Origin of the sequence: Marinobacterium rhizophilum DSM 18822, from assembly GCF_000378045.1 — a bacterium.
GTDB classification, from domain to species: domain Bacteria; phylum Pseudomonadota; class Gammaproteobacteria; order Pseudomonadales; family Balneatricaceae; genus Marinobacterium_A; species Marinobacterium_A rhizophilum.
The window spans coordinates 57196-111984 of sequence record NZ_KB899102.1; the positions used below are offsets into that span (position 1 = coordinate 57196).

At 59.9% G+C, this 54789-nt stretch carries 55 protein-coding genes (1 of these 55 only partly in view); 34 read left to right on the top strand and 21 right to left on the bottom strand.

Annotated features, from left to right (window positions below):
* Window positions 1-32: 32 nt before the first annotated feature.
* Window positions 33-593 (bottom strand): hypoxanthine-guanine phosphoribosyltransferase, encoded by a 561-nt coding sequence (locus F451_RS0115220; protein WP_020682250.1) that lies wholly within the window; start codon window positions 591-593, stop codon window positions 33-35.
* 338 nt (window positions 594-931) lie between these two features.
* Here F451_RS0115220 and upp point away from each other — a divergent pair, with 338 nt between their 5' ends.
* From upp to F451_RS0115240, 4 genes are all read left to right on the top strand, one after another.
* Window positions 932-1555: a uracil phosphoribosyltransferase gene (gene upp / locus F451_RS0115225; RefSeq protein WP_020682251.1), complete on the top strand. Its 624-nt coding sequence runs from the start codon at window positions 932-934 to the stop codon at window positions 1553-1555.
* Between the two features lie 12 nt (window positions 1556-1567).
* Window positions 1568-2866: a uracil-xanthine permease family protein gene (locus tag F451_RS0115230; protein ID WP_020682252.1), complete on the top strand. Its 1299-nt coding sequence runs from the start codon at window positions 1568-1570 to the stop codon at window positions 2864-2866.
* Window positions 2867-3166: 300 nt separating this feature from the next.
* Window positions 3167-4645 carry a SulP family inorganic anion transporter gene (locus F451_RS0115235; protein WP_020682253.1) on the top strand — a complete coding sequence of 493 codons (1479 nt, stop codon included), beginning with the start codon at window positions 3167-3169 and terminating at the stop codon, window positions 4643-4645.
* A 157-nt stretch (window positions 4646-4802) separates the two neighbouring features.
* Window positions 4803-5654, top strand: a complete 852-nt coding sequence (locus F451_RS0115240) for a universal stress protein (protein WP_020682254.1) — start codon at window positions 4803-4805, stop codon at window positions 5652-5654.
* A 79-nt stretch (window positions 5655-5733) separates the two neighbouring features.
* Here F451_RS0115240 and F451_RS0115245 read toward each other — a convergent pair whose 3' ends face one another.
* A complete protein-coding gene (locus F451_RS0115245) occupies window positions 5734-6333 on the bottom strand; it encodes a cysteine dioxygenase family protein (protein WP_020682255.1) in 600 nt (199 codons plus the stop codon).
* Between the two features lie 169 nt (window positions 6334-6502).
* A complete protein-coding gene (locus F451_RS0115250) occupies window positions 6503-7171 on the bottom strand; it encodes a dioxygenase family protein (RefSeq protein WP_020682256.1) in 669 nt (222 codons plus the stop codon).
* A gap of 84 nt (window positions 7172-7255) precedes the next feature.
* Here F451_RS0115250 and F451_RS0115255 point away from each other — a divergent pair, with 84 nt between their 5' ends.
* The 5 genes from F451_RS0115255 to F451_RS0115275 all read left to right on the top strand — a co-directional run bounded on the left by F451_RS0115255 (window position 7256) and on the right by F451_RS0115275 (window position 15208).
* Window positions 7256-7918, top strand: coding sequence for an ABC transporter ATP-binding protein (locus F451_RS0115255; protein ID WP_020682257.1), 663 nt, complete (start codon window positions 7256-7258; stop codon window positions 7916-7918).
* Window positions 7915-10371, top strand: coding sequence for an ABC transporter permease (locus tag F451_RS0115260; RefSeq protein WP_020682258.1), 2457 nt, complete (start codon window positions 7915-7917; stop codon window positions 10369-10371). The genes F451_RS0115255 and F451_RS0115260 overlap by 4 nt, the downstream gene beginning before the upstream one ends.
* Window positions 10372-10426: 55 nt before the next feature.
* A complete protein-coding gene (locus tag F451_RS0115265) occupies window positions 10427-11578 on the top strand; it encodes a lipocalin-like domain-containing protein (RefSeq protein ID WP_040879948.1) in 1152 nt (383 codons plus the stop codon).
* 73 nt (window positions 11579-11651) lie between these two features.
* On the top strand, window positions 11652-13418 hold the full coding sequence (locus tag F451_RS0115270; protein WP_020682260.1) for an ABC transporter ATP-binding protein: 1767 nt from the start codon (window positions 11652-11654) through the stop codon (window positions 13416-13418).
* Window positions 13415-15208, top strand: a complete 1794-nt coding sequence (locus F451_RS0115275) for an ABC transporter ATP-binding protein (RefSeq protein WP_040879950.1) — start codon at window positions 13415-13417, stop codon at window positions 15206-15208. The genes F451_RS0115270 and F451_RS0115275 overlap by 4 nt, the downstream gene beginning before the upstream one ends.
* Window positions 15209-15280: 72 nt before the next feature.
* Here F451_RS0115275 and F451_RS0115280 read toward each other — a convergent pair whose 3' ends face one another.
* The 4 genes from F451_RS0115280 to F451_RS0115295 all read right to left on the bottom strand — a co-directional run bounded on the left by F451_RS0115280 (window position 15281) and on the right by F451_RS0115295 (window position 18917).
* Window positions 15281-16618, bottom strand: coding sequence for a DUF2254 domain-containing protein (locus F451_RS0115280; protein WP_020682262.1), 1338 nt, complete (start codon window positions 16616-16618; stop codon window positions 15281-15283).
* An 85-nt stretch (window positions 16619-16703) separates the two neighbouring features.
* The gene (locus F451_RS0115285) at window positions 16704-17633 is read right to left on the bottom strand and encodes a c-type cytochrome (RefSeq protein WP_020682263.1); all 930 of its coding nucleotides are present in this window, start codon (window positions 17631-17633) and stop codon (window positions 16704-16706) included.
* A 136-nt stretch (window positions 17634-17769) separates the two neighbouring features.
* A complete protein-coding gene (locus F451_RS0115290; protein ID WP_020682264.1) occupies window positions 17770-18252 on the bottom strand; it encodes a c-type cytochrome in 483 nt (160 codons plus the stop codon).
* Window positions 18253-18473: 221 nt separating this feature from the next.
* On the bottom strand, window positions 18474-18917 hold the full coding sequence (locus F451_RS0115295; protein WP_020682265.1) for a hypothetical protein: 444 nt from the start codon (window positions 18915-18917) through the stop codon (window positions 18474-18476).
* 643 nt (window positions 18918-19560) lie between these two features.
* Here F451_RS0115295 and F451_RS0115300 point away from each other — a divergent pair.
* The 4 genes from F451_RS0115300 to F451_RS25705 all read left to right on the top strand — a co-directional run bounded on the left by F451_RS0115300 (window position 19561) and on the right by F451_RS25705 (window position 22537).
* Window positions 19561-19884, top strand: a complete 324-nt coding sequence (locus tag F451_RS0115300; protein WP_020682266.1) for a hypothetical protein — start codon at window positions 19561-19563, stop codon at window positions 19882-19884.
* Between the two features lie 34 nt (window positions 19885-19918).
* Entirely contained in the window at window positions 19919-21274 is a 1356-nt protein-coding gene (locus tag F451_RS0115305; protein WP_026291798.1) for a DegQ family serine endoprotease, read from the top strand.
* A 225-nt stretch (window positions 21275-21499) separates the two neighbouring features.
* Entirely contained in the window at window positions 21500-21958 is a 459-nt protein-coding gene (locus F451_RS0115310) for a CopD family protein (RefSeq protein ID WP_020682268.1), read from the top strand.
* 75 nt (window positions 21959-22033) lie between these two features.
* Window positions 22034-22537 carry a Crp/Fnr family transcriptional regulator gene (locus tag F451_RS25705; RefSeq protein WP_020682269.1) on the top strand — a complete coding sequence of 168 codons (504 nt, stop codon included), beginning with the start codon at window positions 22034-22036 and terminating at the stop codon, window positions 22535-22537.
* A 106-nt stretch (window positions 22538-22643) separates the two neighbouring features.
* Here the strand turns inward: F451_RS25705 and F451_RS0115320 are convergent, their stop codons facing one another.
* Window positions 22644-23225, bottom strand: coding sequence for a YceI family protein (locus F451_RS0115320; RefSeq protein WP_020682270.1), 582 nt, complete (start codon window positions 23223-23225; stop codon window positions 22644-22646).
* A gap of 50 nt (window positions 23226-23275) precedes the next feature.
* Complete coding sequence (locus F451_RS0115325) at window positions 23276-24130, bottom strand: MraY family glycosyltransferase (RefSeq protein WP_156826510.1); 855 nt, start codon at window positions 24128-24130, stop codon at window positions 23276-23278.
* Between the two features lie 216 nt (window positions 24131-24346).
* Between F451_RS0115325 and F451_RS0115330 the strand changes: the two genes are divergently transcribed.
* From F451_RS0115330 to F451_RS0115340, 3 genes are all read left to right on the top strand, one after another.
* Window positions 24347-25063, top strand: coding sequence for a response regulator (locus F451_RS0115330; protein ID WP_020682272.1), 717 nt, complete (start codon window positions 24347-24349; stop codon window positions 25061-25063).
* Window positions 25060-26436, top strand: a complete 1377-nt coding sequence (locus F451_RS0115335; RefSeq protein WP_020682273.1) for a sensor histidine kinase — start codon at window positions 25060-25062, stop codon at window positions 26434-26436. Before F451_RS0115330 ends, F451_RS0115335 begins: the two co-directional genes overlap by 4 nt.
* A 357-nt stretch (window positions 26437-26793) precedes the next feature.
* Window positions 26794-27819: an AbrB family transcriptional regulator gene (locus tag F451_RS0115340; protein ID WP_020682274.1), complete on the top strand. Its 1026-nt coding sequence runs from the start codon at window positions 26794-26796 to the stop codon at window positions 27817-27819.
* A gap of 26 nt (window positions 27820-27845) precedes the next feature.
* Here the strand turns inward: F451_RS0115340 and F451_RS0115345 are convergent, their stop codons facing one another.
* From F451_RS0115345 to F451_RS0115355, 3 genes are all read right to left on the bottom strand, one after another.
* Window positions 27846-28835 (bottom strand): aldo/keto reductase, encoded by a 990-nt coding sequence (locus F451_RS0115345; protein WP_020682275.1) that lies wholly within the window; start codon window positions 28833-28835, stop codon window positions 27846-27848.
* A gap of 26 nt (window positions 28836-28861) precedes the next feature.
* A complete protein-coding gene (yaaA, locus tag F451_RS0115350; RefSeq protein WP_020682276.1) occupies window positions 28862-29635 on the bottom strand; it encodes a peroxide stress protein YaaA in 774 nt (257 codons plus the stop codon).
* 214 nt (window positions 29636-29849) lie between these two features.
* Window positions 29850-30083 carry a DUF2789 domain-containing protein gene (locus F451_RS0115355; protein WP_026291801.1) on the bottom strand — a complete coding sequence of 78 codons (234 nt, stop codon included), beginning with the start codon at window positions 30081-30083 and terminating at the stop codon, window positions 29850-29852.
* 244 nt (window positions 30084-30327) lie between these two features.
* Between F451_RS0115355 and F451_RS0115360 the strand changes: the two genes are divergently transcribed.
* The 3 genes from F451_RS0115360 (at window position 30328) to F451_RS0115370 (ending at window position 32935) form a co-directional block, all read left to right on the top strand.
* Window positions 30328-31623 (top strand): tryptophan--tRNA ligase, encoded by a 1296-nt coding sequence (locus F451_RS0115360; protein ID WP_020682278.1) that lies wholly within the window; start codon window positions 30328-30330, stop codon window positions 31621-31623.
* Between the two features lie 32 nt (window positions 31624-31655).
* Window positions 31656-32522, top strand: a complete 867-nt coding sequence (locus tag F451_RS0115365) for a sulfurtransferase (protein WP_020682279.1) — start codon at window positions 31656-31658, stop codon at window positions 32520-32522.
* 215 nt (window positions 32523-32737) lie between these two features.
* Window positions 32738-32935 (top strand): hypothetical protein, encoded by a 198-nt coding sequence (locus F451_RS0115370; RefSeq protein ID WP_020682280.1) that lies wholly within the window; start codon window positions 32738-32740, stop codon window positions 32933-32935.
* A 104-nt stretch (window positions 32936-33039) separates the two neighbouring features.
* Here the strand turns inward: F451_RS0115370 and cysK are convergent, their stop codons facing one another.
* On the bottom strand, window positions 33040-34008 hold the full coding sequence (gene cysK, locus F451_RS0115375) for a cysteine synthase A (RefSeq protein ID WP_020682281.1): 969 nt from the start codon (window positions 34006-34008) through the stop codon (window positions 33040-33042).
* A gap of 205 nt (window positions 34009-34213) precedes the next feature.
* Between cysK and F451_RS0115380 the strand changes: the two genes are divergently transcribed.
* Window positions 34214-34612: a tetratricopeptide repeat protein gene (locus F451_RS0115380; RefSeq protein WP_240476497.1), complete on the top strand. Its 399-nt coding sequence runs from the start codon at window positions 34214-34216 to the stop codon at window positions 34610-34612.
* A 69-nt stretch (window positions 34613-34681) separates the two neighbouring features.
* Here F451_RS0115380 and F451_RS0115385 read toward each other — a convergent pair whose 3' ends face one another.
* The 4 genes from F451_RS0115385 to F451_RS0115405 all read right to left on the bottom strand — a co-directional run bounded on the left by F451_RS0115385 (window position 34682) and on the right by F451_RS0115405 (window position 39717).
* Complete coding sequence (locus F451_RS0115385; protein WP_020682283.1) at window positions 34682-36073, bottom strand: DUF4139 domain-containing protein; 1392 nt, start codon at window positions 36071-36073, stop codon at window positions 34682-34684.
* 94 nt (window positions 36074-36167) lie between these two features.
* A complete protein-coding gene (locus tag F451_RS26785) occupies window positions 36168-38123 on the bottom strand; it encodes an SUMF1/EgtB/PvdO family nonheme iron enzyme (RefSeq protein WP_338040033.1) in 1956 nt (651 codons plus the stop codon).
* Window positions 38124-38334: 211 nt separating this feature from the next.
* A complete protein-coding gene (gene kdsA, locus F451_RS0115400; RefSeq protein WP_020682286.1) occupies window positions 38335-39183 on the bottom strand; it encodes a 3-deoxy-8-phosphooctulonate synthase in 849 nt (282 codons plus the stop codon).
* Window positions 39184-39300: 117 nt separating this feature from the next.
* Entirely contained in the window at window positions 39301-39717 is a 417-nt protein-coding gene (locus F451_RS0115405) for a hypothetical protein (protein ID WP_020682287.1), read from the bottom strand.
* Between the two features lie 214 nt (window positions 39718-39931).
* Here F451_RS0115405 and F451_RS25715 point away from each other — a divergent pair, with 214 nt between their 5' ends.
* Complete coding sequence (locus tag F451_RS25715) at window positions 39932-40465, top strand: HugZ family pyridoxamine 5'-phosphate oxidase (protein WP_020682288.1); 534 nt, start codon at window positions 39932-39934, stop codon at window positions 40463-40465.
* A gap of 45 nt (window positions 40466-40510) precedes the next feature.
* On the opposite strand, the gene F451_RS0115415 is transcribed toward F451_RS25715, so the two are convergent.
* From F451_RS0115415 to F451_RS0115425, 3 genes are all read right to left on the bottom strand, one after another.
* The gene (locus F451_RS0115415) at window positions 40511-41437 is read right to left on the bottom strand and encodes a GIDE domain-containing protein (RefSeq protein ID WP_020682289.1); all 927 of its coding nucleotides are present in this window, start codon (window positions 41435-41437) and stop codon (window positions 40511-40513) included.
* A complete protein-coding gene (locus F451_RS0115420) occupies window positions 41437-42009 on the bottom strand; it encodes a LemA family protein (RefSeq protein WP_020682290.1) in 573 nt (190 codons plus the stop codon). Before F451_RS0115420 ends, F451_RS0115415 begins: the two co-directional genes overlap by 1 nt.
* A 72-nt stretch (window positions 42010-42081) precedes the next feature.
* The gene (locus F451_RS0115425; protein ID WP_020682291.1) at window positions 42082-42291 is read right to left on the bottom strand and encodes a DUF2788 domain-containing protein; all 210 of its coding nucleotides are present in this window, start codon (window positions 42289-42291) and stop codon (window positions 42082-42084) included.
* Between the two features lie 396 nt (window positions 42292-42687).
* On the opposite strand from F451_RS0115425, the gene urtA reads away from it, so the two are divergent.
* From urtA to F451_RS0115465, 8 genes are all read left to right on the top strand, one after another.
* A complete protein-coding gene (gene urtA, locus F451_RS0115430; protein ID WP_020682292.1) occupies window positions 42688-43986 on the top strand; it encodes an urea ABC transporter substrate-binding protein in 1299 nt (432 codons plus the stop codon).
* A 77-nt stretch (window positions 43987-44063) separates the two neighbouring features.
* Window positions 44064-45698, top strand: a complete 1635-nt coding sequence (urtB, locus tag F451_RS0115435; protein ID WP_051103949.1) for an urea ABC transporter permease subunit UrtB — start codon at window positions 44064-44066, stop codon at window positions 45696-45698.
* A 5-nt stretch (window positions 45699-45703) separates the two neighbouring features.
* Window positions 45704-46792: an urea ABC transporter permease subunit UrtC gene (gene urtC / locus F451_RS0115440; RefSeq protein WP_020682294.1), complete on the top strand. Its 1089-nt coding sequence runs from the start codon at window positions 45704-45706 to the stop codon at window positions 46790-46792.
* Window positions 46789-47628 carry an urea ABC transporter ATP-binding protein UrtD gene (gene urtD / locus F451_RS0115445; RefSeq protein ID WP_020682295.1) on the top strand — a complete coding sequence of 280 codons (840 nt, stop codon included), beginning with the start codon at window positions 46789-46791 and terminating at the stop codon, window positions 47626-47628. Before urtC ends, urtD begins: the two co-directional genes overlap by 4 nt.
* 3 nt (window positions 47629-47631) lie before the next feature.
* Window positions 47632-47850, top strand: coding sequence for an ATP-binding cassette domain-containing protein (locus tag F451_RS0115450; RefSeq protein ID WP_020682296.1), 219 nt, complete (start codon window positions 47632-47634; stop codon window positions 47848-47850).
* 3 nt (window positions 47851-47853) lie between these two features.
* Window positions 47854-48072 carry a hypothetical protein gene (locus F451_RS28845; RefSeq protein ID WP_020682297.1) on the top strand — a complete coding sequence of 73 codons (219 nt, stop codon included), beginning with the start codon at window positions 47854-47856 and terminating at the stop codon, window positions 48070-48072.
* 3 nt (window positions 48073-48075) lie between these two features.
* Window positions 48076-48771 carry an urea ABC transporter ATP-binding subunit UrtE gene (urtE, locus tag F451_RS0115460; protein ID WP_020682298.1) on the top strand — a complete coding sequence of 232 codons (696 nt, stop codon included), beginning with the start codon at window positions 48076-48078 and terminating at the stop codon, window positions 48769-48771.
* A gap of 49 nt (window positions 48772-48820) precedes the next feature.
* Window positions 48821-49657, top strand: a complete 837-nt coding sequence (locus tag F451_RS0115465; protein WP_020682299.1) for an urease accessory protein UreD — start codon at window positions 48821-48823, stop codon at window positions 49655-49657.
* 62 nt (window positions 49658-49719) lie between these two features.
* Here the strand turns inward: F451_RS0115465 and F451_RS0115470 are convergent, their stop codons facing one another.
* Window positions 49720-50604, bottom strand: a complete 885-nt coding sequence (locus tag F451_RS0115470; protein WP_026291804.1) for a hypothetical protein — start codon at window positions 50602-50604, stop codon at window positions 49720-49722.
* A 331-nt stretch (window positions 50605-50935) separates the two neighbouring features.
* Between F451_RS0115470 and F451_RS0115475 the strand changes: the two genes are divergently transcribed.
* The 5 genes from F451_RS0115475 to F451_RS0115495 form a co-directional block, all read left to right on the top strand.
* The gene (locus F451_RS0115475; RefSeq protein WP_020682300.1) at window positions 50936-51787 is read left to right on the top strand and encodes a MurR/RpiR family transcriptional regulator; all 852 of its coding nucleotides are present in this window, start codon (window positions 50936-50938) and stop codon (window positions 51785-51787) included.
* A gap of 305 nt (window positions 51788-52092) precedes the next feature.
* Complete coding sequence (locus F451_RS0115480) at window positions 52093-52875, top strand: transporter substrate-binding domain-containing protein (protein ID WP_040879974.1); 783 nt, start codon at window positions 52093-52095, stop codon at window positions 52873-52875.
* Between the two features lie 9 nt (window positions 52876-52884).
* A complete protein-coding gene (locus tag F451_RS0115485; protein ID WP_020682302.1) occupies window positions 52885-53556 on the top strand; it encodes an amino acid ABC transporter permease in 672 nt (223 codons plus the stop codon).
* A complete protein-coding gene (locus F451_RS0115490; RefSeq protein ID WP_020682303.1) occupies window positions 53556-54206 on the top strand; it encodes an amino acid ABC transporter permease in 651 nt (216 codons plus the stop codon). The genes F451_RS0115485 and F451_RS0115490 overlap by 1 nt, the downstream gene beginning before the upstream one ends.
* Window positions 54193-54789, top strand: the 5' portion of a protein-coding gene (locus tag F451_RS0115495) for an amino acid ABC transporter ATP-binding protein (RefSeq protein ID WP_020682304.1). The gene runs 132 nt beyond the window's last position; only the first 597 of its 729 coding nucleotides appear in the window; the start codon lies at window positions 54193-54195; its stop codon lies off the right edge, out of view. The genes F451_RS0115490 and F451_RS0115495 overlap by 14 nt, the downstream gene beginning before the upstream one ends.

Below are 54789 nucleotides of genomic sequence, written 5' to 3' on the forward strand. Positions count from 1 at the left end.
ATTTTTTTGGGCTTTGCCTTAACTAACGGTGCTTACATGCCCTTGACGGCGAAGATGCCCGGCGCATTGCGCCAGTAGCCGTGGTAGTCCATGCCAAAACCAAACAGGTACCGATCTTCGGCATCAAGGCCGACAAAGTCCGCTTTCAAGCCGGGACGAGCCTTGCGATCGTGCTGCTTGTCGACCAGTACCGCAGTGTAGACTTCTGCCGCGCCTGCTTGCTTAAAGTAATCGATGATTTCCGCGAGGGTATGCCCCTCGTCCAGAATATCGTCGATGATCAATACCGGGCGACCCTTGAAGTCCACCATGGGGGGGACTTTCCATTCCAGGCCATAGCCGCGGGTGCTGTTGCGATAGCGGGTCGCGTGCAGGTAGCTGGCCTCCAGCGGGAATTCAAGCCGGGTCAGGAGCTTGCCTCCGATTACCAGTCCGCCATTCATGATGCTGAACAGTACGGGATTGCGATCGTGCAGGGTCTGGCTGATGGCTAGTGCCATGGTGTCGATGGCAGCTTCCACCTCGGCGGCGCTGTGCAGCAGGTCCGCTTGGGCGTAAACCTCGCGGATATGATCCAGGTCGGTATTTGGCATGGGCTTGGGTGTCAGGGTTTAGGGAACAGTGTTGTGGCGCAGGGTGCAGTGCCCGCGCAGCTAGTCGGCCTCACGATACTGACTGACCGGTCAGATGGCAAGCGGTTGGGCGGATGACAAACTCCCGCCTTTTGGCTAGGATGCAGCCACATTTCCTGACCGGCACGACAATTGCTGAGAATTGCTGAGGAAAGAAAGGATGCGGCGGTGCTATCCGTTGGGCGCTGCCCGTGTGCCGATGGGGGCTAACCCCACGCTGTCGCCGGTTGGTGTTGCCGGTTTAACATGGAGCCCGGTTCGTTAACCGGGTTCTGAAGGTTGTCAAAAGAGGTTTGTGCATGAGCGTTCATGAAATCCGCCACCCATTGATCCGCCATAAGCTGGGTCTGATGCGGTCTGCCGATCTGAGTACCCGCAGTTTCCGGCAGTTGGCGTCGGAAGTGGGTTGTCTGCTGACCTATGAGGCGACCAAGGACCTGGAGCTTGAGCCCTACCAGGTAGACGGCTGGTGCGGCCCCGTGACGGCGGAGCGCATCAAGGGCAAGAAAATTACTGTGGTGCCGATCCTGCGTGCGGGTATCGGCATGCTGGATGGTGTGCTGGAGTTGGTGCCCGCCGCCAAAATCTCTGTTGTCGGCCTGTATCGCGACGAAGAAACCCTGGAGCCGGTACCTTATTTCGAAAAACTGGCGAATGATATCGAAGAGCGCATGGCGCTGATCATCGATCCGATGCTGGCGACCGGCGGCTCCCTGGTGGCGACCATCGACATGCTGAAGAAGGCCGGCTGCACCAGTATCCGTACCCTGATCCTGGTTGCGGCGCCGGAAGGCCTCAAAAAGGTGCAGGAAGCCCACCCCGATGTTGATATTTTTACCGCGTCTGTCGACAGCCACCTGAATGAGCATGGCTACATTATTCCGGGTCTTGGTGATGCCGGCGACAAGATTTTTGGCACCTGAGGGAATTGACCTATGTCTCACCACGGTGAATATCACCTGAGCGGATGGCGCAGCGCGCTGGCCGGCTCGCAAATGCTGTTTGTTGCCTTCGGTGCCCTGGTGCTGGTGCCGCTGCTGACCGGCCTGAATCCGAGCGTCGCACTCTTTACGGCCGGTGCAGGCACCTTGCTGTTTCAGGTGGCGACCAAGCGCACGGTACCGGTTTTCCTGGCCTCGTCCTTCGCCTTTATTGCGCCCATCATCTACGGTGTCCAGACTTGGGGCATTCCCGCCACCATGGGTGGACTCATGGCGGCAGGGCTGCTTTACCTGCTGTTGTCGCTGGCAGTGAAACTTCGCGGCGCGGGCTTCATCCACAGGCTGATGCCGCCGGTCGTGACAGGCCCCATCATTATGGTGATTGGCCTGGGACTGGCGCCGGTGGCGGTCAATATGGCGATGGGCAAAAGTGGCGATGGCAGTATCGAGCTGTTCCCGTACGCTGATGCGATGGTCGTGTCCATGGCGGCGCTGGTGTCCACCCTGGTGGTGGCGGTGTTCGCCCATGGCATCTTTCGCCTGGTACCCATTCTCTCCGGCGTGCTGGTCGGGTACCTGCTGGCCAACCTGATGGGAATGGTGGACTACGCCGCGGTGCAACAGGCGGCCTGGTTCTCGGTGCCGGCCTTTGTGAGCCCGGAGTTCCACTGGCAGGCCATTCTGTTCATGCTGCCGGTGGCCATTGCGCCCGCGATCGAGCATGTGGGTGATGTGCTGGCCATCAGCAGTGTTACCGGCAAGGACTACCTGAAAAAGCCCGGCCTGCATCGTACGCTGCTGGGAGATGGCCTGGCGACATCCGCCGCGGCGATGCTCGGCGGGCCGCCTAACACGACGTACTCCGAAGTGACCGGTGCGGTGATGCTGACACGGGCATTCAACCCGGTGATCATGACCTGGGCGGCGCTGTTTGCGATTGCGCTGGCCTTTGTCGCCAAGATCGGCATTCTGCTGCAGACCATCCCGACGCCGGTGATGGGCGGTATTCTGATCCTGTTGTTTGGCTCCATCGCGGCGGTGGGCATGAATACACTGATCAAGGCCCGGGTCGATCTGGGTGAGCAGCGCAATCTGGTGATCGTCGCCACGGTGCTGGTGTTCGGTATCGGTGGCATGGTTGTCGGGCAGGGTGAAATGAGCCTGCAGGGTGTCGCGCTGAGCGGTTTTGCCGCCATCATCCTTAACCTGATACTGCCGCGCGTGGCGGCGGAGCCGGACGATCTGGAGGCGGAAAAAGCGGTGGTGGACGACCTGCTGGAGCACAGCCGCTAACCACTCTTTTCGGTAAATGTGGCGCGCGCGGGCTGGCAGGCAGGGCTAAGGCGCCGACTTGACGCTATGGGCGCAAGCCGGTAACGTAGCCAGCCGCGCGTTGTGCACATGCAAAAACAGCAGCTCCAGCGTTGGCCGGGGCCGCTTTTCAGTACGCTTTGTGCCGTGTACAGGTGGCCCTGTTCAGGCCGCAAATCGCAAGCCCCGCCGGCCTGGCCGGTATGTTTGGCGCCCCTCATTAATTCTCCGGTAACAGCATAGCGGTGCTGTACCGAAACTCGATGACCTGACGGATAACGGATGATTAACTCTTTGCAACGCCACTGGCTCTCCAACACGCGTGGCGACCTGTTGGCTGGTGCCGTGGTGGCGTTGGCCCTGATTCCCGAGGCGATTGCCTTTTCAATCATTGCCGGTGTGGATCCAAAGGTGGGCCTGTACGCCTCCTTCTGCATTGCCGTGGTGATTGCCTTTGTGGGTGGCCGCCCCGGCATGATCTCGGCGGCGACCGGCGCCATGGCGCTGCTGATGGTAACCCTGGTGCGTGAGCACGGCCTCGAATACCTGCTGGCCGCATCGTTACTGACCGGGGTGCTGCAGATCGGTGCCGGTTACCTGAAACTCGGCAGCCTGATGCGTTTCGTGTCCCGCTCGGTGGTGACCGGCTTTGTCAATGCGCTGGCGATTCTGATCTTTATGGCGCAGTTGCCGGAGCTGATTGACGTGACCTGGCATGTCTATGCCATGACCGCCGCCGGCCTGGGTATCATCTACCTGTTTCCCTATATCACCCGGGCGATACCGTCCCCGCTGGTGTGCATCCTGACGCTGACTGGCGTCTCGATGTACCTGGGGCTGGATATCCGTACTGTCGGCGACATGGGGGAACTGCCGGATACCCTGCCGGTGTTCCTGTGGCCTGATGTGCCGCTGAATTTTGAAACCCTGCAGATTATTTTCCCCTATGCGGCCGCCATGGCGGTGGTGGGGCTGCTGGAATCCATGATGACCGCCACCATCGTGGATGACCTGACCGATACCTCCAGCGACAAGAATCGCGAGTGCAAGGGGCAGGGCATTTCCAACATTGCCTCCAGCCTGCTCGGCGGCATGGCCGGCTGTGCCATGATCGGCCAGTCCGTGATCAACGTTAAATCCGGTGGCCGTACTCGCCTGTCGACCCTCACGGCCGGCCTGCTGCTGCTGATCATGGTGGTGTTTCTCGATGAGTGGGTGGCGCAGATTCCCATGGCGGCCCTGGTCGCGGTGATGATCATGGTATCCATCGGTACCTTCAGCTGGGATTCGATTCGCAATCTGAAACAGCATCCGCTGTCGACCAATCTGGTCATGCTGGCGACCGTGGTGGTGGTGGTCTTTACCCACAACCTGGCCTACGGTGTCTTTGTGGGGGTGCTGCTGGCCGCGATGTTCTTCGCCAGCAAGGTTGGGCATTACATGCGGGTGGATACCCATCTGGACGAAGCCCAGTCGCTGCGCGAGTATCGGGTGTCGGGGCAGGTGTTTTTCGCCTCGGCGGACAAGTTCATTAGCGCCTTTGATTTCAAGGAAGTGCTGGACAAGGTGGTCATCGACGTCAGCCATGCGCATTTCTGGGATATCACCGCCGTATCCTCGCTGGACAAGGTGGTGCTCAAGTTCCGTCGCGAAGGGACCGAGGTTGAGGTCCGCGGGCTGAATGAAGCGAGCGCGACCATTGTTGACCGCTTCGGCCAGTACGACAAGCCGGGCAATGTGGACGAGCTGATCGGTCACTGATCCCGGGGCCGTGACCGTTCGGCTTGAATGACGTAACAACCAGATAGCGGGGGCTTTTCTGGCCCCTCAGGCATGTTATGGTTGACCCCTGCGGCCTGCAGGGCGCTGCCAGCGCAGATTGGTCCCGTCTAACGCTGTACAGGGAGAGTGATCGTCCATGAATAAAGTATTTGCCTGTATTGGCGCCATGCAGTCTTCGGCCGCCGTGTGCGACAGTGCCAGCTGGGCCAGCAAGCGCCTGGACGCGCCGCTGGTGCTGCTGCATGTGCTGGATCGCAGCGACCATGTGACCGAGGTGGATCTGAGCGGCAACATCGGTCTGGGCAGTCGCGAGCACCTGCTGGACGAGCTGGCCACACTGGATGAAAAGCGCGGTCGCCTGGCGATCGAGGCTGGCAAGGCCATGCTGGATGCGGCCGCCGAGCGGGCCCGCAACAGTGGCGTCGAAGCGCCCGCACAGATGCAGCGCCACGGAGACCTGGCCGAAAGCCTGGGCGAACTGGAGGCGGACATCCGCCTGCTGGTGCTGGGGCTGCACAGTACTCACAGCCATCGTCCCGGCATGCCGGTGGGGGGGCATGTCGAGAGCGTGATTCGTACCATGCACCGGCCCATTCTGGTGATTCCGGGTGAGTTTCAGCCGCCGCGAAGCCTGATGCTGGCATTTGATGGCAGCGCCACGACGCTCAAGGGTGTCGAGATGCTGGCGGCCAGCCCGCTGTTTCGGGGCCTGCCTTGCCATCTGGTTATGGTGGGGGCTGATACGGCAGAACATCGCGCGGCACTGGATGGCGCGCGCAAGACGCTGGAGAAGGCCGGTTTTGATGTGATTGCAGTGTTGAAAAGCGGTGATGTTGAGCCTGTGCTGCATGCTTACCAGGCAGAAAATGGCATCGATCTGATGGTGATGGGGGCCTACGGTCACTCCCGTATTCGCCAGCTGCTGGTCGGCAGTACGACCCGCAATATGCTGAACAATACCCGCACACCGTTACTGTTACTGCGTTAACGCCTTAATCTGCGGCCTTTCGCGCCGGGGTCCTGCAAAGGCCCCGGCGTTTTCAATTGTGTGGCCTGAGACGCTGCGCTCAGCTGTCCGTATCCGAGTAGTTCCACAGGTTGATGATCTCCTCATTGGAATATCCGGAGACAAAGTGGTGCTGTGAGCTGGTGTTCGGGTCGTAGATATGGCGGCTGTGGGTACCGATATTGGTTCCGTAGACGTGGATGCTGATGGAGGGAGCGTCGTTCAAGCCGTTGGATACGCGATGTATATCGCCGATGCGCGGAGATACGAGATCAATGCTGCCGGGGTGCAGCTCGTGAGTGCCTAGCGCCAGCAGTTTGCCCGTCTGGGGGTCAGGTGCGAATTCTTCGCAGCGCTCCAGGCCGCGTAGCACGCCAATAATGCCCCAAACGCCGTGATCGTGTATCGGGGTACTTTGGCCGGGGCCCCACACAAAGCTCACAATCGAAAAACGCTCAAGTGGATCGCAATGCAACAGGTACTGGCGATATTCGGTGAGCCCTGGCTGACTGTACGCCTCCGGAAGCCAGTCGTCGTGACGTATCAGGTCGGCGAGCAGCACCTCCCCCGAATCCATGACACGCGCCTGGTCATCGGCGGCTTCATCGATGAGGCGGGTGAAGGCCTGAACAAAATCACGCAGGCGGGCGATGTTTTGCATAGTGGTCTCCTCGAAATTTGCTGACAGCCCTTTAAGCGTATCAGACGCTGCCAACCTTGGCGTATTCGTGCCGGCGGTTAATTTGCGCTTTCTGCTACCTGCCGGAGCGCCTGTACGCTATCTCAGCGTTGGTGGTGCTGTTGAGCATCGACTTGCGGCCAATCCTGCGTTAGGCCCTGAGGTTTAGAATGATATCGAAGCGGGCATCCAGCTCCCCCAGCGATGAGTCGGGTCTGGGGCGAAAATCCACCAGAACACGCTCGCGCAGTTGACGGTCACGGATGCTGTTGAGCACGGCATCCCGGGCGTTGCCGGGCTCGCCCCGGATATAGCACTGTGTGGTCCAGCGTTGCCGGCCCGGGGGCGTAACGGCGAGATGAATATGGGGTGTCCGACCGGGGTAGGGTACGGGGCGCACGGTGCGAAAGTAATAGTCGCCGCTGGATGACGTCTCGAAGCGGCCGTATCCCTGGAAATGCGGGTCGCGTCGTGCCGCGCCGCCGCTGCGAGGGTGCAGATAGACACCGTTGGCATCCACCTGCCAGATTTCCACCAGGGCGTTGCGTACCGGCTCGCCCGACAGGCTCAGGATCCGCCCGCGCAGGTGCGTGATAATGCCACTGGCCGGTGTCAGGCTGTCACTGAGGATAATCAGGTCGTTATCCTGTTCCAGTGGCAGCGGGTCGGGATAGAAGGGACCCGCGGTCTGACGGGGTGTTGGGTCGAGCCGGTCGGCATAGGCGCCGGGGACCCTCAACCAGGCGGGAAGGGCTATAAGTCCCAATCCGCTGGCCAGATGGCGCAATACTTCGCGTCGCTCGATGGGGGCTCTGGGCATGACGGTTCCTGCAATGATTCCGGCATTTACAGCATAGTCGGTGCAGCCCCCTATAATAAGTGCGGTGGCAGGATGCGAATGGCTATGACGGAACTGGTAATACGGGCGGATGGTATTTGTAAGCATTACGGTCGCGGGGATACCCGGGTCGAGGTGCTGCGCGGGCTGTCGTTTGAGCTTGCGGCGGGCGAGTCCGTGGCCATTATGGGGCCGTCTGGATGTGGCAAGTCGACCCTGCTTAATCTGCTTAACGGCCTGATGCGGCCCGATCGGGGTTGCCTGGAGGTTTTTGGTCAGGCCTGCCAGGGGCTCAGCGACAACGACTGGGCACGTCTGCGTCGCAGCCGTATTGCCACCCTGTTTCAGGATGGCAACCTGATTCCAACCCTCAATGTCTCACGCAATATTGTTTTTCGGGCGGGGCTGGCAGGTCTTGCGGTTGAGCCACTCGAGTTGCTGCAGGCGCTGGGCATCGCCGAGGTGGCGCAGCGTTACCCCGATCAGCTGTCGGGGGGGCAACGTCAGCGTGCGGCGCTTGCCTGTGCATTTGCCATGCAGCCGGAGCTGATGCTGGCCGACGAGCCTACCGGCAGCCTGGATCAGGCCAGCGCGCGGCGGGTGATGCCGCTGTTCTTCGAGGCAATGCACGAGCGCCGCCTGACGTCCCTGATCGTGACCCATAATCCGGCGCTGGCGCAGTGCTGTGATCGAGTGCTGGAGCTGAGTAATGGTGAGTTGCGGCCATGAACCTGGGCCGCGTGTATCTGAGCCATTATCAGCGCCATCCTGGCCAGCTGGTCGGTCTGCTATTGATTCTGGCCTGTGCCGCGATGCTCTGGAGTGGCGTGCAATCGCTCACCAGTCGTGGGGCTGCCTCCATCGAAGCCTCTTTGCAGGCTCAGGTACCGGTGCTATCGGTGCGACGTCAGGATGGCGGTCCGCTCCGGGTTGACGATTTTGCGCGCCTGCGCCGAGCGGGCTTTTGCATCACGCCGAGGCTGGATCTGCAGCTGGCCGAACCGCAGGCTGCCCGTCGCATGTCGACCTCCGATGATCGGCAGCCAGCGCTGCGCCTGCTGGGTCTCGATCCGCTCACGGCGAGTTGCCTGCCTGTGCCGCCGGGCATGGATGCGGCTTCTGAGCACCTTGCGCAGCAGCTGTCCGAACCCGCGCCAGGCGGCGCGGCTGCGCAGTCCGGCGGGGCAATAATGGGGCTGTGGGGGACGCTGCCGGCCCTGCAACGCTGGCGGGATTGGATGCCCGCGATGCCCGCTGAATATTCTCTGCACGACGTGCCCGAGCTGCCGGCCAACCTGCTGGTCGGTGATATTGCCACCATTGCGAGCCTTGCCGGATCGCTTGGCCGTGAGGCCCGGCTCGAGCTGCTGATGCCGGCGCCCCTGGCCCAGGCTTTACCCACGGAGTACGAGGCGACGCTGTACGACTACGGCGTTTCGTCAGTCCCCCTGGCACACAGTTTTTTGCTCAGTCTGGAGGCGCTCGGCTGGCTGGCACTGCTGGTGGCTGCGCTACTGGTACGGGCGGTTTATTTGTTTGCCATGGCACAGCGCATGAACAGCCTGGAGATACTTTATCGGCAGGGTGTTGAGCTGTGGCGGTTGCGGTTGTACCTGCTGCTGGAAATGCTGCTGCTCTGTGTCATCGGTGGTGCCCTGGGCGTATGGTTCGGGCATGGCCTCGCCGGGCTGCTGGCCGATGGCTTTCGTGCCACGCTGGCGGGGTTGTTCAGTGTCCAGGGGCTGGGGGCTGGCTTGTCTGCAGGTGCCCTCTGGTTACGGGCCGCGATTATATTGCTGGTGCTGCTGGGCTGGGCCTGCAGCGATATTTTTATGCTGCGTGCTGGCGTAAGGCCGGCATCGTCAAGCAGCGCCGAGAGCCCCTGGGGCTGGCTGGCCGGTGTGCTGCTGATGCAGGCGGGTGTTTTGGGCCTGATGCTGGATCTGAACACGCCCCTGTGGCTGATCTTTATTGCCACGGGCGCCTGTTTGCTCGGCGCGGGCCTGCTATTGCCCCGTTTGGTCAGCGGGCTGTTGCAGGGGCTGTTGGTCCTGTTAGAGCGCGGCAGTGGCCGTCGCCCTTTGCTGGAATGGTCCTGCTCGGAAATGCAGGCGCTGTGTCGATTGCTGCGCCTGCCATTACTGGCGCTGGCGTTCTCCATTGCTTCGGCCATCGGTATTCAGGCCATGGTGACGGGCTTTGAAAGCACCTTTGTGCGCTGGCTTGATCAGCGATTGCAGGGGGAGCTTTACCTGGATCCCGGGCGGCCGGTTCGGCTGCAGGACTGGGTTGCACCGCTGCAGGCCCTGCCGCATGTGGAGTCGGTGCTGCCACGGGTGCGCGGGCAGGCACTGGTGGAGCAGCAGGCGGTGGATGTGCTGGGTGTGGATCCACAGTCCGATCTGGTTTCGGACTGGGAATTCCTGCAGGCAGAACCGCAGCCCTGGCGGGCGCTGCAGGGGCAGGGCGTGCTGGTGAATGAGCAGCTGGCACGGCGCCAGCGACTCAAGTTGGGAGACTGGATCACCGTGCGTCTTGGCGCGCTGGAAAAACTCTATCGGGTCGTGGCCATCTATGCCGACTATGGGCGGCCAAACGGCGAAATCCTGCTGGCGATCAGCCATCTGCCCCAGGCGCTGCCCGGTCGTTACACTACGTTCGTGCTGGGACTCACGCCGGGCGCGAGGCCCGACTGGCAGCACTGGACGCAGCAACATGCCTGGCTTGCAGGCAGTCGGCTGCGTGACCAGGCTTCACTCAAGTCCGCTGCCCGGGCGGTGTTTGGCCGTACGTTCAGTATTACGGGTGCGCTCAGCGGGTTGACGCTGTTGCTCTCCGGCGTTGCGCTGGGGCTGATGGCGCTAGCCTTGTTTCGACTGCGTCAGCGCCTCTACACGCTGATCCATGTCTGTGGTTTGACCCGTACTGAGCTGCGCTGGCGCCTGTGTGCCCATGCCATGCTGCTCACCACTGGGCTGGCAGTACTGGCAACGCCGCTGGGCGTTTTTTTGTCCTGGGTGCTGGTTGCCCGTGTCAATCCGGTTGCCTTTGGCTGGGCGCTGCCGTTCAGCCTTTATCCGGCGTACTGGCTGCAGGTCTGGCTGGCGTGCCTGCTGGTCGGCGCGGTCACCGGATTGGTGATGGCAAATCCGGTACGGCTGGAGACGCTCAAGAATGACTAACCGCAGCGCCACGGGGCGAGCGAATCGATGCGGTGTTACTGGGGCGCAGACGCGCATGCCACGATGGCCATCGGACGTCAGGTACGTGCTGGGTCTGCTGGCGCTGTGGCTGGCCGGCTGTGGGCCTTCGGCACCACCGCCGGCCGCTGACCTGCTGGGAGGGCCGCCTGCGCAGGCAAGCGGCTTTGCGCAGGCAAACGGCTTTGCGCAGGCGCGACCGGGGATGGAGATTTCATTGCCCCGCGATTTGGGCAGCCATTTGGACTATCGGCTGGAATGGTGGTATCTGACTGCCAATCTGCACAGCGCAGAGGGGGAGGCCTTTGGCGTGCAGTGGACGTTGTTTCGCTTCGGTCTGCACGCGTACCAGGATGCCGCGCGTCCCGCCGGCTGGTACCGGGATGACGTCTGGCTTGCCCACGCAGCGCTGAGCCGGCCCGGGCAGCATCGCTTCGCCTCAAAGTGGGCCCGCGGCGGCACGGGCCAGGCTGGCGTTACGCTGGCGCCCTTTTCTGCCTGGATCGATGACTGGCAACTGGGTGCGGATCTGCCGAGTCAGGATCCGCGTGTTGACCGCCAGCAAGGGGACAGCGGTTCGGGTGACTGGCTGCTGCAGGCCCGGGCCGACAACTTTGCCTTTCGCCTGCAGGCGACACCGTCGTTGCCACCGGTACGTCACGGCGCTGATGGCTTTAGCGCCAAGTCATCCAAGGGGGGCGGTTCGATGTATTTCAGTTTTCCGGCGCTGATCATGCGTGGTCAGGTCACTCTGGATGGAGTGACCCACGACGTCAGTGGCCAGGGCTGGTTCGATCGGGAATGGAGCAGTCAGTTGTTGCAGCCCGATCAGCAGGGCTGGGACTGGCTGGCGCTGCATCTTGACGACGGCCGCCGGCTGATGCTGTTCCGGGTGCGGGGCGCTAGCCCGTTTTACGCCGCCAGCCTGATTCAGGCCAGCGGCAGCAGCAAGGCGCTGAACCCCGACGAGTTCAGTCTGCAGCCGCTGGCGTATCGCGACAGCCAGCACGGCCGGGTGCCGGTGCGCTGGCAGGTGACGGTTCCCGCGCAGGGGATTGCGCTCGAGGTCAGCGCCTGGCCAGGCGAGTACTGGAACCCGGGCCGGTTACGCTACTGGGAGGGACCGGTGGACGTCAGCGGCACTCATCACGGCGAAGGCTATCTGGAAATGACCGGTTATGGCGACTGAGGCTGCGCCCGGCGGTGGCTTCAGGTTATGCTTGCGAGCTTGACTGCCCATCCTGTGCCGAGACCGGTTTCCCATGGCGCTATTTCTGCAACTTGGCTGGTTCTTTCGTGAACACTGGCGCACCTACGCCCTCGCGTTGCTGATGCTGGCGGGTGTCGCGGTATTGAACATGAGCGTGCCCTGGCTGATCGGCCGTGCCATCGATGCCTTGCTGCAGGCACCTGCAGCCGGCACACCGAGCATGCCCGCCAGCCACTATCTGCTGGCACTGACCGGGCTGGGTGTGGCCGTGTATCTGCTGCGCATGGGCTGGCGGTTGATTCTGTTTGGTACCTCCTACCGGCTCGGCAATCTGTTGCGGGCGCGTTTTTATCAGCGTCTGACGTGCCAGGGGCAGGCATTTTACAATGCCCACAATACCGGTGATCTGATGGCCCGCGCCACCAACGATATTGATGCCATCGAGCTTGCGGCTGGCGAGGGCGTTTTATCGGGCTTTGACGGTTTGCTGACACTCGTGCTGGTGCTGGTGATGATGTTTGTGGTGATCGACTGGCGCCTGGCACTGGTGGCCTTGGTGCCGTTTCCATTCATGGCCCTGGGGTTCTACCGTATTTCCAGCGCCGTGCATCACCATTTCCAGCAGGCGCTGGAGCAGTTTTCCCGTCTCAACGATCGCGCCCAGGAAGCACTGGCCGGTATTCGGCTGGTCAAGGCCATGGGGCGTGAGACGGTTGAAACCCGAGCCTTCTGCAGCATCGCCGAAGAAGCGGCGGCGAGCAACTTCAGGGTTGCGCGCAGCGAGGCGCTGTATGAGCCGGTAATCTTTCTGAGCATGGCCGCGGCGCTGGCGCTGAGTGTGGGGTTTGGCGCCTGGCTGATTGTGCAGCAGGCGCTGACGGTCGGGGCCCTGGCCAGCTTTATCATGTACCTGGGGCAACTGATCTGGCCGATGTTTGCCTTTGGCTGGCTGCTCAATATCGTCGAGCGCGGCAGTGCGGCCTTCAAGCGGGTGGACAGCCTGCTGCAGTTGCCGGACAGTATCGAGGCGAGCGGCACCTTGCAGCCCAAAGGCACCGCTATTCGGTTGCAGGGACTTGGCTTCACCTACCCCGACAGCCCGACGCCCGCGTTGCAGCAACTTGATCTGCAGCTGGAAGCGGGGCAGGTGCTTGGGGTCGTGGGTCCGACCGGCGCCGGCAAGAGCACACTGATCCAGCTGATGATGCGCTACTGGGATGCACAACATGGCGTGATCGAGCTCGGGGGTGTGCCACTTTCGCAGCTCTCGCTGACGGCGGTGCGCGGCACCTTCGCCTATGTGCCGCAGGATGCCTTCCTGTTCAGCCTCAGCATTGGCGACAACATTGCGCTGTCGCGGCCCGACGCCAGCCAGGCCGATATCGAAGCGGCAGCGCGTATCGCGTCGGTACACGACGATATTATGGGCTTTGCGCAGGGCTATGACACCCCGGTGGGGGAACGCGGCGTTACGCTGTCGGGCGGCCAGCGGCAGCGCCTGGCGATCGCCCGGGCGCTGCTGACCCGGGCGCCCGTGCTGGTACTGGACGATGCGCTGTCGGCGGTGGATGTGCATACCGAGGGGCGCATTCTGGCGCACCTGCGCCGCAATGTCGGCGGCCAGAGCTGCATCATCATCAGTCATCGCCTGTCTGCCGTGCAGCATGCAGATCAAATCCTGGTGCTGTCGCACGGAATAGTCGCCGAGCGGGGTGATCATGCAGAACTGCTGGCCCGTGATGGCTGGTACAGCCGCATGTACGCCTATCAGCAGCTTGAGGCGTCGCTGGATGCCAGGGATCGGGAGGTCAGCGCATGAGGGCGTCGTCACAGAGCACGGCCGCGCCAGTGTCGGACAGACGTGGCGCCTTTCGCCTGCTGAGTGACTATGTGGTCCGGGACAAGCCGCTGCTGATAAAGGCGCTGTTGTTACTGCTGTTGGCGACGGCAGCGGATGTGGCCGGCCCCATCCTGTTGAAAGTCTTTATCGATGACCATTTGCTGGTGGAGAACTTCGAGCTGCGGGCGCTGCTTGTGTTGCTGCTGAGCTATTTGCTGAGTCAGGTTGCGGCGGCCTGGCTGCGCTACCAGCAGACACTGCGCTTTTGCGATATGGCGCTGGCAGCCGTGCTGGATATCCGTGAGCGGGTGTTCGCCCACGTGCTGCGTCTGCCCATGGCCTTCTATGACCGGGCCATCACTGGCCAGCTGGTGAGCCGCATTACCAACGATACCGAGGCCATCAAGGATCTGTATGTGCAGTTCCTGTCGGTGGTGCTGACCAACGTGATTCTGCTGGCGGGCATCATTGTCGCGATGGGGCTGCTCAATGTGCAGCTGATGCTGATTGCACTGACCCTGGTGCCGACGGTGGTGGCGGTGATTTACCTCTATCAGCGCTTCAGTGGTGCGGCGGTGGGGCAAACACGGCAGCTCCGATCCGAGATCAATGCCAGCATCAGCGAGTCCATTGCCGGCATGGCGGTGATTCAGGCGGGCAATCAGCAACGGCGCTTCACGCAGCAGTTCGAGGGCCTGAACAACCAGTACTACCGCGCCCGCATGCGTACCGTGCGGGCGGGTGCCCTGCTGCTGCGCCCGGCGATCGATCTGCTCAGTGTGCTGGTGCTGGTCGGCGTTGTCTGGGGCTTTGGTCTGCAGCAGGTCAACGGCGTTGCCGAGATCGGCGTGCTCTATGCGTTTCTCAATTACCTGAGCCGCTTCACCGAACCGCTGGCCGAAATAACCCAGCGTTTCAATTTGTATCAGCAGGCCATGGTCGCGGGCAGCCGTGTGCATCAGCTGATACTTGAAAGCGAGCAGCAATATCAGGCCGGTACTGCGCGGATCAGCGCAGGCGCCATCAGCATTCGAGATCTGGCGTTTCATTATCAGCCAGGCAAACCCGTGCTCAGGGGGCTTGCATTGCAGGTGCCGGCCGGCGGCTTCTATGCCGTGGTGGGGCATACCGGCAGCGGCAAAAGCACACTGCTGAATCTGCTGCTGAATTTCTATACACCCAGTGGCGGTGAAATTCGTATCGACGATCAGCCGCTGTCCGCATTGAGCCACGGTGCCCTGCGTGCGGGAATCGGCCTGATTCCGCAGGAGCCCTTTGTGCTGGCCGCCAGCATCTATGACAACATCGACATGGGGCGGAATCTGGACCCTGCGGCCATTGAACGGGCCGCGCGCCAGGCGCACCTGCATGGCGTGATTAGTGGCATGGAGCAGGGTTACCAGACCTTGCTGGGTGAGCGCGGCACCAGGTTGTCGACGGGCCAGCGTCAGCAGCTGATTATTGCACGGGCATTGGCCGCCTCGCCGCGCATTCTGCTGCTCGATGAGGCCACGGCCAATGTTGACAGTGAAACCGAGCAGGTGGTGCAGCGGGCACTGAGCGAGCTGCACGGCCGGGTGACTCTGATCGTTGTCGCCCATCGTTTGTCCACGATTCGCCACGCCGACCGCATTCTGGTGCTGTCCCACGGCGAGATCGCCGAGGCCGGCACCCACGCCGACCTGCTGGCCCGGCCCGACGGCCTGTACGGGTCCATGTACCGCTTGCAGCAACAGGCCCGGCGGGTGGAAGAAGCCGAAGATGTCTGATCGCCCAGGTGACTGCGAGTCCCTAGGAACCGGTATTACCTCGGCATCGGCGCGCCTTTGAGTATTGGCTAATCAGGCTTCATACAGTGGTGAGGCGGTGCGCAGCTCGCGCTCTGTCACCTGGCGCAGCGCAGCTCGGTCAGGCTCGAACTGCAGATCCTGTTCGGCGCGTGCGAGCGCAGAGCGGGCATGTTCCAGGCTGAGCTGGCGCATTTCAACGTGACCGGTGCGCGTGAGCGAATCAAAGGCTTTCTGAAGCCGTATGGCCACTTCAATATGGGTAGCGCCATCGCGTGCGATCGGGGTGAAGGCGTCGTCAAACAGGTCCTGCAATGCCAGTTCAGGCACCGCGACCCGGTCGTACAGGGTACCGCACTGGTCTTCCTTGTCGACAGGTTGTGCCCAGAGGGCGAACAGGCGTACCAGCGACCCAATCACATCAATGGCTGTACCGGGGTCATTCACTGCCGGCGACAGCGCTTTGCTGGCGATCTCGGCCAGTACGATCAGGCCAAAACGCGGGTCTTCATCAAAGGTACGTTTGGGATGAACCCGAAAGGTGCGGGCTACTTCGGCCAGGTCGCAGGGCTTGGCTGAACTGTTGCCTGCGCCGCTATCGACACCGGGGCCGCTGGATTGCGGGCAGCCAGTGGCAGGGTCTGGCGAGACATAGGCCAGCGCCCGACCGGGCCCGACAAAGCTGCCGGGCAGGCACTCCACGGTGATGCGCGTGTGTGATTTTTCGGCCAGGGTTTGCAGCGTCTCCAGGTCGACAATCTGGACATAACCGATCTGGCTGCCGAACACGGGTTGCGCGTCGGGCGAGCGTGGTGCCACGGATACGCCCCCGAGGGTGGGCGAGCAACGTCTGCGTTGCAGAGCTTTGGCGGCGGCCCGTTCTGACTTCTCGACGGTGCTGCCCAGGCGGCCAAGACGGGCGATTGAATCCACCCAGCGCACAAACGTGATGATGACAACGGCGAACACCAGCAGGGTCATGACAAAGAGGGTAAAGTGCCCTGCTTTGCCGTAGTAGCCATTTTGCAGTGCGATGAGCGCGACAATGCTGAAGATAAAGGCACCGATAAAGGCTGACAGCGCGTTCTGCGATTCATCATCCGATATCACCAGGGTAAAGGTTCGGGGTGTGGCGGTATTGCTGGCCGATGCATAGGCCGAGACCATGGACGCGACGGCGAAGGTGGCAATCACCATCATGCTTGACGAAATAATGCTGAGCAGCGTTTCAATGGACTCGGCTGAAATCGTTGGTACCAGGGCTGCAAGGCCGCTGTAGTCGGCCAGTTTGGCCAGAAAGACCCAGAGGATCGACAGGACGCAATTAAGCAGCGGCTTGACCCAGAGGCGCTCGCTGACGCGGTTGAGGAAAAATCTGAAGCGGTTATTCATTGCCAGTCATTTCGCAGACTCCGTGCGCGCCGTTGTGAAACACTGGCAAAGCGTAGCACTTTTGCGCAATTTTCCCCTGGCAGGTTTAATCGGTCTTGCTCGCCTCAACTGCCGGAATGGCCTTTAGGTAGGCCGCGATGGCTTTGCGATCGCTCGCCGCGAGTCTGGCTGTATTTTCCACCACGTCGGCCATCTCGCTGCCCACGACATCGTAGTCAGGGGTAAAACCGGATGACAGGTACTCGGCAATATCGGCTTCGCTCCAGTCACCAAGACCGGATCTGTGCGGGCTTATATTGGGAATGCTGCCATCGCCTTGCGGGTTGGCGCCACCGCCGAGCCACCGGCTATAGTCGGTCGCGCCGAAAACATTGCGGGGCGAGTGGCATTCACCGCAGTGACCCGGACCTTCCACCAGGTACTGGCCGCGGCGCAGCTCGCTATCGGCGTCGCCGAAATCGATTACACGTTCAGGCTGACTGTACAGGTATTTCCACAACCCGAGACCTCTGCGCAGAGAAAACGGAAAATCGAGCTCGTGCCTGTCATTGGGCCGGCTGACGGCCGGCTGCGTATCGATAAAGGCCTTGAGGTCTGCCACATCCTGCAGCGTCATGCGGTTGTAGGAGGTATAGGGGAAGGCGGGATAATAGTGTTCCCCGCGGGGGGAGACGCCTTTGAGCAACGCGGTGGCAAATTCGCTAGTCGACCAGGTGCCAATGCCGGTGGCCTTGTCGGGGGTGATATTGGGAGCAACAAAGGTGCCGAATGGGGTACGAAAGCGCTTGCCGCCACTGAGTGGGGGAATGGTATCGGTATTCGGCTCTTCGTAGTCCGGCGGCATATGGCAGGAGGCGCAGCCACCGATATGGAATACCTCGGCACCACGCTGAAGATCGCCCGGCACCGAGGCCAGCGCGTCCGCCGAAATGGCCGGTTGCGGCGCACTGATCATCCAGAGGCCGGCCGCAGCACCCGCCGTGGCTAAAGCGACCAGTTTAAAACACAGCTTCATCGTTACGCTCGTCCCTGGATTTCCCGGCGTCTGCAGCCAGGGAGCCTATGCATGAGTCCCGTTAAGAGCAGCTGGAACTTGTTCATAGGCTCCCTGGAAGGTAACAATGCCCGCGACCGCAGGTCGGGGTGGGCTGCTAGCTATCTTCTTTCTTGGCGCGGAAGTCCTGATGACAGCCTTTGCAGCCATCGCCTACTGCTTTCATACCGCCCCTGAGACTGGCCAGATCCTTGCCGGCAACCGTGGCAAAGGTTTCAAGTGCGGTGGTGAGATCAGTGTGTTTTTCAGATAATTTGGGCATTGTGGTCCAGATTTCCGGCAGGGCGCGGGTTGTATCCTCAAGGCCTGGGTCCACCTTGCTGCTACCCTGGGGCCACAGCCGGTCGCTGTTCATCTGCGCCAGTGCGAGCAGGTTTTGCGCGGCAGTGGCGGCGAGCTGTGCGTCGTATTCGGTGTTGCCCTTGGCCATCTCGCCAACGGTGCCCAGGTTAAAGGCATACAGGTGCATCAGTGATTGCCGGGCTTCAATGATCTTTTCTACATCCTGTGCAAAAGCGCCGCTGCTGCCCAGTGCTGATACAGTCACCAGTGTTGCGGCAATTCCCTTTAGCTTGATCATAAGCACTCTCCAGTGGTTGTCGGGGGGGCGAACCCCACCTTTTATAGCAGGGGCCAAATGACTTTGAAACAGGGGACGGCCATCGCACGTTGCGGCCACAGTAACAGAGGCCAATTCTTGCTACTTAATTGCCAAAGGGGGGAGGGCAAACATGCTGGCACATGCCCGTGGCAGGTGCTGATCAAGTCTGTTTTGCGCCAGTCAGGCAGGCCCGTTGCTGATTACGTGCAGGTCCACTGCTTGATTCTGTCCTGGGATATTTTCACAGCCGAGTCGCTGAACGTTTCCGGGTTGCGCACAATAACGGCTTCCAGCGCGTAGTCTGCCAGGCCCATGTCAACCAGGGTGTCGTACCCTTCAGGATCCGCGGGGCGGTTGAGTGCGCGATCAACGGCGCTGATGATGCCGTGGCGCTTGATCAGCTGCCAGGTGCTGGAGGCGCGGGTTTTCTTGCCATTTCTGGCGCTGAGGACTTCTTCATAAGCGTAGATTGCGCTGACGGCCTCTTTTTCCACTTCGGATTCAGCACCGTACGCTTCGGCCCGAAGTTGTACCGCCCACTGTTTGGCTTCCAGCGCCAAATCATCCCGACCCCGGTCGGCGCAGTTTTTAGCAAAGATTTCACATTTTTCCGGTGTTTTTATATTTCTGACGCGTTCGTCCATATTTTATATCACCCTGAGCTGGAAGGTGCCGACGTCGCGTCGACTGGGCTGCATCGGTCCTGAAAAGTATCAGCCCGCTGCGCGAATTTTACCGTTAGAGCTTTTTCACTATACGGTGATTACGCGCGCAATGCAGCTTGAACAGGATTGGGGCAGCGATGGCGAATATTCATTTCACTCGCTGCAGAACTAATTGTGCTTCGTGCAATCTATTGAAATTGCATGGGTATTCAATTGGATGTACGGAGCCTGGAAAGGACGTGAAGGCATTACTCTACACTCTGACATTGCTGCTGTTTTCGTTGGGTGCTTCCGCATCCGAGCAGGTTCGTGATGAAGCACTGTTGGGACATCATGCTGATTTCACCACTGCGTCTGCCGTTATTGATCCGGCGCCCTCAAGTGGCGCTGACCGGGGACAGGCTGCCGTTGTAGTAGTCACCCTGTTTGATCTGCCAAATACCCCACCGTCGTTGTGCTGCCTGTTCGAGTATGGGGCATCGATAGCCGGACGACCTGCCATTCGCGCCCCGCCGCGATTAGTACGCGCTCTCTGACTGCTTAATAAAACGGATTTAATTCTTCGTATCTCCTATTTTTTGGGGCGGTGCCGGCGTGCCTGCGCTTTTCCCCGGAGGACTCTATGATTACTTCAACCCTGTTTCGTCATGGCGTAACCGATGCACCTGCCAAAAAGCAGATCAATTATCGCCTGCAATGGCTCGCCGAGGCTGCACCACATATTACCCGGGTCGATATCGTATTGGACCAGGTGCCCTACGGGGGGCGCCCCAGGCACATGTATCAGTGCCATATTTCAATCCGTGCCGCCGGGCGTAAACAGCGAGATGTGTATGTAAACAATGGTTCTATCGGCATTGCGGTCGCGGATGCGTTTGATCAGGTGCGTGACCTGATCCGGTACCGGTATTCTGCTGGCCGTAGTGTGAAGCTGGGCCAGGCATAAATATCAAGCATTCAATGCACAGGAGAACACTTTCATGACACGTAAATTCAGATACATGCTGATTGTGGTGCTGAGCACTCTGTCGTGCTGGAGTCTGGCTGGCCTGCCTATGACCGATAGCTCGGGACGTGAGTTGCCTTCCCTGGCGCCAATGCTGGAGCAGGTTAATCCGGCGGTTGTAAATATTGCCACCTACACCAGCCAGGCGCAGCAGCAAAACCCCCTGCTGCAGGATCCGTTCTTTCGGCGTTTTTTCAATATCCCCGAACAACAAGCCAGGCCGCGTCCAAGACGGCGCCAGACCAGTGCCGGTTCCGGTGTGATTGTGGATGCTGATGAAGGCTCGATTATTACCAATTTCCATGTCATCAAGGGGGCGGACGAAATTCAGGTCTCACTGGTGGATGGCCGTACCTTTGAAGCGGAACTGGTGGGCGGGGATCCCGAGGTGGACATCGCCGTGCTGAAAATCAATGCCGATGATCTAACGGCCGTAGCGCTGTCGGATTCCGATACTTTACGCGTGGGTGACTTTGTCGTGGCCATCGGTAATCCCTTTGGCCTGGGTCAGACCATTACCACGGGGGTCGTGAGTGCATTGGGGCGCAGCGGGCTGGGAATTGAGGGCTATGAAGACTTTATCCAGACCGATGCCTCAATCAATCCGGGCAATTCAGGGGGGGCCCTGGTCAACCTGCGGGGTGAGCTGGTGGGGATCAATACGGCGATTATTGCCCCGGGGGGTGGCAATGTCGGTATCGGCTTTGCCATACCGATCAACATGGCCCGGGCCAGTGCGATGCAGATACTGACGCACGGCGAGGTTAGGCGGGGCCAGATTGGCGTGGCGATACAGGACATGACACCGGCATTGCAAAAAGCCTTCAAACTGCCCAATGGCGAGAAGGGTGTGCTGGTGACCGATGTGAAGAAGGATTCAGAAGCCGACAAGGCGGGACTCGAAGCCGGGGACCTGATTATGTCGGTGAACGGTGAGCCGACGTCCAGTACCGGTCAGCTGCGCAACCGCATTGCATTCCGTAATATCGGCGAAACCCTGTCGCTTGAGGTGTTGCGCGATGGCAAAACCCTGACGATCAAGGTTGATGTCGGTGAGTCGTCGGATTGGGCATCCAGGGCTGAGCATCCGCTGTTGCAGAATGTCACGCTGGAACCCAATCCAGACGGGCCGGGTGTGCTGATCCAGGCGCTGTCGCCCGACTCAATGGCGGCGGCTAATGGTCTGCGCGCCGGTGATATCCTGCTAAGCGTTAACCGCCGGAAGGTCAGCTCGGCGCAGGATATCGCCCAGGCGCTGGAACAGAACGAGGATCCTGTGTTACTCCAGGTGGCGCGGGGCGGAGGCGTATTTTTCCTGGTCATACACTAGCAGCAAGGACCCGATGAACAGGTCCGGGTTGTCCTGTGCAGGACTTGTTCATGGGCTGCATGACTGAGCTAAAAAGACGCCGCAATAACGGCGCCTTTTTTGTATTGCCGGGGCAGCCCCTGGATTTAGCGATGAATCGTCGGTCTAAGGTACCGGGTGCTGCTTCACGCAGGCAGGTTTCTGTGTTTCCATCGGTAGTCAACTAACCGAACAGGATTTCGTCGCATGCCTCTGGCCATTAGTCTGCACCTGCTTGCTGCTGTTATCTGGGTGGGAGGCATGTTTTTCGCCTACCAGTGTCTGCGTCCAGTGGCTGCCAAGGTGCTGGAACCGCCACAGCGCCTTACGCTCTGGTGTCAGCTGTTCAAACGTTTCTTTGTCTGGGTCTGGGGCGCGGTTATTGCGCTGCTGGTGACGGGCCACTGGATGATCGGGTTAATGGGCGGCATGGCTGCGGTGGGGCTGCATGTGCACATCATGCTGGCCAGCGGATACCTGATGGTCGCGCTGTTCCTTCATCTCTATTTTGCCCCTTTCCAGCGTCTGAAAAAGGCGGTGGGCGCGTCAGACTGGCCCAAGGCTGGAGCACAGCTTAATCAGATTCGCCGTCTAGTCGGGATTAATTTGCTACTGGGACTGATTACAATCGTCAATGCCGTCGGCGGACGAATGTTGTACGCTTGATACTGGGTGCAGGGCTGCGGTAGATCGCAGGCGCTGCCCCGCGACGGGTCTTTCGCAGTAGTAACAGGTTGTCGCATGAAAACCATCGATGGTCAGGTGCTCTGGCATTCATTGGGAGCTGCTCATTTCAGGGAGATGTCGTGCTTTGGCGCTTTGCCAGACAGCACGGTGTTGCGTTTGCTGACCGAAGGCCAGGTGTGGCAGCTCGATAAAAGCGACGTGCTGTTCAGGGCCGGTGACAGCGTGAACAGTTTCTTTGTGGTGATTAGCGGTAATCTTGCCGCCTACATCTGTGACGAGGATCAGCATGCATTTACGCGTCTCCATGGCGCGGGCGAAGAGGTGGGGTTTGTGGCCATGATCGGGCTGCATGAGCGTATCGGCACGATGGTCGCGACCGAAGAGACGCTGCTGGTGGAGATAACCGCCGATCAGTTTCTGGAGCTGCACATGAGCGAACCCGAAGCCTTCGGGGTGCTGTTGCTGAACCTGACGCGGGAAATGGCCCGGGGCATCCGCAAGCTGAATAACGTCATCGTGCAATTGAGCATGCAGCAAAGCAGGGGCAAGCCGGGTTAACCTCTTGTTCCTGTGGCCTTTACACTTACTGCCATATCGACAGGCCAGCGCTGCAAAGGCACAGTCTTGATGCCGATGTTATAGCGCTGGCCTGTGCTACACAGGCTTATTCAGGTGCAGCTTCAACGTCCAGGCGCAGAGTGACTTCATCGCCAATGGCGGGCAGGCCATAGCCCATGCCGAAGTCGCTGCGCTTGATGGTGCCGGTGGCGGAAAAGCCGGCCATCGGCGCCTTGGTGAACGGGTGCGGGCCGATCTTGTTGATGGTCATGTCCAGTACCACCGGCTTGGAGACGCCCAGCAGGGTTAGCTCGCCTTCCAGCGTCGCGGTGTTGTCACCGGTCTTGGTCACCTTGCTGCTTTCGAACGTCATTTCCGAGAACTCGGCGGCATTAAAAAAGTCCGGCGAGCGCAGGTGCTCGTCACGCTTCTCGTGGAAAGTGGTAACCGATGCGGTGTCGATGACCATTTTGACGCTGGAGTTTTCAATATTGTCGGTGTCCAGCACCAGGGTGCCGTCCATCTGGCCGAAACGACCGAACATGGTGGAGAAGCCCAGGTGGTTGATGTTGAACACCGCGCTGGTGTGGGCCATGTCAATTATGTAGTTGGCAGGAGCGGCCTGGACGGCAGCGCTGGACAGGGTGGCGGCCAGCAGACCGGTGGCGAGCAGGGATTTCAGTGTCATGACTAGATCCTTTGGGTTGTTGGATTTTTACTTAACATTTCAAACGGTTATCAGTAGCCGGAGGCGCTGGAACGGCTTAACAGCAGCGCCACGCCTACGGCCAGGGCACAGATCAGCGCACCAAGACCCGCGAGGCAGAGTGCCCTGGCAGCGGGGTGCGTGATGTTTCTGAGGCCCGGCAGTTGCGCCTGCAGCCTGTCGATCAGCAACATTGGCGTCAGTAACAGCAGAGCCCAGCCGCTGGCCTTGGTGAAAAAAAGCAGCTGGGCACAGAGTGCAACCAGTGCGGTGATCAATACATAGTGCGCACTGGCGCCCAGGGCAAAGCGCAGGCGCGGCCAGTTCCACAGCAGGAAGCCGCCGCAGGCTGCCATCATGGCAAAGCCGGTTTGCGCAATGGACGCCGAGGCGCCAATCAGGCTGATGGCACCGACACCACCGCAGGCGAACAGCAGCATGATGCCGCCATCGATTCGTTCCCGGGCGACGCTGCTGCGCCAGCTGGCCAGCCAGGCAACGGCGATCAGCAGTAGAATCAGGGCCCAGCCTGCCAGGTCGATACGATTGATACGGCTACCCAGCAGCCAGCCCAGGGCTGTGAGCGACAGCAGAAATCCGATCAGCTGCACCGTGCGGCCACGCAGGTTCAGACTGTCGACGATCAAGCCCAGCAATAATGCCAGGGCAACCAGGTAGGGCAGTTTTTGTGAAGCGGAGCGCGCCGGGAACACCGGGGTCTGAATCAGCACCAGGCTGGCAATAAAGCCGATGGCAATGGCGGCACTGGCAAGGCGTCCGCCGTGTTGCGCACCGAATGCGGCGCGGATAAGACCCGTGAGGCCCAAGGCCAGCAGCAGAGGTAGCAGCGAGCTTTGTATGGTGGGGTTATTTAACAACGATGACATCCGTGCGCCTCGGCCTTTGCAAATGAATTTCAGTCAGGGCTCTATTAAGCCCACCAAATGTGTACAAAGTTTTTCAGCCGGCGGCTGATTTGTCGCGCTTTGTCACAGCAGCTCGCATTGACATACTTTGATACATTTTCCGTTCGCCCGTGACCGGGGCGGCGGTATAAGCTTGTTGCCCAGATTACTTATGCTTATTCGACTGACTGAGACCGCATGACTTCGATGCCCCACATACTTGTTGTTGATGACCATCAGGAAATCCGTGATCTGGTGGCGCGCTATCTTGAACAGTACGAGATGCGGGTCAGCACGGCGCGGGACGGTCAGGAGATGAAAAAGCGCCTGGCAAGCAGCGCTATCGACCTGGTGGTACTGGACCTGATGATGCCGGGTGAAGACGGCCTGGCGCTGTGCCGTTACCTGCGCGAGCACAGCCAGATTCCCGTCATCATGTTGACCGCCATGGCGGAGGAGACCGATCGCGTGCTGGGGCTGGAGATGGGCGCCGATGACTACCTGACCAAGCCGTTTTTCCCCCGCGAGCTGCTGGCTCGCATCAAGGCAGTGCTGCGGCGTACCGAAGCACTGCCACCACAGCGCGAGACACCGGTGGTGGAACAGCTGCGTTTCGCTGACTGGCGGCTGGATGTGGCACGGCGCGAGCTGGTGGGGCTGGACGAGGTTGCGGTTCCCCTTAGTACGGCGGAGTTCAAGCTGCTTTCCACCTTTCTGGCGCATCCGCGACGTGTGCTGAGCCGCGAGCAGCTGCTGGATCTGACCCGGGGGCGTCAGGCCGATGTCTTCGATCGCAGTATTGATAACCAGGTGAGCCGCCTGCGCCGCAAGATCGAGCAGGACCCGAGTAACCCGGTACTGATCAAGACCGTGTGGGGCGGTGGCTACATGCTCAGTGTGGAGGTGAGCGAATGATGCTGCGCTATCTGCGTCAGAGCATGCCAGGGCGGGTCATTGGCCTGCTGATACTGGCGCTGGGTATCGTGAACGCCACGACTGTCTACATTTTTTTCGAGGAGCGTAGCCGTGCCGTGCGCCAGAGCCAGATGGAGGATCTGGTGTCGCGCAGTGCGGCCATGGAGCGTCTGCTGGGTGAAACGCCCGTGGCATTGCATCAGCAGATGCTGAACTCGGTGACCAGCAACCGCTTTCGCTTTGCCATCGAAGTCGATGCCGCGGCCAGCCTGGCAGAGCTGACCGCACCGGATCATCCGCTGTATCAGCGCCTGACCTCGCTTTCCAAGACGACGCCGGGGGAGGCGCGGCTGTTCATCAGTCCACGCTATTACTGGTGCTACAGCTGGGTGCAAAACCTGCTCAGGCCCAATTTGCTGTTTGACCCGGCAGGCGGCGGCCTGCCACTGGCCACGGTGTCGCTGCAGCGTCCCGACGGACTCTGGCTCAATGCCGTGCTGTTATCCCCCACCAATCTGCCCAGCTGGATAGGGCCGCTGCTGGTGGCTCTGGCGCTGTTTGCACTTACGGTGATCGTCGTGGTGCTGATCGTGCGCCACGTCACCGCACCGCTGGCGGCGCTAACGCAGGCGGCGGACCGTATCGGCCGCGGCGAAACAACCGAGGCCATCGCTGAGCAGGGGCCTGAGGACGTGCGCCATACCATGCGCGCCTTCAATCGCATGCGCGAACGGCTGGAACGCTTCGTGCGCAATCGTACCCAAATGATGGCGGCCATTTCCCATGACCTGCGCACCCCCCTGACGTCACTGCGCTTGCATGCCGAATTTCTGCCATCGGGACCTGAACGGGACAAAATGCTATGTATCCTCGGCGAAATGCAGGGCATGATCGATGCTACCCTGGCGTTTACCCGGGAGGATTCAGTGCAGGAGGACTCCCGCACGGTGGATCTGGCCGCCTTGACGGGCAGCCTGTGCGACGACCTGCAGGCGCTGGGACTTGCCATCTCCTATGACGACAGCCAGCGTATTCCCTTCCTGTGTCGGCCGGGGTCTCTGCGCCGTGCTCTGAGCAACCTGATTGAAAATGCCTGCCACTATGGCGGCAGTGCCGAAGTCGAGATTCGCCAGGACACGCATCAGCTGCAGATTCTGGTCCGGGACTCGGGCCCAGGCATTGCACCCGCGGATCTGGAACGGGTGTTTGATCCCTTTGTCAGGCTGGAAAGTTCGCGCAATCGGGATACGGGCGGCATTGGCCTGGGGCTGGCCATTGCCCGCAGCATCGCCCATGCCCATGGTGGCGAGATCCATTTGAGAAACCGCAGTGCCGGCGGTCTTGAGGTCGAATTGCAATTGCCCCGCAGCTGAGCACTGCAAAGGCTCGACTTAAGGCGGCGAACTGGCACCTGCTGAATTTCCGGGATATAGTTTCGCCTGCGTCTCGGTGCTGCGGTGTCGAGGCCGATAACAATAACAAGGATTCGATGAATGAACGCTTTTCTGAATGCATGTGTGCGCTCACTGGCGAAATGCAGTGTCTATTTTACCTACGTGGATTCCCGGCCTGATTTGCTGGAAAGCACTCGGGCCACCAGACGCTGAGGGGCTGTTTTTCTCTCAGCCTGAAGGCGTCTTCGCTTCAGTAAAAGCACCGCTGGCCATGTCAGCGGTGCTTTTTTATGGGGCTTGGCGTTGCGGCACAAGTCCCGCACGGAATGGGTCGATATGCGCAAAACCCTTATTACCTTGATGCTCGCCACCCTGGGCGGTTACCTGGCCTGGCTCGCATCCATTCCGCTGCCCTGGATGCTGGGGTCGATGTGCCTCACCGGCGCGCTTGCCGTGGCGGGCAGGCATGTGGCCGTGCCGGCGGGACTGCGCAGTCTGTTTCTGGCGGTACTGGGCATTTATCTGGGTTCCGGGGTGTCGTCGGATATCGTTCAGCAACTGCAGGACTGGCGCTATTCTCTGGCGCTGGTTCTGCTCTATGTCCCGCTGCTGACGCTGCTTATCACGCTGTTTTATCGCTATGCGGCTGGCTTTGAGTGGGCCACGGCCTTTTACTCGGCCGCGCCCGGCGCGCTGAGCTTTTTGATCCTGGCCAGCCAGGGTTCCGGGGCCGATACGCGCACCGTGGCGCTGCTGCAGTCGTTACGGGTTTTCCTGCTGGTTATGAGTGCGCCGTTGCTGGCTTCGATCCTTGGTGGCAATTTGTTGCCCGAACCCGTGGTGGAGCGGGCGGGCCTGGAACTGGCGGATATGGGCTGGCTGCTGCTGGCCAATGTCACGGTCATTGCGCTGATGCGCCGGCTGCGGATTCCCGCCGCCGAAATGGCCGGTGCGGCGCTTACCACCGCCATTCTCTATGGCAGTGGTCTGGTGCAGGGCGCCTTGCATCCGCTGTTGCTGGATGCGGCACTGGTGGTGCTGGGGGCGTCGGTGGGCTGTCGTTTTATGCCGCTGAGCTGGGCGCAGGTGCGGCATCAGGTGAGTTCCGGCGTGGCGGCCTTTGTGCTGACCATAACCCTGACACTCAGCGCGGCCTGGCTGGTGCAGCAGCTGACCCGCATCGACCTGGTGTCGGCGTTTCTGGCGTTTGCCCCCGGTGGCGTGGGCGAGATGAGCCTGGTGGCACTGTCCCTGTCACTGGATGCGACCTTTGTTACAGCGCACAACCTGGCGCGGATTTATCTGCTGATTGTGCTGGTCACGGCCAGTCAGTGGCTTTTTGCCCGTGAGCGTCTGGCCTGAGGGGCTTAAGGCAGCGGGGTCGATGCTCAGAAAGATTCGGTATCGATTTCAAGCAGGCTGGCCGCGTTATAACGTTCGCCCCTTACTGTATGCCGGTTAATCAATTCGTCCAGCCGCTCCATGATGTCCTGCGACAGCGCGATCTCGGCACTGCGACTGTTTTCAATCAGGTGATCGCGATTGCTGGTGCCCGGGATCGGAATGACATTTTCGTCCCTGGCCAGTAGCCAGGCCAGTGCCAGTTGTCCCATTGAACACTGCGCCGCCTTCGCAATACGCCCGTATTCATGCAGCAGCGCCAGGTTGGCGGGGTAGTTATCCTCGCTAAAGCGCGGCATGTTGCGCCTGATGTCAGTGTCGGCCAGTTGCTGTGGCGCCGTCAGGCATCCGGTGAGAAAGCCACGGGCCAGGGGGCTGAAGGCCACGAAGGTGGCACCGATTGTCTGACAGGCCTGCAGTACGGCGATTTCGGGCTCGCGGGTCCAGAGTGAGTATTCGCTCTGCACGGCGCTGATCGGATATTCGGCATGGGCTTTTCGCAGCGTATCGGCCGACACCTCGGACAGACCCAGCGCGCGGATCTTTCCGGCGCGCACCAGGTCTCCCAGGGCGCCGACGCTTTCTTCTATGGGCACCTGTTTATCCCACCGGTGCAGGTAGTAGAGGTCGATGACGTCTGTACCCAGACGCCGCAGGCTGTCTTCACAGATTTTTCGCAGCACTTCCGGGCGGCCGTTGATTTCCCGCTTGCCGGCCGCGTCCCTGAACATGCCGCACTTGCTTGCCAGGACGAACTCATCGCGCCGGTGCATTACAGCCTTGCCGAGCAGCATTTCGTTATGGCCAAAGCCATACAGGGCTGCGGTATCGAACAGCGTGTGGCCCGCGTCCAGTGCCTGGTTCAGCAGGCGTATGGAGTCCTCTTCATCGGGTCCGGGTCCATAGCCATGGGACAGGCTCATGCAGCCAAAACCGATTGCGGATACGTTAAAGGGGCCTAGCGCGCGTTGCTGCATGGTGTTCCTTTACTGGCTGTTTATGGTCAGGCGTGATCGCGGATAAAGGTCCAGGTATCGCCCTGGGACATGGACTCTGCGAAACGGTAGCCGTCGAGATCGAAGCCTCGCAGCTGCTCGGGGTCCTGAATGCGGTTCTGGATGATGTAACGTGCCATCAGGCCGCGGGCTTTCTTGGCGTAGAAGCTGATGATCTTGTACTGGCCGTTCTTCCAGTCCTTGAACACCGGCGTGATCAGGCGGGCTTCCAGATTTTTCGGCTGTACGGAGCGGAAGTATTCGTTGGAAGCCAGGTTCACCAGTACCGGTGTCTGGCTGGTCATCAGTTCCCGGTTCAGCGCATCAGTCAGGCGGGGGCCCCAGAACTGGTAAAGGTCCTTGCCGCGCTTGTTTTTCAGCTTTGTGCCCATTTCGAGGCGGTAGGGCTGCATCAGGTCCAGCGGCTTGAGCAAGCCATAGAGGCCCGACAGAATACACAGTTTGGACTGGGCAAAATCGAGATCGTCGGCTGACAGGCTTTCGGCATCGAGACCCGTATAGACATCGCCCTTGAATGCCAGCAGTGCCTGCTTGGCGTTATCGGCATCGAACGGTGTTTCCCAGCTGGCATAGCGTGCGACGTTGAGACTGGCGAGCTTGTCACTGAGCTTCATCAGCTCGGCCACATCCTGTACGGCCAGGGTGCGCAGTTCGTCGATCAGCAGTTGCGACTGGTCAAGATAGGCAGGCTGGCTGTGCCGGTCGGTAACGGGCGGGGTTTCGAAATCCAGTGTCTTGGCAGGGGATATGACTATCAGCATGGGGACGGCGTCTGTGGCTACATTTCGCCCCCGATGATACGCAGGTTGGACGGGCAAAAAAAGCGTCGATGGCGGGGCTGTCCGCCATCGACGCTCCGTCGTTGATCGGGCTTGTGTAAAGGGTTGGCTACGTTGATGCGCTCAAGCCATGACGCGCAGCCCGCCTGTGCCCATCCAGACAAGTGTTGAGCTCAGCGGTTGCGGAGCCTGCCGCTCAGCTGCGCAGACGGGTGTTGAGCTCGTCGACCACCTCGCACCAGTCCGAATCCTCAACAAAGGCTTCGCGCAGGAAATCGGCCTGTGCCGATGTCCAGAAGGTGGCCTGATCCAGCCGGATGTCCTGGCTGAACAGCCGGTGGGTGCGAATAAACTGCTCGATATCCTGCTCGGTGCTGGGCAGGCCAAGTTGCTCGAACAGGTTGTGCATATTGTGTTGCGAGGTATCCATGCTGAGTTCCTGCGATGCGTTCTGCGGTGGTGGCGCACAGGCGATGCGCATAGCCCTGTGCCTGCACTCTGGAGTCTTGTTCAGTAACGGGGGAAAGTCAAAGCCGGGCCCGGCATCGACAGGCGTTCGAGAGCCGGGGCTTCAGCCCGGCCGGGCGGGGCTGGGCAGGCGCACCGGCGGGCTGAATTGTGTATCATAGCGCCCAACCTTTTCTGCAGGCTTGTAAAGAGTTCATCACAGAGCCATGACCAAAAAAACAGTACTCACCGGTATCACCACGTCCGGCACACCGCATATCGGCAATTACCTCGGCGCCATCCAGCCGGCCATCGACGCCAGCCGCAACCCGGCACTGGACAGCTATTTCTTTCTGGCTGACTACCATGCCCTGATCAAGTGCCATGATCCGGAGCGTGTAGCGCGCTCAACGCGGGAAATCGCAGCGACCTGGCTCGCGTTGGGGCTGGATACCGATACGGCGACCTACTATCGCCAGACGGATATCCCCGAGATTACCGAGCTGACCTGGATTCTGACCTGCATGACGTCCAAGGGGCTGATGAACCGGGCCCATGCCTACAAGGCCTCCACCGATGCCAACCGCGATGCGGGCAATGCGGACCTGGACGATGGCGTTACCATGGGGCTGTTCAGTTATCCGATCCTGATGGCCGCCGATATCCTGATGTTCAATGCCGACATCATTCCGGTGGGCAAGGATCAGATCCAGCATATCGAAATGGCGCGGGATATTGCCGGGCGTTTCAACCACACCTACCAGCCGCTGTTTAACCTGCCTGAAGCCCAGGTGGATGAGCAGACACAGCTGATCCCCGGGCTTGACGGACGCAAGATGTCCAAGAGCTACGACAATACCATTCCACTGTTCAGCTCCAGCGACGAATTGCGCAAGCTGATCAATCTGATCACCACCGATCTGCGTGCCCCCGGCGAGCCCAAGGATCCCGATAGCAGCACGCTGTTTCAGCTGTATAGCTGCTTTGCCGATCGCAGCGAGATCGAAGTCATGCGCCGTCAGTTCCTTGAAGGAATTGCCTGGGGTGACGCCAAGAAGCAGCTGTTCGAATTTCTCGATGCCAAGCTCAGTGCGCCGCGCAGCCGTTACAACGAGCTGATGAAGGACCTGGGGCATGTGGAACAGGAACTGAAAAAAGGGGCCGAAAAGGCCCGCGCCAAGGCCGCGCCGTTACTGGATCAGGTGCGTATTGCCGCCGGTATTCGGCCGCTGACCTATGAGGCGCCGGTGGCGGCCAGCGCAGTCAAGAAAAAGGAAAAGTCTGCCCAAGAGCTGGCAGAGATTGCCGCGCGGGCGGATGAAGGACGCCGACGGGCTATCCTTATGCAGCTCAAGCCGTTACTGGATCAGGTGGCCGGTGCCGAAGACAAGCCTGCCGCGGCTGCGGCCATCATCGCGCAGAAAACGGCCGAGGTGGACGGGCTGAAGAAGAAGGCCAAACAGAAAGCCCAGAACGAGCTGGACGTGCTTAACGACGAGCTGGCCGTTTTTCTGAACACCTAGTATTGTCAGAGGATCTGCCGGAGGCTATCGCCATGTTCAGTACCATCGTCAGCCCGCAGCAGCTAACGCAGCTGCTGGCCCAGAATTCCCCGAGCTGCTGCTTGCTGGACTGTCGTTTCAGCCTGGCGGACAGGCAGTATGGCCAGCGTGTTTACAGCGAGGGCCATATCAGCGGTGCGCATTATCTGGATCTGGACAAGGATCTGGCCTCCGCCGTGGCGCCGGGTACCGGCCGGCACCCGCTGCCGGACATGGAGCGGCTCGTGGCACGTCTGCGTGCCTGTGGCGTTACGGCCGGGGTCCAGGTTGTGGTGTACGATGACTGCGCTGGCGCCATGGCGGCCCGTGCCTGGTGGCTGTTACGGGGGCTTGGGCTGGACTCTGTGGCGGTGTTCGATGGTGGTATCGGGGCCTGGGTCAGCAGTGGCGGCACGCTGAGCCGTGAGGTTCCCGCCGCCATTGAATCTGACCTTGAGTCGACGCCCTGGCCGGGGCACTGGTCGGGCACGGGGGTGTTCAGCACTGCCGAGGTGCAGGACAACCTGCAACAGGCGCAATTTGTCCTCGTGGATGCGCGCAGTGCGGAGCGTTTTCGCGGCGAGCAGGAACCCATTGATCCCGTGGCCGGGCATATACCGGGCGCACTTAACCGCCCGCTGACCGATAACCTGGACCAGGGCCGGTTCAAAAGTCCCCAGCTGCTGAAGCAGGAGTGGGAGGCACTGCTGGCTGGGCGCAACGCCCGCCAGGTCGTGCACATGTGCGGATCCGGCGTAACTGCCTGCCATAATCAGCTGGCCATGCAGATTGCCGGCCTGAACGGTTCCGGACTTTATCCAGGTTCCTGGAGTGAATGGATACAGGATCCGCAACGTCCCGTCGCGACGGGTCCTGCCTGATACCTGGCGTCATTGCCTGGCGCAGACGTGCAATAAAAGGCGTCACCTGATCAGCGTTATTCTCGTTGTAATTCATCTTGCTGCTGTCACAAATCGGCTTGAAAAGTGGCACAGCGTTGTCACCTGCCGTTGCTAGGCTTTTCTGGCTCAGGGCGCTGCCCGGGTGGGTGGACTAAACTTGACAGTTGAATAGAAGAATAACGGGAGAGTGGCGGATGCAGATCAAAGAGCAGATCAGAAAGATCGCCGTACTGGACGTCGACGGTGAAAGTTTTGAAATTGATGGACACTACAACGGCGACTCGCGCAAAGCCAGCTGGTATACGGTGATCCGGTCCAGTAACCGCAAGGTGCATGCTGATCACCTGGCGAGCTTCCCCAGCTGCGAAAAGATTCGCAGCATGATTCACTGATGCGAGGCTGACCTTCGGTCGGAGGGCGCACGTTTTTGTCAGCATGAAATCAGGCGTGTCTGGCCTGATATAAAACGCCAGGGGCATTCCCCTGGCGTTTTTGTTTACTGCACCAGTTCGTTGTCGCTGAACATGCCCTCGAACAGCGCGGTCGAAAGATAGCGCTCGCCGGAGTCGGGCAGGATCACGACGATATGCTGGCCCGCGTATGCCGGATCATTGGCAATGCGCAGTGCCGCGCAGGCAGCTGCCCCGCAGGAAATACCCGCCAAAATACCTTCCTTTTCCATCAGTGCCCGGGCAGTGGCAATGGCTTCTTCATTGGTGACCTGCTCGACCTGGTCGACCAGCGCGAGATCCAGGTTGCCGGGCAGGAAGCCGGCACCGATGCCCTGTATCTTGTGCGGGGCAGGTGTCAGTTCGTTGCCGGCGAGGGTCTGGCTGATGATGGGCGAGTCCACCGGTTCTACCGCGACGCTGGTGATGGCCTTACCCTGAGTCTGTTTGATATAGCGCGATACGCCGGTGATGGTGCCGCCGGTACCTACGCCGGCCACCAGTACATCGACCAGGCCATCGGTGTCCTGCCAGATTTCGGGTCCTGTGGTCTTTTCATGAATCTCGGGATTGGCCGCGTTTTCAAACTGCTGCAGCATCAGATGGGTTTGCGGATTGCTCTCGACCAGCTCCGTGGCCTTGGCGATGGCGCCTTTCATGCCCTTGGCGGGTTCTGTCAGCAAGATCTCTGCTCCCAGCGCTTTCATCAGCTTGCGGCGCTCGATGCTCATGGAGGAGGGCATGGTGAGCACCAGTTTGTAACCGCGCGCGGCGGCGACATAGGCCAGGGCGACGCCGGTGTTGCCGCTGGTGGGTTCAACCAGGGTCATGCCGGGCTTGAGCTGGCCGGACTTCTCCGCGGCCCAGACCATGTTGGCGCCGATCCGGCATTTTACCGAGCCTGCCGGGTTGCGCGATTCGATCTTGGCGTACAGTCTGGCATGGGGTGCCAGCTGTTTCAGTTGCACCAGCGGTGTATTGCCAATGGATAAAGAGTTGTCCTCGTATATCTTCATGGTGATCCTTGTGTTTGAGGCGGTGGTAAAATCCGTTGCACAGTTATAGCGAACCGCGGGGCTTTGTGAAAGGGCTTGGTGGCCGGGGCAGGCGCAGGCGGTGACTGCCGCGGGCTCAATGATGATACAAACGAGGTAATGAATGCGGCTGTTGATGAAAGTTATGGCCCCGGTTGTCTTTTGGCTGGCCTACGGGATCTTTAGAATGCGCTGGCTTAAAGCGTCGCGCCACCGGCATTTGCTTGCCATGAAACTGTTTCGTCTCGCGGCGGATAACGGGCACCGCCGGGCGTTGTCGGTGTATGGCCACTTGCTGCATTTTCGCGGTGACGGTATCGCCAACCGGGTTCAGGGAGCCATCTATCTGCAGCTGGCGGCGGACAAGGGTGACAGCAAGGCCTGCTATCAGATGGGGCGCATTTTCGAGCAGGGCTTTGAACACCGCTTCGTGGCCGATACGGCCAAGGCGCTGCACTACTATCGCCGCGCTGCCGAGCAGCAGCATCCGCTGGCCCTGCGCCGACTGGCGGACGTATACCGGGATGGTGAGCTGGGTCAGGCCGTGGATCTTGAAACGGCGCAGCGCTGGGAAGCGCAGATTTAACGAGGGAGGGCGGCAGGGTCAAAGGGTATGGTTGGTAACCCTGCCGCTTTTCAACAACCTGTTAGGGGGTTAGGGAGTCGGGTTTTTCAGCTTGACGCGAAAGCGCAGCACGGTTTTACCTTTTGCCGGGACCTCCAGTGACCAGTGCGCGCGACCTCCGCGGCTCTCGGTCATCTCAAGGCTGGCATGCTCCAGTGTCCAGGGCTGGGCAAAGTTTACCGCCAGGTCCAGTGTCTTCACGTCGCTGCCGCTGTTGCGTACCAGCACTTCGTACTCAGCCAGGTAGCCGTCGTACTCCTTGCTGAGCAGGGTCTGCTGGCGTTCAACACTCAGTTCAAAGGCTTCGCCGAGCATCAGCTCAACATCCTGTCCTGTGGGGGTATGGCCGATTCGACTGCCGCCGATAAATTGCAGGCGGCCGTTTTCATCCGGGGCAAAGGTACGCACAGCCCCGCCGGGCAGCGGCGTATCGGCCCCATTCTCAAAGCTGAGCCAGGTTTGCGGCGCTGAGCGGTGACGCCGGCTGTCCGGGCGCGGCATGGCCAGAAATTCATGCCGGTATTCCCGCTTCACCGCCAGCGCAGCGGTGCTCACCAGCGGCAGCTGTTTTTGCTGCTGATCCAGCAGGCTGGTGCTGTTGGGCAGGGTATAGAGCTGATAGTCCTCGAAAGCCTCCGGTGCGGCGTCGGGTTCGGACGCCATGGCGGCCATGGCGATGTTGGCCTTGCGATAGGTTTCCCGTTCAGGCTGGTTAAGGGTGCCGGCCATCAGCTGAAAGCGTGCATTCTCAAAGTCGATACCGGTTGAATTGTGCAGGGTGGCCAGGCCTTCGAGCGACATTTTCTCGCCGCTTTCATCGAGGGTCATTACATAGTCCATCTGCCAGCTCAAGCCGCCTGTCAGGTAGCTGAAGGTCGCTGGCGCCGCGGCGCTGGTTCCCTGGCTGCGAAACTCCAGGCTGGGTGTACTGCTCAAGTGTGTCGGCACGCTGGGGAAGATAAAACGCCAGTCGCCGTTCAGCGGAATGCTTTCTATCTGGCTGTCATGGCGCACCAGGGCGCGATCGCCCTCGATGCTCAGCAGAGTGACCTGCGTGAGGCTTTCATCGCCGTTGGCGGGGTTGCGCCTGGCCAGCTGAAGGTCCTGCCCGAGGTAGTAGCGCAGCAGGGATTGATGCGACAGCAGGTTGGTGTTGAGGTTCTGTTCCAGGATCTGACCGGCTCCCTTGATGGACAGCGTTTCGGTCTGCATTTGCCGGCTGACATCCTGGATGACGACAGCCTGGCCGGGGGCAAGAGCCGGCAGGGCGCGACTGTCCCGCACCAGCCCAAGGTTCTGGTTGTACACCGTGAGTGTCAGGTCTTTCTGGGCGTGGGCATCAATGCTCAGCGGTGTTGCTGCGTTCAGGTGCGCACTCAGCGTCACCAGGAGGGCGACAGGGGTGCTGTAACGGGCTTTCATTCAACGTACTCCATGTTTTAGACAACAGGGCCGGGCTCATCCTCGGGCCTCGGCTCTAGTGAGTGACTGTTACGACCTAGATGCCGCTACTTGATTATTGCGCGGGCGTCTCGGTCGGCAGGTCCACCGCAACACGAAACCCCCAGCTGGAGCTCAGGCCGCCGGGAGGATTGCGATAGCGACTGGAGGACCGCACCAGGCGGCCGATATCGAACCAGGAGCCGCCTCGCATCACGCGGTATTCGCAGCCGCTTTGCTGGCGGGCGGAACCGTTGCGTGGTGCATCCCTATGATTATCGACGTAGCAGTCCTGCACCCATTCATCGACGTTGCCATTGAGGTCGAACAATCCCCAGGGGTTGGCCTCAAGACTGCCGACCGGAGCCGGCTGCTTGCCATCCCATTCACTACCGCACTCGTCACAGACCGCGAATCCGCTACCAAGTTCATCGCCCCACCAATAGGCGCTCTGGGTTCCGGCGCGGGCGGCGTATTCCCATTCGGCTTCGCTCGGCAGGCGGTAGGGTTGGCCGGTTTCACGGGCGAGCCACTGCGCGTAGCGGCTGGCATCTTCCCAACTGACATTGATCACCGGTTGCCGGCCCCGGCCCCAGCCATTGTCATCGGGCTTGGCCCGGCCGGTGGCCGCGGCAAAGCGGTCATAGTCTTCGAAGGTCACTTCATGGCGCGCGAGGGCGACTGCGTGAGCGATGCTGACCTCGTGCATCGGCCTTTCATTGTCATCGCTTTGGCGCGACTCGGCGCCCATCAGAAAGGTGCCGCGGGGCAGGTGCACCATTTCCGGACCGTAATCACCCTGTTCCAGCGCATCAAAGAAAAACCCGCCCGGCGTCGTTCTATCACCCCGAAAGCGCTTGTCGGCTTCAGCGCTCGCGGGCTGCAGTGAACCTGCCTCGGGCGCAGTGCTATTCGGCGTGGCGCTTCTCAAGGCCTCCAGGGCCGTTGCCAGCTCGGCGTTTTGTTCTGCCAGACGCTGTAACTGCTGCTGCAGCGGGTTGACTGAGGGTTGACCCAGCCTGAGCCCGAGCCAGATGCCGAGCAAAAGTCCGGCAATGAAAAGTGCGGCGCCGGACAGGCGGCTCGGGGTTATCCAGCCCTTCAGTCGCTGCCAGTAGTGCGCGGGGTTGTTGGGTATGCCTGCACCTGAGGCGTTGGGTGGGAGCGTGGGTGCCGTCTCATTGGGTGCTGTGGGAGTTGCGGATTCGGGCGGGCTGAATAATTGCTGCACCCAGCGTGCGGCCCCTTTGGGGCGCGCCTCTGGGTCCGTTACCAGGGCCTGCTGCAGCAGTGGCCACTGTGCCGGGGTTACCTTGCTCGGGCGGGCCTGGTTTTCAATATTCAGCGGTTCACCGGGTGCCCGGACAGGGAGGCTTCCGCTCAACAGTTGCAGTGCGATCAGGCCCAGGGCGTAAAGATCCGACTGCACACTGGTGCGGCTCGGGATATCCGCTTCGGGGGCTTCATAACGGGCTCTGACACTTTCATCCGGGCTTCCGGCTGCCTGCAGCGCTGCCAGGCCTGCGAAACCGAACAGTTTGACACCGCCCTGGCGATTGATAAAAACCTGCGCCGGGCTCAGGCAACCATGGGGTTGGCGCAGTGCCTGATACCCTGCATCCAGGGCCTGTGCCAGTTGGCCGAGCAGTGCGCGCTGCTTGGCGGGCGCGAGTTTGGCAGTCTTGCCGCGCTCGAACAGCCGGGCCAGCGTGAGGCCATCGACAGCTTCATGGGTGCTGAACAGCCATCCGCCCTTATCAAGGAAGTAGCCATAGCTGGTGAGCACATGGGGATGGTGCAGAGCCTTGCACAGCAGTACCTGTTTCTTGAATGCATTGACGAACGCAGTGTTGCCCTGCAGGTCAGGGGCAATTAACAGCAGTGTGACAGGGGTTTCCGGACGCGTGCTCAGGTCCTGTGCCTGCCAGAGTTCCCCCAGCGGATGGGCATCTATGCGTGCACTGAGCTGAAATCGGTGATGTTCGGGGCCCAGTACCTGGCCTGGTGTCAGCGGTGTGTAGGGTCTGTCCAGAAACGCCTCCGTTTCACGGTGCTGTGATGCGCTTTATACCAAGAATAAGCTCCCATGATAGCCCAGGAATGACCTTTGAATTCAACATCCCTTGAGGGTATGTAAGCTTGAACACAGTCGCTCACGCGTGCCTGGGCCAGAAAGCGCAAAAGCGCCCCGCGGGGCGCCTTTGCTTTTAGTACTCAGGCCGTTGCTCTGGTCCTGAAGTGGATCAGGCAGAGGTATCCAGCGGATCAAAGCTCTTGACCAGCTCGTCCACGGCCTTCATCTGGGCGAGGTAAGGTTCGAGCTTGGCGAGGGGGAGAGCGCAAGGACCATCACATTTTGCCTTCTCCGGGTCGGGGTGGGCTTCAAGGAAGAGCCCGGCGATGCCCTGGGACAGGCCTGCGCGGGACAGCTGGGCAACCATGGCGCGGCGCCCGTCGGCCGAATCGGAGCGACCGCCCGGCATCTGCAGGGCGTGGGTTGCATCGAACATGACCGGGTAGCCGAACTCCTTCATGATGGTAAAGCCCAGCATGTCGACCACCAGGTTGTTGTAACCAAAGCTGCTGCCGCGCTCGCACAGAATCAGCCGGTCATTTCCGGCGTCCTCGCATTTGTGCAGGATATGCTTCATTTCGTGCGGCGCCAGGAACTGGGCCTTCTTGATATTGATGACAGCCTGGGTTTTGGCCATTGCACTGACCAGGTCGGTCTGGCGCGACAAAAATGCCGGCAGCTGGATAATATCGCAGACTTCTGCCGCCGGCGCCGCCTGGGCGGGCTCGTGAACATCGGTAATCAGCGGCACATTGAAGGTATTTTTGACTTCCTGCAGAATTTTCAGGCCTTCATCCAGGCCCGGTCCGCGAAACGAACCCAGTGACGAGCGGTTGGCCTTGTCGAAGGAAGCCTTGAAGACATAGGGAATGCCGAGTTTGGTGGTGACTTCAACGTAGTGTTCGGCGATTTTCAGCGCCAGATCGCGGGATTCCAGCACATTCATGCCACCGAACAAAACCATGGGTTTGTCGTTGGCGATTTCAATTTCACCTACGCGAATGACTTTCTGCTGCATGTTTACCTACCGTAGCCGGAGTTCTTTTGGAAGCCAGAGACTTATTCACAGGTTCCCTGAACATGGGGCCCGCGTGGCCGCAGGTCGGGGCTTTATGGGCCTGACTTAAAGGCTGGATTATAAGTTATTCGACGGGAAAAGTGCGGCATATTTGGCAATCCATTCCAGCGCGGCTTCGTCTTCACTCAGGGTGCGCCCCTGCTGATCCTGCACCCACTGGCGGTAATAGCGAATATGGCAGACTTGCTCGAACATGCGCATGCGCTGGGCGTGTTCGTCGTTGGCAAAACGGATGTGCAGCTCGTAATGGTCCTGATGGGCGCGGCACCATTCAATCTGGCCGGTGATGGCGGGCGTATGGGCATTATCGCGGATGCTAATGTTGACCTGTTGTCCTGTGGCCAGCATGGCGGCCGACCTGCACACCAGGCCGAGCGGCATGGGTGTGTTTGCAGTATCGCAGCTGTGTTCAACGACCTGAACTTCGAGCGGGATCTCGTCGGGATGGCGGATAAAGCATGGCTGGTTGTTCATGACAACCTCCGCAGATCAGATGACTCAAGGCCCTTGTATCAGCACGGGTTATTGCAGGTCCCTGTGCTTGTCCAGTGGCGCCCTTGTACATAGAGTATATCGGCCAGGGTGAAAGTAACCTGAACAGAAATTTGCAGGGATTAGTCGGTGGCACCCCGTTGGTCGGCCCCTAACCCACTGGAATAACAGATAGTCAAGAATACCGGACGGATGGATGGACTTAACAAAGCAGCAGGCGGCCATACAGGCCGGATATGAGGCGCTTATCGACTCGATGGCAACGCTGTCTCTGGCCACGGTGGCTGCCAATGGCCAGGCGGATATCAGTTATGCCCCCTTCGTACGGGATGACCAGGGGCGCTTCTGCATCTTTGTCAGTACACTGGCGGCTCACACCGGCAACCTGCTGCGGGAGCCCTCAGCCTCGGTGATGCTGATCCAGCCGGAGTCCGAGGCGAGCAACCTGTTTGCCCGCGAACGTCTGACGTTGCGTTGCCGGGCCGAGGAAATCAAGCCGGATGAGCCATGCTACGATGCGATTTTACAGCGCATGCAGGCGCGATTCGGGCCGTTGATACAGCAGCTTCGCAGCCTGGCGGATTTCCACCTGCTGGCGCTGGCGCCCCAGTCCGGCACCTATGTCGTTGGGTTTGGCCGCGCCTATGAACTGGATGTGGCCAGTGGCGTGTTGCGGCATATTGACGCCGACCGGCTGCGGGGCCGGTCACCGGGACGGTCGGGCAAGTAGCCTGGGATCATCCTGCAAGTGCCGTCGGCACCGCTATGCCTGGCTTCAGAGCGCCTGCAGCATCTCGCCGGCAACCCAGCTGGCAGCGAGGAGGGCGACAAAACAGCCATAGGCGAACCAGCGATAGCGCTGGGCCAGCTTTTCTTCGTCGTAGGTGGACAGCAGGTAGGGCTGATCCGATTCGTCCGGACGCATCAGTACATGGACCGTGGGGAGTCTGTGCAATTCCTTCTGGCGTACCATCACCTCTTTGCGGGCCCGGGTTTGCACTTGTTCCCATTCATCCGGATCCAGCTGTCCGTTGCGGTTACTGTCAAAGCGTGCCAGCAGCTGTTGGTAGTCCGCTTTCCACTGGCGAATGAGCTCGCCAGTCTCCCGGGTCTGATCCAGTTGGTCGCGCCCGCCCCCCAGACTTTGAAACCGGCCCAGGGCGTAGACCGTTTCGTATTCCAGGATCAGTTCTTCGAGATAGCGGTAGCGGCTGGCACCAAAACGTACATTGAAGCGAAAGCCGGTACGCTGATCCGGTGGCCCGCCAGCGGGCATCGGGGTGTGGCCGTGCCAGCGCTTGCGTAACGCCGCCTTGACCTCGGCGCCTTCGGGGTCGATCTGGCAGATACCGCTCTGGTCATCCAGCTGAAACCATGCGTCCGAGGTGCCTTCGCGCTCACAGACCCAGCGGCGATTCTTGCCGCTGCCTTTTTCCCGTTCGACCTTGTAGTGATACCAGACACATTCACGCCCGGTGAGCGGGGCGTGGAGCAGGCCATTGGGGCTGGGCAGGGCCTGACCCTGCAGTTCTACATAGCCCTGGTGCGCGGACTGCACTCGGGCGGTCGGCGTGTCTGCGATCAGGCGGTAACGTTTGAGACAGCGAAAGCCGAACCAGAAGCCGGCCAGGACCACGGCACAACTCACACCCAGGGCGATCACGACTTCATGCCGCTCCAGCGTGGAGGTATCCAGCAGCATCAGCCGAACAGGGCCTTGATATTCACGTCGGCTTTGTGTGCATCCTCGAATTCCAGCAGGTCTGCGGCCTTGAAGCCGAATTTGCCGGCGATCAGGCTGTCGGGAAACTGTTCGATACGGATGTTGTTGAGGTTCACCGATTCGTTGTAGAACTCACGCCGGTCGGCAATACCGCTTTCAAGGCCGGTAATGCGCCCCTGCAGGTGCTGAAAGGTCTCGCTGGTCTTGAGGTCCGGATAGGCTTCGGCCACGGCAAACAGGTTGCCAAGACCAAACCTCATCTGGGTTTCAGCCTTGCCAACGGCCCTAATGTCCTGCGCTTCGCGCGCCTGGGCCACGGCATTACGGGCCTTCATCACGGCTTCCAGGGTTTGCTGCTCAAAGCCCATGTACTGCTTGCAGGTTTCGACCAGTTTGGGCAGTTCGTCGTGGCGTTGCTTGAGCAGTACATCGATATTGGCCCAGGCCTTTGACACATTGTGCTTGAGGCGAACCAGGTTGTTGTAGAGCGAGATGCCATATAACGCCAGCAGTACGGCGCCGGCCAGAAGAATAAGCGTAATCGGATCCATGGATGTCTTCCTTGCTTGTTTACCTGAGCACTATAGCGCACCCGATCCAGGGGCTGAGCGCAGTACCGGTGGTCAGACCTGACCGCCTCCCATCATTTCGACCACCAGGGTCTTGACCAAAAAGGCGGCCAGCCCGAGGCCGAGGGCGCCGAAGAGTATGACGGTGCCAAACTTGCCGGCGTTGGATTTCTTCGCCAGGTCATAAATGATGAAAAATACAAAGGCGGCGAACAGGACCAGGCCAATGTTCAGCGCGATAGACTCCATTTCGGCCAGACGCACAATTTGCTCCTTGAAAAGACAGACAGAGGGTCAGAATTGGTCGGCGATTGTACAGCAAATGTGGCCTTTGTGGGACTGGGTTGCTGTTCAAAAAGAGTGCGTCCGCAGGACATTTATCATCACGGAGAATGCTCTCTCACCCATGTCCTATTAAGAGGCGCCATTGTTACGGCGCTGTGCTCCACGAAGGGGCGGGATTACCGACGGAAGGAGTTTCGCGCACCAAGCGAGTGCATCTTGTCTCGCGGGCAATTAAGGCGACGATCGAAACCAGGCTTGATCCTGTGTAATTGTCGCATTATTGAAACGGTTATTCGTAGCTGGCACCACCCTTGCACTGGAACTGAGCGCATGTTTCAGACTGACACACTTTTTAATCGCAAGGGGTGACTGTAGATGAAAACAAAGGCTTCCAAGTCCGCTGTAATCGGTACTCTGTCTGCATTGGCACTGTCGGTGTCAATGAATGTCGCGGTCGCGGCAGAGGACACGATCAAGGTCGGTATCCTGCATTCCCTGTCGGGCACCATGGCCATCAGCGAAACCACGCTCAAAGACACCATGCTGATGCTGATCGAAGAGCAGAACAAGAAAGGTGGCCTGCTGGGCAAGCAGCTTGAGCCTGTGGTGGTGGATCCCGCTTCCAACTGGCCGTTGTTTGCTGAAAAAGCGCGTGAGCTGATTGAGAAAAATGGTGTGGATGCCATCTTCGGCGCCTGGACGTCGGTTTCACGCAAGTCCGTGCTGCCGGTCGTTGAAGAGCTGGACAGCATCATGTTTTACCCCGTGCAGTATGAAGGTGAGGAGTCCTCTAAAAACGTCTTTTATACGGGCGCTGCGCCTAACCAGCAGGCAGTACCTGCGGTGGATTACCTGATGAACGATCTGGGTGTCGAGCGCTGGGTACTGGCGGGTACCGACTACGTCTATCCGCGTACCACCAACAAAATCCTGGAAGCCTACCTCAAGGCCAAGGGCGTGGCGCCTGAAGACATCATGATCAACTACACGCCGTTCGGGCATTCCGACTGGCAGTCCATCGTGTCTGATATCAAGAAATTCGGTTCCGAAGGCAAAAAAACTGCGGTCGTGTCCACCATTAATGGCGACGCCAACGTACCGTTTTACAAGGAACTGGGTTCCCAGGGTGTTGCCGCCGGTGATATTCCGGTGGTTGCCTTCTCCGTGGGTGAAGAAGAGTTGTCCGGTATCGATACCGCGCCGCTGGTCGGCCATCTGGCGGCCTGGAACTACTTCATGAGCGTGGATGCCGAGACCAATGACAGCTTCATCGAGAGCTGGCACGCCTATACCAAGGATGAGAAACGGGTATCCAACGATCCGATGGAGGCACACTACATCGGCTTCAACATGTGGATCGAGGCGGTGAAGAAGGCCGGCACAACCGATCCCAAGGCGGTGCAGGAATCCATTATCGGCGTTGCGGTACCCAACCTGACCGGCGGTTATTCCACCATGATGCCCAACCACCACATTACCAAGCCGGTGATGATCGGCGAGATTCAGGATGACGGCCAGTTCGAAGTGGTCTGGCAGACCTCCGGTACCGTGGCGGGTGATGCATGGTCCGACTATCTGGAAGGCTCCAGGGACATCATTGCCGACTGGCGCGCGCCGCTGTCCTGCGGCAACTACAACACCAAAACGGCCAAGTGTTCGGGTCAGAATTTCTGATCTGAGATGACTTGAGGAGTTGTGACGGGGTTCGGCCGCTGCCGGGTCCCGTTTGATTGAACTGTTGGGAGAACAGCATGCCCTTGCCCAGATCTGTGGTCAGACTGCTACCGTTTTTCGTGCTCTGGATGTGCGTAACGGTCCTGTTGTCGCTTTCGCTGGATGCCAGGTCCGCTGAAAAGGATGAAATCCTGGCGCAGGTGAGCGCGCTGCTGGTTAAGAAATTCGACGACAAGGCGCGCGCGGTGGCACTGCTGGTTGAATCCGGCCATCCGCGAACCGAAGAGATTCTGCGTCTGATTAAGGATGGCGAGCTTTATTACCGCAAGAAGGACGACAGGCTGTTTAGCATTCCATTGGCCGAGACAGGGGCCCAGGCCACCGACCTGCTGGATGCAACGGCTGTAGTGATTGAGAAAACCCGGGATTTCAAAAAGGTCACGCTTAATAACCTGATGCGTGGCCAGATCGGCCTTGCCCTGGCGGAGATCGGACTCAAGTCCGAAGACCCCAAACAGCGCGAGGATGCCGTGCGCAAGCTGCTTGGCGAGCTGAGTGACGAATCCGTGGCCGTGCTGCGCAAACGTATCGGTGCGGAGCCGGTCAGCGCCGTACGTGAGCTGATTTCTATCGCGCTGGCGGTGAACGATCTTAAGAATGGCGATGAAGCCGCCCGTCTGCTAGCTGTAGAGCGGGTCGAAGGTTCACTGGAACCGCCGGTACGCTCGGCCCTGACCCAGGTTGCCGAGACCGACGCAAGCCCGGTGGTCAAACAGAAGGCCCAACTGGCACTTAATGGTATCGACGAGCAGATACGTTGGTACGGCATGGTTGAGACCCTCTATTTCGGTATCAGCCTGGGGTCGGTGCTGGTACTGGCCGGTATCGGTCTGGCCATTACCTTTGGTGTCATGGGGGTGATTAACATGGCCCATGGCGAGCTGATCATGCTGGGCGCTTATACCACCTACGTCATTCAGCAGCTGATGCCCAACCATCTGGGGGCGTCGATCCTGGTGGCCATTCCGGCGGCCTTCATGGTGTCGGCGCTGGTGGGTGTCGCTATCGAGCGTGGCGTGATTCGTTTTCTGTACGGCCGCCCGCTGGAAACCCTGCTGGCGACCTTTGGTATCAGCCTGATTCTGCAGCAGGCGGTTCGGTCGGTTTTCTCGCCGCTGAACCGCTCGGTGTCCACGCCGGAGTGGATGAGTGGCATGGTGGAGATCAACCCCGTACTGTCACTGACCCTGAGCCGCCTGTACATCATTCTGTTCTGTCTGCTGGTGTTCGTGGCCCTGGTGATGGTGCTCAAGCGCACGTCGCTGGGATTGCAAGTGCGCGCCGTTTCCCAGAACCGCGCCATGGCCCGTGCCATGGGCGTACGTTCCAAATGGGTGGATGCCATGACCTTTGGTCTGGGGTCCGGTGTGGCCGGTGTGGCCGGTGTGGCACTGTCGCAGCTGACCAACGTGGGTCCCAACCTCGGCCAGGCCTACATCATCGATTCGTTCATGGTGGTGGTCTTTGGTGGCGTCGGTAACCTCTGGGGGACCCTGGTGGCGGGGCTTAGCCTGGGTATTGCCAACAAGGTACTGGAGCCCTGGGCCGGTGCCGTGCTCGCGAAGATTCTGGTGCTGGTATTCATCATTCTGTTCATCCAAAAACGACCGCGCGGGCTCTTTCCGCAGCGTGGCCGTGCTGCTGAGGGCTGATAGACATGTTGATTATGAATGCTCTCAAGGGGGATCGCGGCGGCCAGATTCTGCTCGGCGTGCTGCTGGTGCTGGTTATTGCGGTGCCCCTGCTGAACCTCATGCTGCCGCCGGATCACCTGCTGCACATTCCCACCTATACCGTGACATTGATGGGCAAGTACCTGACCCTGGCGCTGCTGGCGGTGGCGGTCGATCTGGTGTGGGGCTATCTGGGCATACTGACGCTCGGCCATGCGGCGTTTTTCGCCCTGGGCGGGTATGCCATGGGTATGTACCTGATGCGCCAGATCGGTGATCGGGGTGTATACGGTAATCCCGACCTGCCGGACTTCATGGTGTTTCTGAACTGGGATGCGCTGCCCTGGTTCTGGAGCGGGTTTGATCAGTTCTGGTTCGCTGCCCTGATGATTCTGCTGGTACCGGGTGTGCTGGCCTTCGTGTTTGGTGCGCTGGCATTCCGCTCGCGGGTGTCGGGGGTCTATCTGTCGATTATCACCCAGGCGCTGACCTATGCCTTGATGCTGGCGTTCTTTCGTAACGAAATGGGCTTTGGTGGCAACAACGGCCTGACCGACTTCAAGGAACTGCTGGGTTTCGATCTGCAGTCCGATGTGACCCGGCTCGGCCTCTTTGTCGCCTCGGCGCTGGCGCTGGCACTGGGTTACCTGCTGTGCCGCGTGCTGATGGCCGGCCGCCTTGGGCGGGTCTGTGTGGCGATCCGTGATGCCGAGTCCCGCGCGCGCTTTATTGGCTATCGGGTCGAGAACGTGAAACTGGGCGTCTTTACCGTGTCGGCCATGCTGGCCGGTGTGGCCGGTGCGCTCTATGTCCCTCAGGTCGGCATTATCAACCCCGGTGAGTTTTCGCCGCTTAATTCCATCGAAGTGGTGGTCTGGGTGGCCGTGGGTGGGCGTGCAACCCTGTATGGCGCTGTGGTCGGTGCCCTGGTGATCAACTACGCCAAGTCCTACTTCACCGCCGAACTGCCGGAAGTCTGGTTGTTCGCACTCGGTGGGCTCTTCGTTCTGGTTACGTTGCTGTTGCCGCGTGGCATTACCGGTCTGCTGCGTCGCAAGGAGGCTAGCGCATGAGTGTGACAACCGTATTTGAGCAAATACTCGACCGCGAGCATGTCTATCCCTTCATGCAGGCAGGGCGGCATCCCAATATCGATGCCAGCCACAATGTGCTGCTGTATCTGGAAGGGATATCCGTCAGCTTTGATGGCTTCAAGGCCATCAATGATCTCAATCTGTACATCAATGATGGTGAGCTGCGCTGCATTATCGGCCCCAATGGCGCGGGCAAGACCACGATGATGGATATCATCACCGGCAAAACGACACCCGACAGTGGTTCGGCCTGGTTTGGTCAGACCATCAACCTGCTGGAGCTGGACGAGCCCGCCATTGCCCAGGCGGGGATTGGACGCAAATTCCAAAAGCCCACGGTGTTCGAATTCCTTTCGGTGGTTGAAAACCTGGAACTGTCCATGGAGGGGGACCGCGGTCTCTGGTCAATTATCAGGGGCAAGCTCAGTGGTGAGCAGCGCGATCACCTGCACCATGTGCTGGACATGATTGGGCTTGGCGAACAGGGCGCACTGCGGGCCGGCAGCCTGTCCCATGGCCAGAAACAGTGGCTGGAGATTGGCATGCTGCTGATGCAGCGCCCGCGTCTGCTGTTGGTGGATGAGCCGGTGGCCGGCATGACGCATCAGGAAATGGACCGGACCGCGGAGCTGCTGATCTCCCTCGCCGGCGAACATTCGGTGGTGGTGGTGGAGCATGACATGGACTTTGTGCGCAACCTGGCGGGCAAGGACCGTACCGTGACCGTGCTGCATCAGGGCTCCGTGCTGGCCGAAGGCACCATGGCCCAGGTGCAGGACAATCGCAAGGTCGTTGAAGTTTACCTCGGGGAATAGGACATGCTCAAAGTCAAAGGTCTTAACCAGTTCTACGGTGAAAGCCATACCCTTTGGGACGTGGAGCTGGATGTGCCCAAAGGCAAGTGTACTGTGCTCAATATGAAAGGGAGCCGTAATGGCGCGACCGATGAGCCGGTCGTCGGACTGTTTGCAGAGGGTTCCATGGATCGGGTGCGGGCTAACCCGCCTGGCGCCGTTGAAGTTTACCTCGGGGAATAGGACATGCTCAAAGTCGAAGGTCTTAACCAGTTCTACGGTGAAAGCCATACCCTTTGGGACGTGGCACTCGACGTTCCCAAAGAAAAGTGTACTGTGCTCAATATGAAAGGGAGCCGTAATGGCGCGACCGATGAGCCGGTGGTCGGACTGTTTGCAGAGGGTTCCATGGATCGGGTGCGGGCTAACCCGCCTGGCGCCGTTGAAGTTTACCTCGGGGAATAGGACATGCTCAAAGTCAAAGGTCTTAACCAGTTCTACGGTGAAAGCCATACCCTTTGGGACGTGGCACTCGACGTTCCCAAAGGAAAATGCACTGTACTGATGGGGCGCAATGGGGTGGGTAAAACCACTCTGTTGCAATGCATCATGGGTCACCAGGCGGTGAAAAGTGGCCAGATCGAACTCGCGGGGCAGGATTTGCTGACGCGCTCGGTAGAGCAGCGTCCGCGTCTGGGGGTGGGGTATGTCCCCCAGGGGCGGCAGATTTTCCCGTTGCTGAGCGTGGAGGAAAATCTGCAGGTCGGCCTGCCGGTACGCAAGCGGGGAGACCGCAAGATACCGGATTACATCTTCGAGCTGTTCCCGGTACTCAAGCAGATGTTGAACCGTCGCGGCGGAGACCTGTCGGGGGGACAGCAACAGCAGCTCGCGATCGGCCGGGCGCTGGTGGTGGATCCGCAGCTGCTGATACTCGATGAGCCCACCGAAGGCATTCAGCCCAATGTGGTACAGGAAATCGGTGATATCATCCGCCACCTGAATCGCGAGTTCGGTCTTACCGTCCTGCTGGTGGAGCAAAAACTGCCGTTCGCGCGCAAGGTGGCCGATCATTTCTGTATTCTGGACAGAGGCCGCAGTGTCGCGACCGGCGCCATGGGCGAGCTGGACGACAGCCTGATACGCCAATACCTTACGGTGTGACCCGGGATCGGTACTCAGTATGCCCGGTGACAGGGAGTTTTGATTGAATATGCAGACGGCTGTACAGGCAGAGCGGGGCTGGCAGGCACGGCTAGAGCTCGGTTATGAGGCTCGGGGCGATAAAACCCGCCTGGTGCATCGCAGCATGCGCGGGCCTTTGGCCGTGCAGCGGCCATTTTATCCCCAGGCAGGTATCTGTCATAGCTATCTGCTGCACCCTCCTGGCGGTGTGGTGGGTGGGGATGAGCTGGAGATCGATGTGCGGGTTGCAGATGGCGCCCATGCGCTGATCACCACGCCCGGTGCCACCAAGTTTTATCGCTGTGCGGGGCTCACCGCCCACCAGACCCAGCACTTTAGGGTGGAAAACGGTGGCATTCTGGAGTGGCTGCCGCAGGAGAACATCTTCTTTCCCGGCGCCTCAAGCCGGCTGCGCAGTCGTATTGACGTCGCCGCGGGCGGGCGCTTTATCGGCTGGGAGCTGCAGTGTCTGGGCCGGCCGGCAAATAATGAAGCCTTTGGATTCGGCGCCGTCGACAGTCGCTGTGAGATACATCTGGATGGCCGGCGAATACTGATCGATCAGTTGCAGGTCGAGGGGCAGGATCAGTTTGGCGCCGCGGCCGGCATGCGCGGCCATGCCATGGCGGCAAGCCTGTACGCGCTGCCGGCGAATGAGGCGATGTTGCAACAGGTGCAGTCGCTGATTGATGAGCGCTTTGCAGACAGCGCCATCGGCGCGACTTTGCTTGATTCTGTACTGGCCGTGCGAATGCTGGGGCAGAACACCGAAGACATTCAGGCGGTGCTGGTTCCGGTGTGGGAAATGTTGCGCCAGGCATTGCTTGGGCTTGAACCCTGCCCGCCACGCATCTGGTCGACCTGAGTCGGGTGAGGACTTACGCAATTGGTGCATAAGTCCCCATGCGTCAGAGACCGGCCGTGCTGTCAGTTCTCGCGCCTGTCCTGGCGCAGCAGGCGGCGGGCTTCATCGCTGTCAGCCGGGTGCTCGGCCCGTCGTTGAACCCGCCCGGCCTCCAGCCTCTGGGCTTGTCGTTCAAGTATGGCGGCCGGTCGCCTGTCTTCGCGTTGTGTATGGCGGCTTTCGCCCCGCGCTCGGTCCCGTCTATCTGCCCTATCATCGGTGTGACGTGCATCCCGGGCATCCCTGTAATCATGCCGCCGGCTCCGCCGCTCAGCGTTAATTTCGTCGCGTCTTCGGGCATCCCGGTGCCGCTCTTTGCGATTATCAACGCTATCGGACTGTTTCAGACGCCGCCTCAAGTCCGCCGCCCTGTGATCATCGTTGGCCGGGCGGTCTCGACGGATGTGCCTGTCCCGCCGGCGTTCCTGCTGGCGCCCGTCGTCCTGAACGTTGCGCTGCTGGCTTCTGGGGCGTTGCAGCGATGAGCCGCGATCATATTGGTTACGGTCATAGCGGTCATAGCGGCGATGATCGCCGTCCCGGTCATCGCGCTGACGCCAGCGATTGCTGTCAGAACGGTAACGCTGGTGGTGTTGCTGGTAATCCCGGTAAGGCTTGTCGCGATGCGCTTTCACGCGCACGCGGTGATCGTGATGCAGCCGGTAATGCCGTGGCAGTGTGCGGGTGCGGACCCAGCGGTGATTATGCTGGTAGTAATAGTGGCCGGAGTGGATATTGAAATAGATACCCACGCTTGGATAGAAATAAAAGTCATCGTAGAAGCTGTCGTTATAGCCGTGGCTATAGCCAGAGTCGTAATGCCTGACCGTGCCGTCGGTATGGTAGGTACAGGCACTCAGCACCGTGGCTGCTAACAGCGTCAGTATCTTCAATATTCGGGCTGACATGGGCCACCTCCGGTGTTATCAGTTATGTAGAGCAACCTCCGTCTCCCGGGAAACCGGGTACTTTTCTGAGCCTTGATCCATTATTCAAAACCCGCTCCCGCAAGGGCGCTGTGAATGCTGCAGGTACATCTCGCACCATTAGCGGGTTATACCTATTAAGACAGTGAACAACTGAATCTATGCTGAAAAGTAGAAACAGCGGATTTTCTGGCATATCGGTGTGGGGTGGGTTTGGGGTGCTGGTCCGGTTCTTGCTGCACATAGCGTCATTTTCTATCCGGCAAACAATGGGTTGTGAAGCGGTGCTTTATTGAGTTTCAGGGAGAGTGATGTGAATCAGATCGATCAGCGCTTGCGTAGCGAGTATGCACGAATGCCACCGCAGGAACGCAGGCTGGCAGACTTCATTATGGATCACCCGGAAGACCTGCCGCTGTTCAACAGCGCGGAACTTGCCAGGCTCTGCGGTGTTTCCAAGGCCACGGTGAGCCGGCTGTTCAAGCGCCTGGGGTTCAACTCGTTTCGCGAAGGCCGGCAGATGTTCCGCCAGTTACGCCAGCAAGGTGTGCCAATTGCCGAACCGAGCCGTGCGGGGGGTAGCTTGTTCGAGCGCCACCTGGAGCGGGAACTAGGCAACTTGCAGCGCCTTTACAGCCAGCTCGACCCTGTCCAGCTGACCGAAATCGTCGAGGCGCTGGGTGCAGCGCGGCAAGTGCTGGTGGTCGGTTTTCGCAATAGCTATCCGGTGGCACTTCACCTGCGTCAGCAGCTGTGCCAGGTGCGAGAACAGGTGCGGGTTGCGCCGCAGCCGGGCCAGACACTGGGAGAGGAGCTGAGCGATCTCGGTAGCGGGGACCTGGTTGTGCTGTGCGGCTTTCGGCGTCGTCCGCATGCCTTTCCGGCTATCCTGCAAACCTTGCAGCAGCGCAAGGTTCCCGTCGTGCTGCTGGCCGACGGCTCGGCGCGTACGTTGTCCGCCCAGACCAAATGGTGGCTGGAATGTTCGCTGGACAGCTTGTCGGCTTTCGATTGTTACAGCGGCGCAATGAGCCTGGTGAACCTTATCGTTAATTTGCTGCTGCACCAGCAGCTGGCCGTCGGCCGCGCCCGTATTGCACAGATCAATCAGTGCTATGAACAGCTTGATGAGCTTTCTATGGATCTGCCTGATTCATTTGTCTGAGCCGTTTCAACCAGGGTCCGGCATTTGCGGGACCGCCTTGGCGCTGGGTATTCGCACGTTTCATCCGTTTCAGCGGGTCCGTTGAACGGCGCTCTACTGGTGCTCCGCAGTGTGCTATGCACCAATTCAGTACCTTGTTGTCAGCTTATATTCCCGAAATAGCGTCGAATTAATATCCTATCTATCTGTTTATAAATGTTTTTTTATTTTCTGGTCTATTGGTTGCAATAACTGGCTTAGATGAAACAAAAGTAACGATTCATATTGGCCGTTCAACAATGAGGTACAGATTAGTGAAAAAACTGATGAAGCAATGTGCAGCTGTGATGGCGGGGCTGATGTTGAGCATGACAACCCTTAACGTGATGGCAAGCCAGCTGGATGATGTCGAGCAGCGTGGTGTGCTGCGTGTCGCGGTGCCGCAGGATTTCCCTCCTTTTGGTTCGGTGGGGGCGGACCTGCAGCCCCAGGGCTATGACATTGACATGGCGGCCTACCTGGCCAAAGGCATGGGTGTGAAGCTGGAACTGGTACCGGTGACCAGTGCCAACCGCATTCCCTATCTGCAGACCCGCAAGGTTGACCTGGTGATTTCGAGCCTGGGCAAGAACCCGGAGCGGGAGAAAGCCATTGATTTCTCCCGTGCCTATGCACCCTTTTTCCTGGGGGTTTTCGGGGCCGAAGAGGTTGCAGTCAGCGCGCCGGAACAGCTCGTCGACAAGGTGGTCGGGGTGACCCGTGGCTCGGTCGAGGACATGGAGCTGAGCAAGCTGGTCACCGGTGACACTGATATCAAGCGCTTCGAGGACAACAACACCACCCTGTCGGCTTACCTGTCAGGTCAGGTGGATCTGATCGCTACCGGCAACCTGGTGGTGGCCATCATCGCAGAACGCAATCCTTCGCGTCAGCCGGTGACCAAATTCCTGCTCAAGAACTCGCCCTGCTATATCGGTGTGCACAAGGGTGACGTTGCTCTGCTGGAGAAGGTGAATTCGCTGGTCGATGCCGGTATCGCCGATGGAACTCTGGAGGAACTGTCCATGAAATGGCTCAAGGCGCCGTTGCCGGACAACCTGAAAGGCTGAGGTTGAATCATGGATTATCAACTGCAATTCGCCGAACTGCTGCCCTATACGAATGAATTGCTGCACGGGTTTTGGACGACGATCTGGTTGATGCTTGTCACGACGCTGCTGGGGTGCCTGTTGGGCATCCTGGGAGCAGCGGCACGGAGCAGCCGGCAGGCGTTGCCGCGAGCAGTGGCCGGCATGTATGTCGAACTGTTCCGCAACACGCCCTTTATTGTGCAGCTGTTCTTTGTCTTTTTTGGCTTGCCTGCGCTGGGTTTCAAGCTCTCGGCGATCGAGGCGGGTCTGCTGGCACTGATTATCAACCTGGGAGCCTACAGCACCGAGATTATTCGTGCCGGTATTCAGGCGACCCCGTCGGGACAGCTGGAAGCCGCGCGCACACTGGGTCTGAGCAAGTTTCAAACCTTCTTTCGAGTGGTCATACCGCAGGCACTCGAGCGTATTTACCCGGCGCTGTCCAGCCAGTGCATTATCGTGATGCTGGGGTCGGCCGTTGTTTCACAGATTTCTGTCGAAGAACTGACTTTTGCCGCCAACTTTATTCAGTCCCGTAACTTTCGCAGTTTCGAGGTCTATCTGGTGACTGCATTGATGTATCTGCTGCTGGCTATCGGCATGCGACAGCTGTTCCGGCTGGCCGGCTATTACGCCTTTCCGCGGCTGAGGAGGAACTGATGGCGTTACTGACTGATTGGGATATTGTCCGCAACCTGTTGCTGGCGGCACGCTGGACCATCGCACTCTCGCTGATCGCTTTTGTCGGGGGCGCCATTGTCGGCTTGCTGCTGACGTTCCTGCGTGTAAGTCGGCGCACCCCGCTGATCTGGTTTACTCGACTGTACGTTGAGCTGTTTCAGGGAACCCCGCTGCTGATGCAGCTGTTCCTGGCATTTTTCGGATTGTCCATGCTGGGGATTGAAGTGTCCGCCTGGACTGCGGCGGCGCTGGCGCTGACGCTGTTCAGCAGCGCCTTTCTGTGTGAAATCTGGCGTGGTTGCATCGAGTCTATTCCGCGAGGGCAGTGGGAAGCCGGCCGCTGCCTGGGGCTCGGTTATCTCGAACTGATGCGCTACGTGATCCTGCCCCAGGCATTGCGCGTGGCGATTGCACCCACCGTCGGCTTTTCGGTGCAGATCGTCAAGGGTACGGCGCTGGCCTCGATCATCGGTTTTGTCGAGCTTACCAAGGCCGGCACCATGCTGAACAACGCAACCTTCGAGCCGTTCAAGGTGTTCGGGCTCGTGGCCCTGATGTACTTCCTGCTGTGTTATCCGCTGTCAAAGGCCAGCCAGAACCTGGAGAAAAAGCTGCATGTCTCTCGTTAATATCGATGCTATTCACAAATACTATGGCGAAAATCATGTGCTCAAGGGCGTGGATCTCAAGATTGCCGGCGGCGAGGTGGTCTCCATCATTGGTCGCAGTGGCTCCGGCAAAAGCACGCTGCTGCGCTGCATCAATGGCCTGGAGGAGTACCAGCAGGGTGGAATCGTCGTCGACGGGCTCGAAGTGACCAGCGATGACCGGCAGGTGCGCAAGCTGAGCCGCAGTGTCGGCATGGTGTTCCAGAGTTTCAATCTCTTTCCCCACCTGACCGTTGGTCAGAACGTCATGCTGGCCCCCAAGCTGGTGCTCAAGGCGAAGGCCGATGAGAACGAGGCGACGGCACGGGAAGTGCTGGCCAAGGTCGGGCTGGCGGACAAGTTCGACAGTTTTCCGGAGCAGCTGTCCGGTGGGCAGCAGCAGCGGGTGGCCATAGCCCGTTCACTGGCCATGAAGCCCAAGGTACTGCTGTGCGACGAGATTACTTCGGCGCTGGATCCGGAGCTCGTGGGCGAGGTGCTTAAGGTGCTGGAGCAGTTGGCGGCCGAAGGCATGACGCTGATCCTGGTGACCCATGAAATGAAT

What these genes read in the sequence shown, in the direction of transcription:
- F451_RS0115325 (WP_156826510.1), bottom strand. Translation starts at nt 24,130, where the DNA reads ATGTCATCGTTGTTAAATAACCCCACCATACAAAGCTCGCTGCTACCT.
- F451_RS0115275 (WP_040879950.1), top strand. Translation starts at nt 13,415, where the DNA reads ATGAGGGCGTCGTCACAGAGCACGGCCGCGCCAGTGTCGGACAGACGT.
- F451_RS0115290 (WP_020682264.1), bottom strand. Translation starts at nt 18,252, where the DNA reads ATGATCAAGCTAAAGGGAATTGCCGCAACACTGGTGACTGTATCAGCA.
- F451_RS0115405 (WP_020682287.1), bottom strand. Translation starts at nt 39,717, where the DNA reads ATGAACAACCAGCCATGCTTTATCCGCCATCCCGACGAGATCCCGCTC.
- F451_RS0115310 (WP_020682268.1), top strand. Translation starts at nt 21,500, where the DNA reads ATGCCTCTGGCCATTAGTCTGCACCTGCTTGCTGCTGTTATCTGGGTG.
- F451_RS0115260 (WP_020682258.1), top strand. Translation starts at nt 7,915, where the DNA reads ATGAACCTGGGCCGCGTGTATCTGAGCCATTATCAGCGCCATCCTGGC.
- F451_RS0115285 (WP_020682263.1), bottom strand. Translation starts at nt 17,633, where the DNA reads ATGAAGCTGTGTTTTAAACTGGTCGCTTTAGCCACGGCGGGTGCTGCG.
- F451_RS0115345 (WP_020682275.1), bottom strand. Translation starts at nt 28,835, where the DNA reads ATGCAGCAACGCGCGCTAGGCCCCTTTAACGTATCCGCAATCGGTTTT.
- F451_RS0115300 (WP_020682266.1), top strand. Translation starts at nt 19,561, where the DNA reads ATGATTACTTCAACCCTGTTTCGTCATGGCGTAACCGATGCACCTGCC.
- F451_RS0115490 (WP_020682303.1), top strand. Translation starts at nt 53,556, where the DNA reads ATGGCGTTACTGACTGATTGGGATATTGTCCGCAACCTGTTGCTGGCG.
- F451_RS0115365 (WP_020682279.1), top strand. Translation starts at nt 31,656, where the DNA reads ATGTTCAGTACCATCGTCAGCCCGCAGCAGCTAACGCAGCTGCTGGCC.
- yaaA (WP_020682276.1), bottom strand. Translation starts at nt 29,635, where the DNA reads ATGCTGATAGTCATATCCCCTGCCAAGACACTGGATTTCGAAACCCCG.
- F451_RS0115370 (WP_020682280.1), top strand. Translation starts at nt 32,738, where the DNA reads ATGCAGATCAAAGAGCAGATCAGAAAGATCGCCGTACTGGACGTCGAC.
- F451_RS0115385 (WP_020682283.1), bottom strand. Translation starts at nt 36,073, where the DNA reads ATGAAAGCCCGTTACAGCACCCCTGTCGCCCTCCTGGTGACGCTGAGT.
- F451_RS0115470 (WP_026291804.1), bottom strand. Translation starts at nt 50,604, where the DNA reads ATGTCAGCCCGAATATTGAAGATACTGACGCTGTTAGCAGCCACGGTG.
- urtA (WP_020682292.1), top strand. Translation starts at nt 42,688, where the DNA reads ATGAAAACAAAGGCTTCCAAGTCCGCTGTAATCGGTACTCTGTCTGCA.
- F451_RS0115230 (WP_020682252.1), top strand. Translation starts at nt 1,568, where the DNA reads ATGTCTCACCACGGTGAATATCACCTGAGCGGATGGCGCAGCGCGCTG.
- F451_RS28845 (WP_020682297.1), top strand. Translation starts at nt 47,854, where the DNA reads ATGCTCAAAGTCGAAGGTCTTAACCAGTTCTACGGTGAAAGCCATACC.
- F451_RS0115485 (WP_020682302.1), top strand. Translation starts at nt 52,885, where the DNA reads ATGGATTATCAACTGCAATTCGCCGAACTGCTGCCCTATACGAATGAA.
- urtB (WP_051103949.1), top strand. Translation starts at nt 44,064, where the DNA reads ATGCCCTTGCCCAGATCTGTGGTCAGACTGCTACCGTTTTTCGTGCTC.
- F451_RS0115320 (WP_020682270.1), bottom strand. Translation starts at nt 23,225, where the DNA reads ATGACACTGAAATCCCTGCTCGCCACCGGTCTGCTGGCCGCCACCCTG.
- F451_RS0115220 (WP_020682250.1), bottom strand. Translation starts at nt 593, where the DNA reads ATGCCAAATACCGACCTGGATCATATCCGCGAGGTTTACGCCCAAGCG.
- F451_RS0115340 (WP_020682274.1), top strand. Translation starts at nt 26,794, where the DNA reads ATGCGCAAAACCCTTATTACCTTGATGCTCGCCACCCTGGGCGGTTAC.
- kdsA (WP_020682286.1), bottom strand. Translation starts at nt 39,183, where the DNA reads ATGCAGCAGAAAGTCATTCGCGTAGGTGAAATTGAAATCGCCAACGAC.
- F451_RS0115450 (WP_020682296.1), top strand. Translation starts at nt 47,632, where the DNA reads ATGCTCAAAGTCAAAGGTCTTAACCAGTTCTACGGTGAAAGCCATACC.
- upp (WP_020682251.1), top strand. Translation starts at nt 932, where the DNA reads ATGAGCGTTCATGAAATCCGCCACCCATTGATCCGCCATAAGCTGGGT.
- F451_RS0115270 (WP_020682260.1), top strand. Translation starts at nt 11,652, where the DNA reads ATGGCGCTATTTCTGCAACTTGGCTGGTTCTTTCGTGAACACTGGCGC.
- F451_RS0115255 (WP_020682257.1), top strand. Translation starts at nt 7,256, where the DNA reads ATGACGGAACTGGTAATACGGGCGGATGGTATTTGTAAGCATTACGGT.
- F451_RS25715 (WP_020682288.1), top strand. Translation starts at nt 39,932, where the DNA reads ATGGACTTAACAAAGCAGCAGGCGGCCATACAGGCCGGATATGAGGCG.
- urtD (WP_020682295.1), top strand. Translation starts at nt 46,789, where the DNA reads ATGAGTGTGACAACCGTATTTGAGCAAATACTCGACCGCGAGCATGTC.
- F451_RS0115240 (WP_020682254.1), top strand. Translation starts at nt 4,803, where the DNA reads ATGAATAAAGTATTTGCCTGTATTGGCGCCATGCAGTCTTCGGCCGCC.
- F451_RS0115295 (WP_020682265.1), bottom strand. Translation starts at nt 18,917, where the DNA reads ATGGACGAACGCGTCAGAAATATAAAAACACCGGAAAAATGTGAAATC.
- F451_RS0115465 (WP_020682299.1), top strand. Translation starts at nt 48,821, where the DNA reads ATGCAGACGGCTGTACAGGCAGAGCGGGGCTGGCAGGCACGGCTAGAG.
- F451_RS0115280 (WP_020682262.1), bottom strand. Translation starts at nt 16,618, where the DNA reads ATGAATAACCGCTTCAGATTTTTCCTCAACCGCGTCAGCGAGCGCCTC.
- F451_RS0115415 (WP_020682289.1), bottom strand. Translation starts at nt 41,437, where the DNA reads ATGCTGCTGGATACCTCCACGCTGGAGCGGCATGAAGTCGTGATCGCC.
- F451_RS0115360 (WP_020682278.1), top strand. Translation starts at nt 30,328, where the DNA reads ATGACCAAAAAAACAGTACTCACCGGTATCACCACGTCCGGCACACCG.
- urtE (WP_020682298.1), top strand. Translation starts at nt 48,076, where the DNA reads ATGCTCAAAGTCAAAGGTCTTAACCAGTTCTACGGTGAAAGCCATACC.
- cysK (WP_020682281.1), bottom strand. Translation starts at nt 34,008, where the DNA reads ATGAAGATATACGAGGACAACTCTTTATCCATTGGCAATACACCGCTG.
- urtC (WP_020682294.1), top strand. Translation starts at nt 45,704, where the DNA reads ATGTTGATTATGAATGCTCTCAAGGGGGATCGCGGCGGCCAGATTCTG.
- F451_RS0115265 (WP_040879948.1), top strand. Translation starts at nt 10,427, where the DNA reads ATGCCACGATGGCCATCGGACGTCAGGTACGTGCTGGGTCTGCTGGCG.
- F451_RS0115330 (WP_020682272.1), top strand. Translation starts at nt 24,347, where the DNA reads ATGACTTCGATGCCCCACATACTTGTTGTTGATGACCATCAGGAAATC.
- F451_RS0115235 (WP_020682253.1), top strand. Translation starts at nt 3,167, where the DNA reads ATGATTAACTCTTTGCAACGCCACTGGCTCTCCAACACGCGTGGCGAC.
- F451_RS0115305 (WP_026291798.1), top strand. Translation starts at nt 19,919, where the DNA reads ATGACACGTAAATTCAGATACATGCTGATTGTGGTGCTGAGCACTCTG.
- F451_RS0115335 (WP_020682273.1), top strand. Translation starts at nt 25,060, where the DNA reads ATGATGCTGCGCTATCTGCGTCAGAGCATGCCAGGGCGGGTCATTGGC.
- F451_RS25705 (WP_020682269.1), top strand. Translation starts at nt 22,034, where the DNA reads ATGAAAACCATCGATGGTCAGGTGCTCTGGCATTCATTGGGAGCTGCT.
- F451_RS0115380 (WP_240476497.1), top strand. Translation starts at nt 34,214, where the DNA reads ATGCGCTGGCTTAAAGCGTCGCGCCACCGGCATTTGCTTGCCATGAAA.
- F451_RS0115480 (WP_040879974.1), top strand. Translation starts at nt 52,093, where the DNA reads ATGAAGCAATGTGCAGCTGTGATGGCGGGGCTGATGTTGAGCATGACA.
- F451_RS0115420 (WP_020682290.1), bottom strand. Translation starts at nt 42,009, where the DNA reads ATGGATCCGATTACGCTTATTCTTCTGGCCGGCGCCGTACTGCTGGCG.
- F451_RS0115250 (WP_020682256.1), bottom strand. Translation starts at nt 7,171, where the DNA reads ATGCCCAGAGCCCCCATCGAGCGACGCGAAGTATTGCGCCATCTGGCC.
- F451_RS0115245 (WP_020682255.1), bottom strand. Translation starts at nt 6,333, where the DNA reads ATGCAAAACATCGCCCGCCTGCGTGATTTTGTTCAGGCCTTCACCCGC.
- F451_RS0115355 (WP_026291801.1), bottom strand. Translation starts at nt 30,083, where the DNA reads ATGGATACCTCGCAACACAATATGCACAACCTGTTCGAGCAACTTGGC.